At 68.2% G+C, this 50811-nt stretch carries 52 protein-coding genes and 1 pseudogene; 31 read left to right on the plus strand and 22 right to left on the minus strand.

Going from position 1 to position 50811, the window contains the following annotated elements; translation table 11 throughout:
• The 3 genes and pseudogenes from IU449_RS27660 to IU449_RS27670 form a co-directional block, all read left to right on the plus strand.
• Nucleotides 1-1267 (plus strand): annotated as a pseudogene (locus IU449_RS27660) (hypothetical protein); the annotation flags it as partial.
• 318 nt (nt 1268-1585) lie between these two features.
• Nucleotides 1586-2155, plus strand: a complete 570-nt coding sequence (locus IU449_RS27665) for a plasmid mobilization protein (protein ID WP_195005122.1) — start codon at nt 1586-1588, stop codon at nt 2153-2155.
• Nucleotides 2156-2183: 28 nt separating this feature from the next.
• Nucleotides 2184-4166 (plus strand): relaxase/mobilization nuclease domain-containing protein, encoded by a 1983-nt coding sequence (locus tag IU449_RS27670; RefSeq protein ID WP_195005123.1) that lies wholly within the window; start codon nt 2184-2186, stop codon nt 4164-4166.
• A 79-nt stretch (nt 4167-4245) separates the two neighbouring features.
• On the opposite strand, the gene mobF is transcribed toward IU449_RS27670, so the two are convergent.
• Nucleotides 4246-9084 carry a MobF family relaxase gene (gene mobF / locus IU449_RS27675; RefSeq protein WP_228805826.1) on the minus strand — a complete coding sequence of 1613 codons (4839 nt, stop codon included), beginning with the start codon at nt 9082-9084 and terminating at the stop codon, nt 4246-4248.
• A gap of 350 nt (nt 9085-9434) precedes the next feature.
• On the opposite strand from mobF, the gene IU449_RS27680 reads away from it, so the two are divergent.
• The 5 genes from IU449_RS27680 (at nt 9435) to IU449_RS27700 (ending at nt 12214) form a co-directional block, all read left to right on the plus strand.
• A complete protein-coding gene (locus IU449_RS27680; RefSeq protein WP_195005125.1) occupies nt 9435-9671 on the plus strand; it encodes a DUF6011 domain-containing protein in 237 nt (78 codons plus the stop codon).
• 29 nt (nt 9672-9700) lie between these two features.
• Nucleotides 9701-9952 (plus strand): hypothetical protein, encoded by a 252-nt coding sequence (locus IU449_RS27685; protein ID WP_195005126.1) that lies wholly within the window; start codon nt 9701-9703, stop codon nt 9950-9952.
• 114 nt (nt 9953-10066) lie between these two features.
• On the plus strand, nt 10067-10339 hold the full coding sequence (locus IU449_RS27690) for a hypothetical protein (protein WP_228805823.1): 273 nt from the start codon (nt 10067-10069) through the stop codon (nt 10337-10339).
• Nucleotides 10340-10449: 110 nt separating this feature from the next.
• On the plus strand, nt 10450-10716 hold the full coding sequence (locus IU449_RS27695; protein WP_195005127.1) for a hypothetical protein: 267 nt from the start codon (nt 10450-10452) through the stop codon (nt 10714-10716).
• Nucleotides 10717-11533: 817 nt separating this feature from the next.
• Nucleotides 11534-12214, plus strand: coding sequence for a PAS and ANTAR domain-containing protein (locus IU449_RS27700; RefSeq protein WP_195005128.1), 681 nt, complete (start codon nt 11534-11536; stop codon nt 12212-12214).
• A 260-nt stretch (nt 12215-12474) separates the two neighbouring features.
• Here the strand turns inward: IU449_RS27700 and IU449_RS27705 are convergent, their stop codons facing one another.
• Nucleotides 12475-12666, minus strand: a complete 192-nt coding sequence (locus IU449_RS27705; RefSeq protein ID WP_195005168.1) for a hypothetical protein — start codon at nt 12664-12666, stop codon at nt 12475-12477.
• Nucleotides 12667-12849: 183 nt separating this feature from the next.
• Here IU449_RS27705 and IU449_RS27710 point away from each other — a divergent pair, with 183 nt between their 5' ends.
• Entirely contained in the window at nt 12850-13941 is a 1092-nt protein-coding gene (locus IU449_RS27710; protein ID WP_195005129.1) for a hypothetical protein, read from the plus strand.
• 343 nt (nt 13942-14284) lie between these two features.
• Here IU449_RS27710 and IU449_RS27715 read toward each other — a convergent pair whose 3' ends face one another.
• Nucleotides 14285-14521 carry a hypothetical protein gene (locus IU449_RS27715; protein WP_195005130.1) on the minus strand — a complete coding sequence of 79 codons (237 nt, stop codon included), beginning with the start codon at nt 14519-14521 and terminating at the stop codon, nt 14285-14287.
• A 269-nt stretch (nt 14522-14790) separates the two neighbouring features.
• Here IU449_RS27715 and IU449_RS27720 point away from each other — a divergent pair, with 269 nt between their 5' ends.
• The 3 genes from IU449_RS27720 (at nt 14791) to IU449_RS27730 (ending at nt 18241) form a co-directional block, all read left to right on the plus strand.
• Nucleotides 14791-16725 carry a hypothetical protein gene (locus IU449_RS27720; RefSeq protein WP_195005131.1) on the plus strand — a complete coding sequence of 645 codons (1935 nt, stop codon included), beginning with the start codon at nt 14791-14793 and terminating at the stop codon, nt 16723-16725.
• A 220-nt stretch (nt 16726-16945) separates the two neighbouring features.
• The gene (locus IU449_RS27725; protein WP_195005132.1) at nt 16946-17113 is read left to right on the plus strand and encodes a hypothetical protein; all 168 of its coding nucleotides are present in this window, start codon (nt 16946-16948) and stop codon (nt 17111-17113) included.
• A gap of 357 nt (nt 17114-17470) precedes the next feature.
• The gene (locus IU449_RS27730; RefSeq protein ID WP_324188456.1) at nt 17471-18241 is read left to right on the plus strand and encodes a helix-turn-helix domain-containing protein; all 771 of its coding nucleotides are present in this window, start codon (nt 17471-17473) and stop codon (nt 18239-18241) included.
• 430 nt (nt 18242-18671) lie between these two features.
• On the opposite strand, the gene IU449_RS27735 is transcribed toward IU449_RS27730, so the two are convergent.
• Together IU449_RS27735 and IU449_RS27740 are read right to left on the minus strand one after the other, a co-directional pair.
• Entirely contained in the window at nt 18672-19331 is a 660-nt protein-coding gene (locus IU449_RS27735) for a hypothetical protein (RefSeq protein ID WP_195005133.1), read from the minus strand.
• Nucleotides 19321-19533 carry a type II toxin-antitoxin system HicA family toxin gene (locus IU449_RS27740; protein WP_195005134.1) on the minus strand — a complete coding sequence of 71 codons (213 nt, stop codon included), beginning with the start codon at nt 19531-19533 and terminating at the stop codon, nt 19321-19323. The genes IU449_RS27735 and IU449_RS27740 overlap by 11 nt, the downstream gene beginning before the upstream one ends.
• A gap of 229 nt (nt 19534-19762) precedes the next feature.
• On the opposite strand from IU449_RS27740, the gene IU449_RS27745 reads away from it, so the two are divergent.
• The 6 genes from IU449_RS27745 to IU449_RS27770 all read left to right on the plus strand — a co-directional run bounded on the left by IU449_RS27745 (nt 19763) and on the right by IU449_RS27770 (nt 23635).
• Nucleotides 19763-19969, plus strand: coding sequence for a hypothetical protein (locus tag IU449_RS27745; protein WP_195005135.1), 207 nt, complete (start codon nt 19763-19765; stop codon nt 19967-19969).
• Between the two features lie 229 nt (nt 19970-20198).
• The gene (locus IU449_RS27750) at nt 20199-20738 is read left to right on the plus strand and encodes a helix-turn-helix domain-containing protein (RefSeq protein WP_195005136.1); all 540 of its coding nucleotides are present in this window, start codon (nt 20199-20201) and stop codon (nt 20736-20738) included.
• Between the two features lie 12 nt (nt 20739-20750).
• Nucleotides 20751-21326 carry a PIN domain-containing protein gene (locus tag IU449_RS27755; RefSeq protein ID WP_195005137.1) on the plus strand — a complete coding sequence of 192 codons (576 nt, stop codon included), beginning with the start codon at nt 20751-20753 and terminating at the stop codon, nt 21324-21326.
• Nucleotides 21327-21518: 192 nt separating this feature from the next.
• On the plus strand, nt 21519-22109 hold the full coding sequence (locus IU449_RS27760; protein ID WP_195005138.1) for a recombinase family protein: 591 nt from the start codon (nt 21519-21521) through the stop codon (nt 22107-22109).
• Between the two features lie 408 nt (nt 22110-22517).
• Entirely contained in the window at nt 22518-23072 is a 555-nt protein-coding gene (locus IU449_RS27765; protein WP_195005139.1) for a hypothetical protein, read from the plus strand.
• A 173-nt stretch (nt 23073-23245) separates the two neighbouring features.
• A complete protein-coding gene (locus IU449_RS27770) occupies nt 23246-23635 on the plus strand; it encodes a hypothetical protein (RefSeq protein WP_195005140.1) in 390 nt (129 codons plus the stop codon).
• A gap of 34 nt (nt 23636-23669) precedes the next feature.
• On the opposite strand, the gene IU449_RS27775 is transcribed toward IU449_RS27770, so the two are convergent.
• A complete protein-coding gene (locus IU449_RS27775; protein WP_324188457.1) occupies nt 23670-24338 on the minus strand; it encodes a hypothetical protein in 669 nt (222 codons plus the stop codon).
• A gap of 236 nt (nt 24339-24574) precedes the next feature.
• Nucleotides 24575-24868: a hypothetical protein gene (locus tag IU449_RS27780; protein ID WP_195005141.1), complete on the minus strand. Its 294-nt coding sequence runs from the start codon at nt 24866-24868 to the stop codon at nt 24575-24577.
• A 139-nt stretch (nt 24869-25007) separates the two neighbouring features.
• Between IU449_RS27780 and IU449_RS27785 the strand changes: the two genes are divergently transcribed.
• Nucleotides 25008-25415 carry a hypothetical protein gene (locus IU449_RS27785; RefSeq protein ID WP_195005142.1) on the plus strand — a complete coding sequence of 136 codons (408 nt, stop codon included), beginning with the start codon at nt 25008-25010 and terminating at the stop codon, nt 25413-25415.
• Nucleotides 25416-25556: 141 nt separating this feature from the next.
• Nucleotides 25557-28571, plus strand: a complete 3015-nt coding sequence (locus IU449_RS27790; RefSeq protein ID WP_195005143.1) for a Tn3 family transposase — start codon at nt 25557-25559, stop codon at nt 28569-28571.
• Nucleotides 28572-28590: 19 nt separating this feature from the next.
• On the opposite strand, the gene IU449_RS27795 is transcribed toward IU449_RS27790, so the two are convergent.
• Nucleotides 28591-29238 (minus strand): TetR/AcrR family transcriptional regulator, encoded by a 648-nt coding sequence (locus tag IU449_RS27795; protein ID WP_195005144.1) that lies wholly within the window; start codon nt 29236-29238, stop codon nt 28591-28593.
• A gap of 187 nt (nt 29239-29425) precedes the next feature.
• Here IU449_RS27795 and IU449_RS27800 point away from each other — a divergent pair, with 187 nt between their 5' ends.
• The 5 genes from IU449_RS27800 (at nt 29426) to IU449_RS29735 (ending at nt 33040) form a co-directional block, all read left to right on the plus strand.
• Nucleotides 29426-30949 (plus strand): MFS transporter, encoded by a 1524-nt coding sequence (locus tag IU449_RS27800; RefSeq protein WP_228788098.1) that lies wholly within the window; start codon nt 29426-29428, stop codon nt 30947-30949.
• A complete protein-coding gene (locus tag IU449_RS27805) occupies nt 30946-31113 on the plus strand; it encodes a hypothetical protein (RefSeq protein WP_011212401.1) in 168 nt (55 codons plus the stop codon). The genes IU449_RS27800 and IU449_RS27805 overlap by 4 nt, the downstream gene beginning before the upstream one ends.
• A 21-nt stretch (nt 31114-31134) precedes the next feature.
• The gene (locus IU449_RS27810; RefSeq protein WP_011212402.1) at nt 31135-31662 is read left to right on the plus strand and encodes a PaaI family thioesterase; all 528 of its coding nucleotides are present in this window, start codon (nt 31135-31137) and stop codon (nt 31660-31662) included.
• Between the two features lie 139 nt (nt 31663-31801).
• Entirely contained in the window at nt 31802-32419 is a 618-nt protein-coding gene (locus IU449_RS27815) for a recombinase family protein (protein ID WP_040801230.1), read from the plus strand.
• A gap of 144 nt (nt 32420-32563) precedes the next feature.
• On the plus strand, nt 32564-33040 hold the full coding sequence (locus IU449_RS29735; RefSeq protein ID WP_324188458.1) for an endonuclease domain-containing protein: 477 nt from the start codon (nt 32564-32566) through the stop codon (nt 33038-33040).
• Here IU449_RS29735 and IU449_RS27825 read toward each other — a convergent pair whose 3' ends face one another.
• Nucleotides 33041-33697, minus strand: coding sequence for a hypothetical protein (locus tag IU449_RS27825; RefSeq protein WP_195005145.1), 657 nt, complete (start codon nt 33695-33697; stop codon nt 33041-33043).
• A gap of 17 nt (nt 33698-33714) precedes the next feature.
• Nucleotides 33715-33936 carry a hypothetical protein gene (locus IU449_RS27830; RefSeq protein ID WP_195005146.1) on the minus strand — a complete coding sequence of 74 codons (222 nt, stop codon included), beginning with the start codon at nt 33934-33936 and terminating at the stop codon, nt 33715-33717.
• 154 nt (nt 33937-34090) lie between these two features.
• Here IU449_RS27830 and IU449_RS27835 point away from each other — a divergent pair, with 154 nt between their 5' ends.
• Nucleotides 34091-34822: an HNH endonuclease gene (locus IU449_RS27835; RefSeq protein ID WP_324188459.1), complete on the plus strand. Its 732-nt coding sequence runs from the start codon at nt 34091-34093 to the stop codon at nt 34820-34822.
• A gap of 189 nt (nt 34823-35011) precedes the next feature.
• On the opposite strand, the gene IU449_RS27840 is transcribed toward IU449_RS27835, so the two are convergent.
• The 9 genes from IU449_RS27840 to IU449_RS27880 form a co-directional block, all read right to left on the minus strand.
• On the minus strand, nt 35012-37132 hold the full coding sequence (locus tag IU449_RS27840; protein ID WP_195005148.1) for an RRQRL motif-containing zinc-binding protein: 2121 nt from the start codon (nt 37130-37132) through the stop codon (nt 35012-35014).
• A gap of 21 nt (nt 37133-37153) precedes the next feature.
• Entirely contained in the window at nt 37154-40000 is a 2847-nt protein-coding gene (locus tag IU449_RS27845; protein WP_195005149.1) for a hypothetical protein, read from the minus strand.
• Nucleotides 40000-40767: a DUF4913 domain-containing protein gene (locus tag IU449_RS27850; protein WP_195005150.1), complete on the minus strand. Its 768-nt coding sequence runs from the start codon at nt 40765-40767 to the stop codon at nt 40000-40002. The genes IU449_RS27845 and IU449_RS27850 overlap by 1 nt, the downstream gene beginning before the upstream one ends.
• Nucleotides 40764-42602, minus strand: a complete 1839-nt coding sequence (locus IU449_RS27855; protein WP_195005151.1) for a type IV secretory system conjugative DNA transfer family protein — start codon at nt 42600-42602, stop codon at nt 40764-40766. Before IU449_RS27855 ends, IU449_RS27850 begins: the two co-directional genes overlap by 4 nt.
• Nucleotides 42599-42868: a hypothetical protein gene (locus IU449_RS27860; RefSeq protein ID WP_195005152.1), complete on the minus strand. Its 270-nt coding sequence runs from the start codon at nt 42866-42868 to the stop codon at nt 42599-42601. Before IU449_RS27860 ends, IU449_RS27855 begins: the two co-directional genes overlap by 4 nt.
• Nucleotides 42868-43182, minus strand: coding sequence for a WhiB family transcriptional regulator (locus tag IU449_RS27865; RefSeq protein ID WP_195005153.1), 315 nt, complete (start codon nt 43180-43182; stop codon nt 42868-42870). Before IU449_RS27865 ends, IU449_RS27860 begins: the two co-directional genes overlap by 1 nt.
• Entirely contained in the window at nt 43179-43442 is a 264-nt protein-coding gene (locus IU449_RS27870) for a hypothetical protein (protein ID WP_195005154.1), read from the minus strand. Before IU449_RS27870 ends, IU449_RS27865 begins: the two co-directional genes overlap by 4 nt.
• Entirely contained in the window at nt 43442-43684 is a 243-nt protein-coding gene (locus IU449_RS27875; RefSeq protein WP_228805824.1) for a hypothetical protein, read from the minus strand. Before IU449_RS27875 ends, IU449_RS27870 begins: the two co-directional genes overlap by 1 nt.
• A 62-nt stretch (nt 43685-43746) precedes the next feature.
• Nucleotides 43747-44073 carry a hypothetical protein gene (locus tag IU449_RS27880; RefSeq protein WP_228805825.1) on the minus strand — a complete coding sequence of 109 codons (327 nt, stop codon included), beginning with the start codon at nt 44071-44073 and terminating at the stop codon, nt 43747-43749.
• A 109-nt stretch (nt 44074-44182) separates the two neighbouring features.
• Here IU449_RS27880 and IU449_RS27885 point away from each other — a divergent pair, with 109 nt between their 5' ends.
• From IU449_RS27885 to IU449_RS27895, 3 genes are read left to right on the plus strand one after another with little or no spacing between them, the layout of a single operon-like run.
• Nucleotides 44183-45031: a GntR family transcriptional regulator gene (locus tag IU449_RS27885; protein ID WP_195005156.1), complete on the plus strand. Its 849-nt coding sequence runs from the start codon at nt 44183-44185 to the stop codon at nt 45029-45031.
• Entirely contained in the window at nt 45031-45264 is a 234-nt protein-coding gene (locus tag IU449_RS27890; protein ID WP_195005157.1) for a hypothetical protein, read from the plus strand. The genes IU449_RS27885 and IU449_RS27890 overlap by 1 nt, the downstream gene beginning before the upstream one ends.
• A 38-nt stretch (nt 45265-45302) precedes the next feature.
• Nucleotides 45303-45956, plus strand: a complete 654-nt coding sequence (locus IU449_RS27895) for a histone deacetylase (protein WP_195005158.1) — start codon at nt 45303-45305, stop codon at nt 45954-45956.
• A 1554-nt stretch (nt 45957-47510) separates the two neighbouring features.
• On the opposite strand, the gene IU449_RS29930 is transcribed toward IU449_RS27895, so the two are convergent.
• From IU449_RS29930 to IU449_RS27910, 3 genes are all read right to left on the minus strand, one after another.
• Nucleotides 47511-47819, minus strand: coding sequence for a DUF2637 domain-containing protein (locus tag IU449_RS29930; protein WP_416382248.1), 309 nt, complete (start codon nt 47817-47819; stop codon nt 47511-47513).
• Nucleotides 47820-47840: 21 nt separating this feature from the next.
• Nucleotides 47841-48092 carry a hypothetical protein gene (locus IU449_RS27905; protein ID WP_195005160.1) on the minus strand — a complete coding sequence of 84 codons (252 nt, stop codon included), beginning with the start codon at nt 48090-48092 and terminating at the stop codon, nt 47841-47843.
• Between the two features lie 131 nt (nt 48093-48223).
• Complete coding sequence (locus IU449_RS27910; protein ID WP_195005161.1) at nt 48224-49027, minus strand: ParA family protein; 804 nt, start codon at nt 49025-49027, stop codon at nt 48224-48226.
• Between the two features lie 239 nt (nt 49028-49266).
• Here IU449_RS27910 and IU449_RS27915 point away from each other — a divergent pair, with 239 nt between their 5' ends.
• Together IU449_RS27915 and IU449_RS27920 are read left to right on the plus strand one after the other, a co-directional pair.
• Nucleotides 49267-50502 carry a hypothetical protein gene (locus tag IU449_RS27915; RefSeq protein ID WP_195005162.1) on the plus strand — a complete coding sequence of 412 codons (1236 nt, stop codon included), beginning with the start codon at nt 49267-49269 and terminating at the stop codon, nt 50500-50502.
• Nucleotides 50502-50811: hypothetical protein (locus IU449_RS27920; protein WP_416382249.1), on the plus strand; the 310-nt coding region annotated here is incomplete at its 3' end. The genes IU449_RS27915 and IU449_RS27920, both read left to right, overlap by 1 nt.

The following is a 50811-nucleotide window of genomic DNA, read 5'->3' on the forward strand; positions in this document are numbered from 1 at the left end:
GGTGGTGTTCATGGTCAATTCCGCCGCTGTCGCGCGGTGGAAGGTCACCGAGGACGAGACCCTGATCCGGTGGATCGAGGGTGCGCTGCTGGCGATGAGCATCGGTTTGAACACCTACCCGTACCTGCGGTCCGGGGACCTGTTCGGCATCGCCGTGCACTCGGTGGCCCCGGTGATGGTCGGTGTCGCCCTGTTCGCCCACACCGCGGTGATGCGCCGCTACGGGCTGGCCATCGACCGCGCCTCGACCGCCGCCGACGAAGCCGGAGACGACATCGCCGAACGCCTCGCCGCCCTGGCCGACACCGGCCACCGCGTCACCACCCCGGAGCCCGCACCGGCCCCCGCCCCGGCCGTCGATGACGACGAGGTGATCGCCCAGTACGAGGCCGAACTGAACGCGGGCCCCGCGTCGGAGGAGACCGTCGCGCCGTCGCGCGCGACCGCCGAGCCCGCGCCGATCGCGCGCGACGAGTCGATCGCGCGCGAGACGGAAACGATCGACCGCGCGTGCGAAAGCGCGGAGTCGATCGCGCGCGGAGTCGATCGCGCGCCGCGCGCGAGCGAACCGGCCGCGCGTTCGCGCGCGAGCGAGGACACCGCGTCGATCGCGCGCGAACCCGAGGCGGTCGATCGTCTGGGCGAGGTGCCCGATCGCGCGTCGATCGCGCGCGACGAGCAGCCCTCCGATCGCGCGTCGCGCGTCGCTCAAACAGGCCCTGACCTGGGAACCGATCGCGAGTCGCGCGCCGATCACTCGGTTGGGGAAGCCGGTGCGGACGCGCGAGTCGACGCCGCCGAACGCGCGACCGATGAGGAGGAACGCGCGACCGTCGCGCGCGCGACGCAGCCGGTCGCGCGCGATCGGCGCGCGGTGGTCTCGCTCGCGCGCGATCGGAATCCGGTGGCGTCGATCGCGCGCGACGGTGTCGATCGCGCGCAGGAGTCGCGCGCGGGCCGCGCGCGATCGGGGGCGATTCAGGGTGCGCTCGCGCGCGCGATCGACAGCGCGCCGCGCGCGCGGACCGGCGCCGGGCATGGTCCGTTCGATCGCGCACTCTCGCGCGCGGAGGCGAACACGATCGCGCGCGCGGTCGTCGATCGCAAGTTGTCCCGCAAGACCGTCGAAGAGCTGACCGCGATCTATGAGGCGGTCTCGTCCGGGACATCGCCGAACGCGATCGGCACCCTGCTGGGGCTGCCGCACTCCACGGTCGGCCGCGCGCTGGAGGCGGCCACGAAGGTCTCCGGCCCGCGCCCGGTCTGACCCGCCCCGCATCGACACGAAGGCCCCCGCCGGCAGCTACCCGGCGGGGGCCTTCTGTGTGCGGGGGTCCCTGGTAGCGCGAACCAACCAGGGCCTCCGTCCGGCGACATTACCGGGCACGGTCCACCGCCCACCGGAGGAAGCCCCGCCCGGATCCCGGCCCGGGCTTCCTGGTTGTCCCAGCGCCGGGAAACGGACGCCGATGTCGGGGCTGGCGGACCCGCCCGGTGAGGTCCCGTTCGGAATCCGCCCGGTCACCCAGGTCTGCGGTACGCTCTCCGAAAGAAGTCAGGAGCAAGCTGGAATTTAGGTGCCCTATTGGGCACACCCACCCGTCGGGTGGTCGCTGCGCTGGGCATGTGGGAGGGCTGTGAGATGGCAGGGGAGTCGCCGGATTTCCGGGCGCGGGCGCGTCGGTCACGGCAGGCGAATGTGGCCGGCGGGCGGTCGCGGCGGTGCGTGGTGAAGCTGACCGACGCCGAGCACGAGGACCTCACGCAGCGGGCGGCGGCGGCCGGGATGACGGTGCCCAGGTTGTTGGTGGAGACCACGCTGGAGCGGGAAGACACCGAGGCCGGTCAGGTGGCGGTCCTGCGGGAGGCGTTGCTGGCGTTCGCGGATCTGGATACCGAGTTGCGGCGGGTGGGCAACAACCTCAACCAGCTGACTCGTTACAGCCATCAGGACAAGGAGTTCGCCGAGGGCGTGGAGTACGCGCTGGGGGCGGTGGTGCGGGTGTGCCTGCACCTGGACGAGGCCGCGCGGTCGTTGGTGGGCAAGGCCCCGGCAGTGAGCGCGGTGTCGATGCCCGACATCGACGAACCCATGCAGGCCCCGGCCGCCGATGACGACGGTGGTGGGTGGGCCGACGCGGTCGACCCGGCCTGAACGGGGTGGTGGCGCGATGATGCCGAACGTGTCGAAGGGCTCGGACATGGTCGGGCTGGTGCGGTATCTGGCCGGTCCGGGCAAGCACAACGAACACACCGATCAGCGGGTGATCGCCGGGGACATCGTGTCGGTGGCGGTGTTCGGTGGCCGCATCGACATGACGCGCGCCGCGGAGTTGGGCAAGCTGCTCGACAGCTCCAGGGTGACGGCGTTGAAGGGGGCGCCGGTGCTGGTGACCTCGTATGCCAAAGCGAAGGCGTTGATGGCCGAGGGCATGGACCGCAAGCAGGCCTTCGCCGAAGCCACCCGCGATGAACACGTCTGGCACTGTTCGCTGGCGCTGGCCGCGGCGGAGGGTGAGCTCTCCGATGAGAAGTGGTCGGCGATCGCGCGGGACTTTTTGACCGAGATGGGGTTCATCGGGCGTGAGGATGTGCCGGATGTGCGGTGGGCGGCGATCCGGCATGGGTTGTCGAAGGCGGGCAACGATCACGTGCATTTGGCGTTGAGCGTGGTGCGTCCGGACGGCAGCCTGATCGACACCTACCGCGACCTGAAACGCTCGCAGGCCGCAGCGAACGTGCTCGAGAAGCGGCACGGGCTGGCGGTGTTGTGGTCGCGGGAGGAACAGACCGGCACCGAACGCGGTGTGCGACCGGGGGAAGCGCGCCGGGCGGAAGAGCTGGGGGCGGCGGCCACCGACCGTGAGTTGCTGCACCGGCAGGTGCGCGCGATCGCGTCGGCGGCCGAAACCGAGGCGGAATTCGTGACCCAGCTGCGGGCGAGCGGGATCAAGGTGCGCCCGCGCTTCGCCGAGGGCGGGATCGAGGTCACCGGCTATTCGGTGCGGTTCCCGCCGCACCGAGCCCAGGACACCGAGGTGGAGCGGGCATCGCTGTGGTACGGCGGGGGCCGGTTGAGCAAGGACCTCACCCTGACGGCGTTGCGGGCGTGGACGGGCTGGGAGAACACCCCCGAAGCGCAGGAAGCGGCGCTCGCGCAGTGGCGGTCGACGATGACGACCCGTTCGGGGCGGTCGTTCGCGCCGGATCCGCTCTCGGAGCAGGAGACGATCACCCGGTTGGGGCAGTGGTCGCAGTACATGCGCACCATCCCGGTCACCGACCGCGATGGGTGGGCGAAGGCCGCGGGGCAGACGGCGGGGTTGTTCGCGGCGGCGTCGATGCGCACCGAAACCCGGCCGGGCCCGCTGGATCGGTTGTCGCGGCAGCTGGCCCGCGCCGCCCAGACCCCGGCGCATCAGCGGCGTCCGGAGTCCCCGCACAAGGCGGGGGTGCAGGCGGTGTCGCGGATGCTGTGGTCGAGCAGCTCGAAAGCGGTCGCTGATGTCGCGGTGATCGAGGCGATGACCGATTGCCTGCTCACGGTCATGGACATGCTCGCGGCCACCGAACGCGCGAACACCGCCGCGGCGATGGCCGGCCACGCCCGCCAGGCGTTGACCGAGATCCATCTGCGGGCGGCCGGGGTCGACCCGGCCCGGGAGTATGTGACGGTGCCCGGGTCGCCGGGATGGGTAGCGCATGCGCGGGCGAAGGTCGTCACCGAACGCCCGGTCGAGCAGGCGCGGATGGTGGAGAAGATCGCCGCCGTCGCGGGGGACTGGGGAGTTCGGCGGATCGCGTTGCAGTCCCGGCCCGGTGCCCCGAAGGTCGACGAGTTCGGCCACATCATCGACCAGGGCGAGACGACAACGACCGATGACACCGGTCAGGTGGACACCGTAGAAGCGCAGGCGGACTCCGAACCGGTGTCGCCGTTGCAGCGGTGGGCGGCCAAGGCCGCCGCGCAGGACAGTGGGCTGCTCGCCCGGCTGGCCAAGTTCCAGCCCGACCCGGCCGAGGTCGAAGCGGGTGCTGTCGTCGACAGCGCGTCGACAGAGCCGGCGGATTGTCGCGACGAAGTCGAGCAGGATTGGCAGAAGCCCATGCCGCCACCGGGGATGCCGGGACGAGGTGCCGGGGGGCGGGACGGTTTCGAACGCTGACCTGGGTTGTGTGGCAGGCCCTCTCCACTGAGAGGGCGTGGCGATGCACGCGTAAGGCCGTCGTGGTGACCGTTGCTACCTACAGCCCGTAGTCGTCATCACGGGACGGACCGGTGGCCGGAGACGGACCTTGCTGGTGGCCGACGAGGCCGGTGCCGGTGGTGACGCCGCGGTGCTGGTGCTCTGCCGTGGCGCGGCGGAGATGTTCAGTGCGGCGTCGCTGAGCGGTGGAGCCGTCGGCGGTGTCAACTTCGGTGCGGGCGTGGTTCTCGGCGTCGCGTTCGATGCCGGTGAGGTTGTCGCGGCGCTGGATCTCGGCGCGGACCAGGCGCAGCTGCGGGGGTTCGTCGAGTGCGGTGACGCGGTCGAGTTCAGCACGGGCGGTGGCGAGTTCGTCGGCCGCAGCGCTCAGGCGTGTGTCGCGGGCGGTGTGGTCGCCGGCGTCGGTGAGGGCTCGTTCCCACCGCCAGCTCGGGGTGGGGACTTCGGCGGTGAGCCGGGCAGCTTCGGCGCGCGCGGCGGCGAGCTGGATCACGGCCTGCTCCTGTTCGCGTTCGAGTTCGTCGAGGCGTGTCTGGAGCGCGGTGCGGACCCGCCATTTGATGCGGGAGGTTTGGGCGAGTTCGCGCTCGGTCGCCCGGATCTCGGCGGTTCGCCGGTCGTGGTCGACTTGCAGGGTTTCGGCGGTGGCGACGGCGGGTTGTGCGCGGCGGATCGCGGCCGCGGTCTGGTCGAGCTGGCGGTCACGCTCGCGTGCGGCGGTCAGGGCGGCTTCGGCGTCATGGACGCGTAAGACCGCGGGAATGCGGATGTGCTCGTTGCCGGGGCGGGGTGTGAGAGCACGGGCGAGTTCGGCGAGTTCGGCATCGCTCATCCGTCGCGGGTCGCGGACGTTGGTGTCGCGCAGCTGTTCGCGGGCCCGCACCATCGCGGCTTCCCACTCGGCGCCGACCGGCGGGAGCGCAGGTTCGGTCGCGATGTCGAGCGCACCGGCGAGTTCGGGTGTTGGTTGCGGTTTCCCGAGAGGGTCGAGGGTGGCGGTCAGGCGCCAGCGCAGCGCGGCCGCGGGCTGCTCGGCGGGTAGCTGCCGGTCGCCGTGAGCGGCGCGGACCGCGGTGGGGATATCGATGCCGGTATCGGCGGCGCGGGTGAGTTCGGTAGCGAGGGCAGGCCAGTACGGGTCGGTGGCGATGCGGGGATCGAGGTCGTCGACGATCGGACGCCACCGTCGGGTGTGGGTGGTGTCGGCGCCGATCCGTTCGGCGACGGCCTGGTCGAGGCGTTGCTGCTCGCGGCGTTCGGCTACCGGGTAGCGGGTGGGGCCGGTGGGTCGGCGGTCGAGATCGGGGACGCGGTGGGCGGCACGCCAGACGGCGAGTTCGGCGACCAGGGCGGGATCGACCTCACGCAGTGCGCGGGCCCACAGCGGCACGTCGTCATCGGTGCTGGTGCGGGTGTTCTCGGTGATGGTGGTGGCGAGTTCGGTGATCCGCGCGGCCCGGACCGTCAGGTGCTGGTGGTCTTGGTCGTGGGATCGCAGGGCGGCCGGGATGGCGGGCAGCCACGGCAACGGCCCGGCGCCGGGGTGGGAGTGGCGGCCGGTGGGGTCGATCCGCCAGTCCAGGACCGCGGCGGGGTCGGCGGCGGTGCCGAGTTCACGGCCGGCCGCGGCCTGGGTGAGTCGGGTCAGGGCGTCGGTGCCGGAGAGGTCGAGGACGGCCAGGTGTTGGCGTAGGACCGGCCAGGCGTTGGCGTCGGTGATGCCGGGCACGAGCTGCTCGGCGTGGGCGCTGATCTGGGCGAGACGCTGCGCGCCGAGGTGGGTTTCGGCGAGGTGGCCCAGAGCGTGGTGGTAGGCGTCGACCTCCCCGGCGAGCAGCTGGTGCGGGTCGGTGGCGGTGCGGGTATCGGTGGTGGCCGAGGTTTGGGTGCCTTCGCGCGCCAGGACACCGGTGAGCAGATCGAGTGCGGTGGGTGGGTGGATGGCGTCGTAGGTGTGGATGCTGTGTTCGTCGCCGCTGGTGGTGGTGGCGAGGTAGAGGTGGTTGCCGGTGCGGCCGCGGGTGAGCATGACGTAGAGCTGGGCGCGGGACTCGCGTCCGGTGAGGACGCCGTGGCAGCGGTCGACGGTGAGGCCTTGGGCGGAGTCGATCGTGGTCGCGTACCCGAGGCCGACGTGCTCGCGCACGTAGTCGGCGGGCAGTATCACGCGGCGCCCGGATCCGAGGTGGGTCGCGGTGATCCGCCCGTCGCGGTGGATCTGTTGCACGGTCCACCGGTAGCCGTTGCGGACGTAGTCGGTGCCCGAGATCGGCAGCCTCCTGTTGTTGCGGCGGGTGGTGATGACATCCCCCGCTGAGGCGAACAGGCCATCGGCCAAGGCGACCTCGGGCCCGGGTGGCTGGCCGTGGCGCCCGGCGCGGGCCAGGCGGTCCGCGCGGGCGAGCGCGTTGAGCTCGCCGACGATCGCCCGGGTGGGGGCGAGCATCGCCGCGTCGCGGCCTTCGACCCGGTCGACGCGCCAGGCCCGGAAGGCTGCGCCGACGTTCTCGGTCAGGGTGCCGACGTGGACACGCTGCTGGTCGAAGAAGTAGGCGAGTCCCGCCGGGTCGCCCTCGCGCACGGCCAGACTCGCGGCGGCTTCACCGGGGTCGGCGAACCGCATCACCCGGGTCAGGGTGGGGGAGGGGGTGGTTTCGACGATGTCGCGGATGATCCCGCCCGCCGCCACCGAGGACAGTTGCCGGTCGTCACCGATCGCGCGGACCGTCGCGCCGCGGTCGAGCAGCAACGCGACGGCGGCGTCGAGCTTCAATGTGGCGGTCTTGGCGGCTTCGTCGAGGATGACCAGGGTGTCGGGGCCGAGAGGCGGGAGCCGGTCGGGGGCGTGTTCGGCCAGGGCCAGCAGCATGTCCACCGTCATCGCCGCAGGCACCCCGGTTTCCTCGGCGATGATCGCGGCCGCCGCCGCGGTCGGGGCGAGGGCGATCACGTTGCCCGCCTGGGCGGTCCAGGCGTCGACGAGGACCCGCATCGCGGTGGTCTTGCCGGTGCCGGCCGGAGCGACCGCGGCCATGAACCGGCGTCCCGAGGTTGCGCAGGCGTGCACGAGCGACCGCTGGCCGGGGTTCAGTTCATGGCCGTTGGCGGCGTATTCGACCTCGGCCACCGCGATCGCGGTGGCCGGGATGACCCGGCCGCCGTCGAGCTGTGCGGCGGCGAGCAGGCGGGCCTCGGCGGCCACGATCGCGGGGGAGGTGTACTTCGTCGATCCGGCGCGCACGTAGATGCTGCTGCCATCCGAGCGAGTGAGCCCGGCCGCGACCGGGGCGTGGTCGACGACTCGGCGCGGGATCGACAGCTCGTCCCCGAGCGCGACAGCGACGACCTCACGCAGGGTGTCGGTCCAGGCGGCGGGGGCGACGTGGCCGCGGAGTTGGCGCACGGCTTCGGCGCGGATGTGGTGGGCCTGCCAGGTCGCTCGCGCCTCGGCCACCACATCGACGACCGCGGCCGCAACCCGCACCGGATCCACCAGTTCCCGCTCCGGAACCGGGGCAGTGGGCGGGGGCGACAGCATCCGGGCCACCATCGCCTCCACCGCGGCGCCCGAGCCGAGCACTCGTTCGGCTTCGGCACGCCAATCCCGGCGCTGCTCGGCGCGGGAGCGGGCGTGGTGTTTGCCGCCGCGGGTGGACAGCGTCGCTTCCTCGGACATCCGCCACAACTCCTTCGGCGACGGTTCACGCCCGTGGCGGGCCTGGAAGTCGGCCGACATCTGCCCCAGCTTGCCGGTGATCGCCTCCGCACGGGTCGACCACACCGCCGCCAGGCCCGGATCCATGCCGGCCAGCTCCCGCACCGGGCGCTTACCCGCATCCAGGCGGCCGCGGTCTACGAACACGACACCGCCGAGGGCGGTTTCGAGGTGGTGTTCGAGGCGGGAGTTGTAGATCTCCGAGGCCGTGACCGCGTGCTGGTAGAGCATCGACCCATCCAGCGCCCCCCACTGTCCGGTGGCGCGGCGGACCTTGTTCGAGATCACCACGTGGGTGTGCAGGTCCGGATCACCGGCCCTGCTGTCGCGGTGGTCGAACATCGTCGCGATCAACCCGCCCACCTCGACCTGGGCGACGCCACCGGAACCGATCCGGGTGAACACCGCATGCTGCTCGAGGAACCCCAGCGCGTCGGCGATCGCGGCGTGGTGGGCAGCCTCGATCTTGGCCGCAACCTCGCGCGGGGCCAGCGCCCATGCCGCGCTCACCGACTTCACCGGGGAGAACGTCAGGTCGAACCCGGCGATCCGCTTCGACTTCGGACGTGCGGCTTTGGCCACCCACGCCGACAACTCCTGCTCATCACGGGCCGGGTGACCATGCTCGGCGACGAACATGCGGGCCGCGACCTCGGTCGCGATCCGCTCACGGTCGGCATCGGGGACCGGTGCCGCGGGCAGGTGACCGTGGGCGGTGTTCCAGTCTTCGTAGGCGCGGCGGCACTCGGCGCGGTAGGAGAACTCCTCGACCGAGGGCGTGCTGAACGGCATCCCGATGCGGGCCTTCACCCGCAGAGCGTGCGCCCGGGCGGTGCGGGCGGAGATTCCCTCGGCGCGTTTGGCTGCGACTTCGTCGGCGATCAACGCCTCGGCGTCCGGGTGCAGGCCACGCCCGAACAGCGCCCACATCTGCGGCTCGGTGACCTCTTCACCAGCAGTGATCGACGAGACCACCACACCGTCGTCGTCGCGGATGGTCAGGTCCGCCAGCCCCGAACCCCACCAGCGGCCGGGGGATTCACCGCGCTCGCTGTAGTAGTCGGCCAGGGCCTGGTTCCCGCGCTCGTTCGCATCGTGAGTGGCGATACTGCGCAGGTAATACTCATAGCCATCGCCACTCGCGATCTTCGCCAGTGACATCACCCCAACCACCGTACCCCGCATCATGTTTCGTGATCGGGCCGTGACCTGCGTGCAAGAGGTCTGCAAGTTCTAAATCTGAGTCTTTCAAATTTGCTTGTGTGGCAGGTGGATACGGGTGCTTTGGTGGGTGGTGTGCGCTCATGGTAGCGGTGTCTGAGTTTGCGTGCTGGGGTGGATGTTTGTAGGTGAATGCCGTCGCCGCAGGGAGGCTGCGGGAAAGGATCCGCCACCCGTTCAACCGGGTCGGGTGCGCCGATTCTCGGTTTCCTCGGCGAATCACCGCGGGGGATGTCGGCAGGGTGTGTCACCCTGTGCGGCGGAGAGACTCCCGGTCGAGGAGGGAAGGTATGGCAGCCATCGAGGACGGGCCCACCGTGCGGCTGGTCGCGCACTGCCGCCGCTGCCACGGCTGGCTGCTGTCGGCGCGATCGGTCGCCGAGGGGATCGGGCCGACGTGCGCGATCCGGGAACGCGCCGAGCAGCGGGCCGCCGAAGCCGCGGCATCGACGCTGGTGCTGTTCGAGCTGCCGACCGACACCAGCGGTAGGGAGCCGCGCGATCTGCTCGACCTGCTCGCGGGCTGACCACACAGAGAGGTAGAGGGGGATCGGGTATGGCCTACATCCCGCCGTACTACCGGTGTTTCAACCCGTGGTGTGTCGAGGACTACCACCTGATGCCCACGTGCCCGCACCGGACACCGGTCCTCGTGCCGCCGCGCAGGCCGCTGACCCAGCGTGAACGCGACGCCCTGGACCATCTGCGCCGCCTCGAAGCGGCCGGCGAGCTACGCATCCTGCCCCAGCACTGGAAATGGTGGGTCGGCCTGGGTGTCGCGTTTCTTCTTGTGCTCCTGATCTTCTGAGCTTCGTCCAGCTCATCCCGGGTTCTGCAGAAGGATCCGGTATCACTCGGTGAGCAGCTCCACCAGCCGTGCGCGGACCGCGTCGTCGCCCGCCGCAAGACCGTTGCCCGCCGGATGGGCTGGCTGCACCTGACCCCGGGCACCCGGCTGACCCTGTGCCGCAAGGTTATGGGCCGCAGAAAGGATGAGGCGCTGGTGCGGATCGTCGATGTCGAAGTCGTCGCCGTCGACCGCGAACGGCTCGACACCATCACCGACACCGAAGTCCGGGCCGAGGGCTTCGACGGGATGACCCCGGCCGAGTTCGTCGCCTTCTTCTGCGACTCCCACACCGGCTGCGCGCCGGACTCGACGGTCACCCGCATCGAATGGCGATATCTGTCCTGATCGACCAGCCCGCCGCCCCGGGCAGCAGGCACATGACCACACCATCAGCGAGGGCCTGGACACCGAAGTCCAGGCCCTCGCTGTGCATCCCGCGCGAACAGGGACAGGAGATGACTATCGTGACGAACAAGAAGGGCAGGGGCAGCATGTATCTGGAGACCGAGGGCATCGTCGACATGCCCGTCGAGCAGACCACCGCCGAGTGGGGAACCTACTTCCACACCAATCCCCACCACGGCAAAACCGCCCGCGCGATGACCCGCGAGTTGCTCGAGGTGGCCGGCGAGACCCGTAAACGGCGGGTCAACGGCAACGACACCGACGACCAGTGGTGGCGCGCCCACTACCTACGCGAAGCCCGCGCCTCGCTGAACTGACCGCTCGCGGCGCCGCTCTCGGGATAGAGTCCGCGCGCGAAGAAGGCAGCGGCAGCATCCTTCCCTCTGGCCCGCGCCCGTCCCCGGGCGCATCCCAAAACCCCGGGGTTTTGGGATATCTTGCTCCACTGATTAGTACGTGTTCAGCGTCGGTGACGGTTGGTCAGTGGGAACCGATATGGGTTCGTGCTGTGGCGGGGTGAAGCCCGATGTTTTCGGTCGAACTGCGGAGCGCGACGAGGCTGAGGAGAGGTGCGCGGGTCACTCGGCGGCGCATGTGATCCGGGGGTGAGGGTGGGGGCGGGGGAGAAGCGGGGTGGAGGGTTGATCGGTGCAGCGTCGACGGGATGGGCCGCTGCTTGACCGCTCCCGGCGACGCTGCCGGTATCCGAACACCACACCGGCGCCGAGCCAGGGCGGCTGGTGGAGACGGGCAGGTGTGGCTGGACTATTCAATCAGTTGCCCGTCGGGTGCCTTTCGAGGCGTCACCGCCGGGCCGTTGGCGGCCGGTGATCGCTGCGGGACTGTTCGATGGTGTCCGACTGCGCGGTGATCGACCGCGAGCTGCTGGCCGCCGAATTACGGCTGGTCGAACGCGGGGGTTCGAGGCCGCGACGATGATGGAGGACCGCGCGCCTGAGCTTCGTCGCGCTCGTGGGCGCCTCAACGGATCGGGGCCCGAACCTTCCCGCACCCGGCCCCTGGGATGGGTTTTCGGGAGGTCGGGGCGGGTAGGGCGATCGATGCCGGGGGAGGTTGAGTCCACAGCTTGCTCCGGCCCGCGCGGGGCTGGCAGCGGCGGGTGATACTTGCCAGGTGTCGAATGATGTGGCCGCGGTGGACGCGGTGGCCGGGGTGTCGTTCACTGCGGGCCGGTTCTGGTTCTGGTTCGCCGGGCAGCGGTGGGAGTGGTCGGCGGAGGCCGCGGCGTTGCATGGCTATCCGGCGCGGTTGATGATGCCGACGATGGATCAGGTGCTCGGGCACAAGCATCCCGATGATCGGGCCGCGGTCGCCGAGGTGCTGGACGCGATGGTGCGGACCGGGCAGGCGTTCTGCAGCCGCCACCGCATCATCGACACCGCCGGGACCGAGCGGCAGGTCCTGGTGGTGGGTGAGCAGATGCGTGACGAGACCGGGGTCCTGGTGGGATCGACCGGCTACTACGTCGACCTGACCGCCACGGCTGCCCGTGACCGCGCTGAGGCGATCGACGAGGCCATCGACGAGGTGTTGCCGGAGGTGCTGGTCGCGCGGGCGGTGATCGAGCAGGCCAAGGGGGCGGTGATGGCGATGTATGGGGTCAGCGCCGAGCAGGCGTTCAACGTGTTGTCGTGGCGGTCGCAGGAAACCAACACCAAGCTGCGGGTGCTGGCCGGCAAACTCGTCGCCGGTCTGCGCGAGTTCGCCGGCGGATCCACCCAAACCCGTACCCGGTTCGATCACCTGCTGCTCACCGCCCACGAACAACCCGACCTGCCCGCCTCGACCACCTAGCGGCCAGGTCCTGAATTACCCCCCTGGATCAGCGCGGGGGTTTGGTCCATCCCTGGTCCAGGGAGTGATCCAGGAGGTAATCCAGGGTCTGATCCACCTGCGACATTGGCCGCTGAGCTGGGGCGATTCATCGGCCTGATGGGGCCTGCCAACCTGGGCAGGCCCCATCCCTGCCCCAGGTTGGGGCCTCTGCTGGGCCTGGAGGAGAGGAGGGCCGAGCTGAAGGCTGGCGTGCAGCTGACAACCCGACTGCTGTCCGACTACAGCAGCGTGTAGGTGGTGATCGTGAGCAGGATCAGCGTCAGAGTGCCGCCGAAACTGATTCCACCGGCCCGCACGGCTGCGGGCGTTGTGGCGCCGTCGTACTTCGACAGAACTGCAGCAGCTGTTCCGGCGATGATCGCCAGCAACGTGGCGCCGATGAGGAGGAGGGTTTTGGTGGTCGCGGGCATCGATTTTTCCGTTCGTGCAGTGAATCGGTGACGCGATGAAGTGCAGATGACACATTCGGCCGCTCAAGCCTGCTTGCGCCGCTATGGTTCGGATGTGCCCATGTCAGAACATGTTTCGCGAGTTTGCGAGAGAGCGCGAGTCGCCGCGATTCGCGGTTTGGCAGGCTGCGAGGTTCCCCTGTCGTGACCGCTTCTGGGGGGAGAGACGCCCTCGAAGAGTTCTTCGCAGAACTGGACGCGCTGTATCAGAAGGCGAAGACCCCCAGTCCGACGAGCATCCACAACCGCACAGCGCAGATCGATTCGAGGAAGGGTGGCACCAGCAAAGGAGTGAGTCCTAGAACCATTGCCGGCTGGTTCAAAGCCACCGGCCGTGGTGTCCCGCGCTCAGATCATGACTTTCGGCTCGTGGTGCAGATCCTGCTCGAGAAGTCCGGGGAAACGAAGAATATCGACCGCCAGTTGCTCCAGTGGGAGCAGCGGCGCGCAGCAGCCTGGACGCTCCAGCAGCAGCGGTCGAAGACCGAGACCGAAGTCGGCGAGTCTCGCTCACCTTGGTGGCATCGCAGATTGCTCACAGGGTCGGCCGCGGTGTCCACCGCGGTCGTAGTGGTCCTCGTTTCTCAGCTCGCGCTCTGCTCTAAGGATGAGCCACGACCGAACTGTAGCGACATCGGTGTGTTTCTCTCAGGAAGCGATGGGTGGAGGTACAACCGTCAGGTCTGGGTAGACGCGTACAACAGCGCTGGTGGCAAGGCTGTTCTCGGGTGCCCGGTGAGCAAACCGGAGCAGGGATTCGTGCATCCATGGGATCAGGGCTACAGCCAGGACCTGGTGGGTGGCAGCGGAAGACAGTCCCGCCTGATGGCCACCGTCGCTGATCGCGTCATCGTGATGACCGGAGACTACTGGCACGACTACACCTACCCGCACCGCCAGCACGCGGCCAGAATTCAGGGCTATCCCGAATCCGACCCGATCACCTGCGGGGAAGCGCGCATCGTCGCGTTGGAGAAGGGCGAGCAGACACCGGGGGCAATGATCACCAGCCCCACGAACAAGTTCGTATGGCTGCCGAGGCCCGTCTGGCGGAAGTATCAGCAGATGGGCGGCCTCCCTGTATTTGGACGTCCGCTCAACCCTCTGAATCAGGCCATGACCGGAGTGATCGAGTTCGAGCACGGTCGAATCGCGCTTTCGGACGGCAATGTGTATCCCGAACTCGACGATCCTCAGCGGCAGGCCGGGCCGGTCACCGAACTCTGTCCGAACTGAGTCCGTGATAGACGTGCCTGATCGCTGCGGTTGTCAGGAACGGCGGTACCCCGAATCTGCTGATCAAGAGTCGGCTGCTTCTCCAACCCGCGAGCGAGATCGGCGACACCCTGAGCGAAGGGCGAGCACCCGACTCGGAGTAGACCGCGGCGAGCCACCTTCGCCGCGCCACCTGAACAGCAATGGGGTTCGGCTGCCGTCAGCAGCCGAACCCCATTGCTATGCCGTGGCCGCGTTCCGGTTCTGTCTGTGCAGTCCTGGTGATCGCGGCCGGTGTGGCTTCGGGATCGGAAGGCCCCGCCAGCAGCTAGCTGGCGGGGCCTTCCTCGAGGAGACCGTGCCCCTACTGGTTGTTGTTGTTGTTGTTGTCGCGGCGTGTCGGACGTGCGAGGCGGATCCACAGTCCGAACACGGTGGCGACGAAGGCTCCCGCCGCGGCGATGACCGTTGGGTCGGCTTTGCCGATCACGACCATCACCAGGACGCCGGCCAGGACGAGACCGAAAGCGGTCAGGTCGAGCAGGCGGCGTGCGACGTGGGCGGGGTCTTTCCTTTCTGTGGGTTCGGGCAGGACAATCATCGGGTGCGGGCCCCTTTCTGCTGGCACGGACCCGGAGTCGGTCTGCGACCCGACCGTCAAACCGTGATCGCAGACCTACTCCGGTTCGGGTGATCTCGTGATCGACCCGTACCCAAAGTCTGCGTCCCCCTAGGGATTTCGGTCCACTCGGAAAACCCTCTGACCAGCATTTTTGCGACAATCCCGCGATAATCCGAGGGTTTTCGTGCCTATAATCTCGGCTCGTTGCGCCAGGGAAAACCCGCGAAAACCGTGGGCGGGATGAAGGGGTGGGGCAGGTGGGTCCACGCCAGTCCGGGAGACCGCTGACAACCGATCCGAAGCGTTATCCGCAGAACCTCTCCGAAGAGACCCGGACCTTCCTCGCAGCCGTGGCGCAGCTTCTCGAGCAGGCAGGACTCAACTACGCAGAGGTCTGTCGCCGTCAGGGATTGCCTTTGGAGGGTAAGGACTTATCTGCTCAGATGCGGCGAGCCGCAGGACCCGGCGAGCACCTCTACACCGCGATCCTGAAAACTGTCGCCGAGGCTGGTGGTCCACCGCTGGAGGAGCTCCACACGCGGTTCGACCCGCTCTTCAAGGCTGCCTACACTCCAGCGATCACGGGAGCGCCCGCGCCACCCTTCTCAGGGGACGAGAACGACATCGAGGCCGACATAGACGACGTCGAGGTCGGCGAATCGGGTTCCTGGCTGCTGGCGCAGCTGTGGGAAGGCACTGAACTGGCCGACGTGGTCGTTGCGGCCCAGAAACGCTTCGGCGGCGATGACGCGTTGCTGGCCGCGGATCTGGCAAAGGCTGCCATCCAGGACCGATTCGGTGCCGCAGCTTTCGTGGAGGCTGTGGCGCACGAGCTCGGCCGGACCCGCGCCGAGTCACTCATGCAGGCGTTGCGCGACTGCGCGTTCATCTCGGCCTCACTCATCAGGTCACTGATCGAGCTCCCCGAGCCCGACCCCGAGGACGAAGCCGAACAGGTCCCGCCCCTGGACCCGGTGGTCGCGGGAATCGGTCGTCGCCGTGGAGGACTGCTGGCCCGCGGAGCCCACCCACGGGTGGCTCGAGAAATGCGGATCCTGCTCGAGGATGCGCAGAAGAACCGGATCCGCACCGACGCGTTCGACCTCAACGAGTTATCGGACGAGGGACGCCGCGAGGAGAAGGGAACCCACCCGCGTCCGGCCTGTCCGTCAGAGGTCGCCGATTCCCTGGCTGGAATCGCCGCGAGCGCACCCGAGGGGCCCGAGCTGGTTGCTGTCTTGATCACCGAACTGCTGCGTGAGGAGGACCTGACAACGGTCGACGCCTGTGTGACAGCCGTATTCGACGCCTACCACCGTTACGGCGCCAACAGCTACGCCGCTCAGACGATTCCAGCTCTTCACACCGACGTGCACTACCACCTCCTGGTCGCCACCTGTACCGAAGCGCGGCTACACGACCATCTCGATGGCCCTACATCCGATGCCGACCTACGCGCACTGTCGGAGCTCCTCTCCCACACCAACCTCCACGCGGTGGTCACCCAGGTAGTGTCCCGGCGGCCGAAGACCGTCAGCTTCGGACACCTCGCGATGTTCGTCATGGTGAGAGACCAATTCCTCGCCTCACTCATGCGCGAGAACACCGACATCGCCGCGAGACTCCTGACCCGCGCGTTGACCGACATCAACGACTGGGAAGACCCTGGCGTACTGCCCGAAGACGGACCGGTGACAAAGCTGATCGTCGACCTCCTGCTCGCCGACCCTGAATCGCGTGTAGTCCTCGAAACCCTCGACCTCATGCTCGGCCAGCGTCCCCCATCAGCGGCCCTCCTGCTCCACGCGCTGCTACGGACCGGGAACACCAAAGTGAGCGACATCCTCGCCGAAGCGGTCCCCCGGCCCACCACAGTCGACAACCTCGCCAAGCTGATCACTATCGCCGACCGCGACGACCTGCCGATGAGCGTCTTCGAACAGATCGCTCAACGCGTGCCTGCCCTGGCAGGCAGTCTGACCCAGCGGCTCGCCACCGAGTTCCCCCACGAGACCACCGCACTGCTCAAAGCCGAAATCGGTCGCATGCCCACCTTCGGCCCCCACACCCTGCGTCTACTCGCCAAGACAGGCACCGACCCGGTACTGGCCTTCGCCGTGGACAAACTGAACACCGAAGGACCCGCCGGAGCAGCCGCCGTTTTTCAGGCATACGGAAACTGAAGGGTGTGCTACCTGGGCTTAGGCCGTGGCCGCGTCGGCGCTGGCGGCCCACGCGTGGGCGGGGACTCGCCCGCACGGCTCCTCCGCAATGCCGCGCAGACAGGAGAGGATGTGGATGCTGTGTGCATGGTGATTGCTTGGTGACCCCGTTGTCGTGATCGGTTCCCGGGTCGATCCGCGCCCGGTGCCGATCGCATTCGATCGAGAGGTTGTGAGCCCGATGGACAGCACCCCGATGGATCGTGAAGCCGCCGACCGGATCGGCTCCGCCGCCGAGCGTGACCCGGACTCGGCAACCGCACGAAGCGGATTCGACGACCGCGCCGCGGCTGCGGCCGACCGCAATGAAGCCGACGACGACTACGACTTCGATCTCGACTACGAGTAGACGCCGACGAGCTCGGGCAGTGGTAGTAGGAGGTGCCGGTCAAACTGGCACGCGTACCTCGACCACAAACCTGCCGGTTCACAGTTCGGGCGGCGAGCGGAGGCTCCGTGAGCCTCGCCGCGACGCTGGGTACGGCGGTCCACCGGCCCGAGGTGCGCTTGAACGCGCCGCTGGTCTGCGAACCCGGCAGCCTGCGGCGGGCCAACGGCGCCACGTCGAGTTCGCCGGCGAGGTCGCGGCCGACTCACCCCACGGGGTGCCGACTTGGACGAGGTCATGGGGCGTGCGCGAACTGGTGCACCCATTTGTGAAAAATCTTGTCGACCATGTTCCTTTTGGACATGTATTGTCGTTGGCGTGAGTGATGAGAGTTCGACCCGGCCGCTCGCCCATCTACGCCGGCAGCGAGGCCTGTCGCAGGGAGATCTGGAACGGCGCGCGGGCATGTCACAAGCCGCAGTCCTAAGTGCCGAGCGGGCGAAGGACCCGCGGTTGTCGACGGTGAGCCGCTTCGTCGAAGCGCTCGGAGGACGCCTCCAGTTGGTCGCGTCCTTCGACGACGCCGACTACCCCCTCACCTTCCCGCAGCCCTCGACGGCCACCCTGCCTGTCACCGAAGGCCAGCGCCCGGCGTGGCGGATACGGGCATGGAACGAGACATCGCTGGCCAAGGAGTTCCTCAAGAACGGCCTCGTGGCGATGAGCGAGGACGAAATCGGCAGGCCGGTCACCGAGATCGGCTCCGAGCAGGAGCTGCGCGATGCCTTGCGGGCGCATCCGAACGGCCAGGATCGGCCGGAGAAGGCGTTCGGCGCCTTCGTCACCTACTGGAACTATTTCAGCCAGGACATGCAGGTCGGCGACACCATCGTCTTGGCCTACCTCGACCGCGCCAAGGTGCCCCGAGCCGCGATCGGGGTCATCACCGGGGAGTACGAGTACCGGGCCGACGACAGCGACGCTCGTCTGCGTCATCGCCGAGCGGTCCGTTGGACGAGCCGCGACCTCGCCCGCCGCGCTCTCGATGACGACCTCCGACGAACCGTGAGCGCCCCCGGCACGATCTGCCAGTTCGGTGCTGCAGATGCCGGAACGCGGCTGGCCGCCCTCGCTGCACAATACGGCTGAACCGAAGCAGGCGCGTCGCGCCCGTCGACCTCCCGAGGCGACGCGGCGCGACGGCATCCTCGGGGAGCGCACTTGGCCTGCCTGACCGGCCGTGTAGTGCTCCATCATCTCTCCGGATCCGCGATCAATAGCAGCCTCGGCCGATCGTCTCCGTCTATGAGCTGTCGAGGCGGCATGGCGAAAGGTGCAGCTCAGACCGTGTACATCCAGCCACCTGGCTTCGACCGCCCGCTTTCCTACTGTAAGAAAGGCCTGTACAACCTCTGAACGCGAGCCTCGATCGGCAGGGTGACTTCATCGGCGGGAGGTCGGTGCGGTGCCCGCGCCCGCTCGGGTGGCGTGGCCGGTCACCAGGCAGCACGCGGCAACGTCAGCAATCTGTCAGGCCGCGGGAAGTTACGACAGCCGTTAGGAAGCCCTGATGATGGTGTCAAGGTGAGGGCGGCATGCCGCGCGCGATGGGCTCTGAGGCAGGTTCGACAATCCGGGTGAGCTCGGTCGTCTCGCTGGACATGACGGCATCGAGCATTTCCGCAAAGGTGCTCTGCGGCGTCAGACCGAGACGCTCGAACCCCCAACGCTGTTGTCTGTCCATGCCGGTGGAACCGATGGGCAGCGACCAGATGGCACCCTCGCCTTCGTGGTGGCACAGGACAGCGCAGCCGCTCGGGCCGAGTTGATCGGTGATCCATCCCAGAGTGTCGGAGGGGAGGACTACCAGCAGCAGTCGCTCCCCTGTGACCGACTGCGGCTGGCGCGCCTTCTCCTCGGACTCGTATCCGTCGTGGACTGCGGCGTTGAGTCGGCCAGCGGTTTGATAACGCTCATCGACGGGCCCGGCTTCGTCGGAGATGCACCATCGGATCAGGTACTCGTCCCCGGCCGGGTCCTCGATCCAATGCTGCTCATGGGCGAACATGCGGTCGAAATGTTGGTCCGGGTCCTTCGCGAACTCGATGATCGCTGGGGTGTCCTGGAGCAGGTCCTCGGCAGTTTTCCGTCCACCGATTAGTTCGGGGATCTGGGGAGACTGAATCGTCCAGCCACCTTCCCCGGCTTTGGTATAGATGAGATGCAGGTCAGTCGACACCGAGCACCTCCTTCGCTTCCTCGACGGTCAGGCCGGCCTGTTTGACGAGGATGTCGCGGACGATCACAGCGGGGATCTCGACTCCGTTGTGGAAGGCCCAGCGGATCCTGGGACGACCCTCTGCCTCCAGCCAAGTATGACTGCCAGGTCCACTGTGCGGTACCGCGCGGTAGCCGAGCTCCTTCTTGAGGATCTGGAGCATCCTTTTCGCTTTGTGCGAAGGCCAATTGTCCCTGCCCACCCCGCCCCCACTCTCGCCAGCTGGCCTCGTAACCCCGCGATCTCCAGGAGCGACACCTTAGCAAGCACCGGGCACGTCACGTCCGCAATTCGCGGCGTGACCTGCGCGGGACAGTATGGGCTCCCGCATTGGAGGAATAGTGTTATCGAGCATGTGTTCGAAATCTGCGGATGGGTGACAAGGTCGGTTGGTGGCCGACGCGCATGGCCACGGGCTACCCGGCGAGGATCCGGCGGCGCGGTGGCTGTCCGGCACGGTGATTCGGGGGATCCGCGGCCGCGACGGCGCCGGTCCCGTCGTTGCGGTGCTGGTGGAGCGTGTCGGCGCCCTGGGTGGGTACGACGAGGCGCTGCGGCCCGAGTGCGGGCATCAGCCGGAGGTGATTGCACCCCGCTGAAGAGGTGGGCATCCGGGATCCGCGTTGGTGCATCTGCAGGCTGGCCAGGACCATAGTCGTCACCACGGCCCAGAGCTGTGAGACCCATAACCCCTGGTTGGTCGCGGTTCGGTCGCCCTGAGTGTGATATCGACATGTGATCAGTTCGGGCTCGACATCTGTATCCAAGACTGCCAAAATAATCGAACGTTCCGAAACATCTTTCGAAACGTTCGAATGAGGAGGTTTCGTGACTGCGCAAGCGTTGGAGGAAAGGACCTTCATCCCGGATGGGGACCGAGAGAGCCTCGCATCCGTATTCAGCTTCCTCGCTGCCCATGAACGACTCAGGGAGTCCGGCGCGAAGCCGAACCCCTGTTACGCGCTGGTCGGGATCGACGAGCACGACCGGATTGAGCTCCCGGCGGAAGTCCACCAGGCGCTGAAGCAGATCGTCGCCTCCCTGATGGCCGGCAAAGCGGTCACCGTCGCTCCACACAGCATGACCCTGACCTCGCAACAGGCAGCAGACCTCCTGGGAATCAGTCGGCCGACCGTGATCCGGCTGATTGACAAGCAGGAGCTGCCCGCCGAACGTGTAAGCACACGTCATCGGCTGCGCCTGGACGATGTCTTGACATACCGGGAAGCCCGGCGTCGGCGGCAGTATGACGCGCTGGCGGCGATGGAGGTCGACATCGACGCCGAAGAAAACCCAGAGAAGGTGCGCGAGCAGTTGCGTGAAGTCCGCCATCTCGTTGCCGAGCGACGCCGAAAGGCCAAGGGCTGAAATAATCCCGGCATGTTCGCCGCTGTCTTGGATACCTGTGTCCTGTGGCCCAGCCTCCAGCGTGATTTTCTGCTGTCGCTGGCGATAGAGGGTCTATATCGACCGCTATGGTCGGACGCGATCCTCGATGAGCTGGAGACCCACGAGGCCCTCAAGCTCGCCCAGCGGCATGGGATCGACCTGGGGGAGGCCTCAGAGCGAGCTAAGCGGCTCATCTCGCAGATGCAGGGTGCATTCGACGACGCCCTCGTGGAAGGCTGGGAACCCCACGAGGGCACCTTCGGTCTGCAGGATCCCGACGACGAACATGTCATCGCCGCTGCGCTCGTCGGTGGTGCCGGGGCCATCGTGACCGACAACGTGAAGCATTTCCCCCAATCTGCGGTGCCGAACCACATTCAGGTCATCAAACCCGCACAATTCGCGGCCGATACCGTGGCCGTATCACCCGAGACCGCTCTCCGGGCAGTCGAGGCCATCGTGTGCCGACGCCAAAGCCCGCCGACGACAGTCGCCCAGGTGATGGACTCCCTCATCCGGTTGTATGGAATGGACGAAGCCGTAGATCTGCTCCGAACCGCCCGATAGGCCAGAAGTGATACCTGCCGCCTGTCCAGGCCCGAGCACCGTCGTTCGTAAATCGGTCGATTTCCGAACATCCGGCCGTGAGCGGGCGTCGATGACGCACCCGCAGGACCGGATGTTCGGAAACCCGTTCGGAAACAGGTACTCTCACACCCGGTTCTCGAACACGTTTCCCGAACGGGCGGAGGGGTTGTCATGGCGTTGGTCGGTCTGGTCCGGGTGAGCACGAGCAGACAGGAGACCGCACGCCAGCACGACGACCTGGATCCGATCTGCGTGAAGGTGTTCGAGGAGAAGGTCAGCGGCAAACTCAAACTCGCCGAACGGCCGGGCCTGCAGGCCGCGCTCGACTACATGCGGCCGGGTGACATGCTCACCGTGCAGGAAGCCGACCGGCTCGGCCGCAACCTGCTCGAAGGCCTGCTCGTGCTCAACGACCTGTTCCAGCAAGGCGTCGCCGTGAAGATCCTGCACGGGATCGCCGCCGGCGAGCACACCGAACGCAGCCTCATCCTGGACCTGGCCCTCGCGCTTGCGGAGGACCGGCGCCGCGACATCGCCCGCAAGACCCGCGACGGCCTCGACGCCGCCGCACGCCGCGGCCGCAAAGGCGGCCGTCCCACCGTCATCGACGACGACAAGCGCCGCGCCATCCTGGCCCGCCGTGCCGAAGGCCAATCCCTGCGCGAGATCGCGCGCGGAGTCGGGATCAGCCTGGCCGTCATACATGGTGAAGTGAAAGCCGCTGAGGCCGCGACCATAGTGCCGGTGCACGACCTCACCTGAGCCGGAACAGCACTCGGCACGGCTCGGCGTCGCACCACCGCGCGGCCCCGGGGTGGTGCTCATCGTGATGCCGACCCACCGCCTCGGCCAACGCCCGCAAATGGTCTCGCAGCCTGTTCCGTTCGGCCAGCACTCGATGCCACTGCTGACCGATGTCCTCGTACATCAACGACCTCCCACCACCGTGGTCGCCCCCGCGAGGGCGACATTCCCGACCCTCCGTTCTGGAGCGGCCCGGCGCCTGCTGGCACCCAATACCTATGTTGAACTGCGGTTTTGAGTGCTATTCAAAGAAAGTCGCGTCGTGATTCTGGGCGGATCACGTGTAGTCGAACCGAGTTGAAGACGTGTTTTTGGTAGTCAAAGAATGTCGTCCGTAGCCTTATCTGGTCGAGAAGGAGACGACCTGTGCCACCACGTCTGTACAGACCGACCGAGGTGCCCGAGAACCACGATCAGTTCATCGACATGCTGTGGCGCTTCTTCATCGCGGCCGACGAGCCGCCCATGAGGAAGATCGCCCAAGTCATCAACGAACTGCCCGAGGATCAACAGAAGGGCTCGGCCAACCACGAGACCGTCCGGCGCACATTGCTGGCGCTCACACTTCCGCAGTGGGAGACCGTGGAGGTGATCTTCTTGGCGCTGTGTCAGATCGCCGACGTAGATCCCGATGACGTCGAGCCCGACGAAGACAACTACCGCGGCCGCGACTGGGAACCGCCCCGGTCTCACCGCGACGAGCTCCACCGACGACACCGCCTCGCCCGGAGCGGATGGTTGCCCCCGATGCCACGAACCCGAACTGAGAAGGCCCGCCAGGAAGCAAAGGAGGCGGCAGAAGCAGCTGCAGCGTTCGGGCGCTCGCGAAAGTCCACGGTGGACGACGACCCTTGGGGTACCGCACCCGCGACTGGAAGCTTCGGTGCAGGCCGCGGCGTCGACGAGGAGCCTCCGTTCTAGCCGGTGATCACCAGGGTCGGTTCACCGGCTCCCGGGACCGTCCGGCAGCTGGCAGGACCGGCCCCAGCGCGTCGAGGAGTTCGACCACCACGCCCCGCAGGATCCGCACTGCCCGCCGAGTGCATCACTGACGATCGCGATCTCGTGCACCCCTCTCACGTAGCTTCCGCGTCATGACAATCTGGGAGACGATCTTCGCTTCGATCACCGCCACTACCACCGCGGCCGCGGTGATGGGCTCGACCAAATCCCTCGCCCCCAGGGTGAAGCGAGGGTGGACGCAACGGCGGCTGGACCGCTCGGCAACGATGACCGCCCGCCGCGAAGCGCGTGAGCGCGAGGCCGAAGAGCGCGCCATGCGGGAGAAGATTGCGGCGGCGGAGGAGCAGGGGAAAGCAGTCGCTCTCTACGTTACCGATGATCATCCGAGAGCCAGGGTCTTCAGCGACGGCAGCTGCTCCTACCACTTCTGCGGGGACCACGAGGGCTATCGGGCAGCGCTGCAGAGCGGGCAGTACGACCCGCGCAGGACCTACCCCGGATTTCCGCCCCCGGTTACGTAGTTGTAGCCGTGCCGGAGGACCGGCGCTGTCGAGGTCAGGGCCGGTTGGCGAGTACAGCCGGTATCCGTGATGTGGCGTCGACCCAGGCTGCGGCGGCCGGGTCGATCCAGCCAAGGACCTGCAACAGTTCGCTGAGGCGCACGGCGTGGTCGACGGCATGGATCGGTTCGTGGTGGGCGACTCTGTTGCGCAGCTCGTGCAGGTCGACGATCGGGTCGTAGACCGCGATCCGTTTCCTGGGCCGCAGATGCGGGAAGGCGTGCCGGTACGCCTGCGCCCATAGGGTGCCCTGGAAGGTATTGGCCAGCGTGTAGCGCCAGAATCCGAAGGTGAGCTCGGCGACGACCTTGCCGTGGACCTCGGAGATGGAGTAGTTCAGGGTCGCCCGCTCGCGTGCCTTGCGGACCGACTGCGCCAGCCGGGACTTGGTGCCCCACGGCATCTTCGGGTCGGCATACCAGTCACCGTTGCCGTTGAGGACCCGCTGGTGGTAGCTGATCAACTGGGCGTCGAGAGCGTTGCGCAGCACGATCTCGAACGAACCGAGCGTTTCGTGCCACGCCCCGGAGGCGAGCTGGTTCCACTCGTACAGCCGCTCACCCGCCGCGTCGGATCCGGCGACCTGGGCGTAGCGGTCGAACCGGCCGGCAGACAGGAATCGCCGCAGATCGGCGGCCGACCATCGGGCGGGAATTGTCGTCACGATCGCCGAGGCTATACTGGGAGGCAGAAAACCCCGGAACGATCCATACCGGCCGCCTCGGCGGTCAGGCACATCGCCGGGGTTCCTTTCTGTTCAGGGACGGATGCAGGGGGAGAACTCCCTCCGGGGAGCATGCGAGTAGGTGCTGCGTGCGGCTCCGCCGCGCGGGAAGAGAAGATCACGCGGACACGGCTGGTCCTGTTCCGTGGCGGACCGTGGCCGCACGCTGTCGCCGTTCAGAAGCCGAAGAGGGCGTTGCGTTCGTCCTCGGTGAGGTTGGCCAGGCCCGCAGCGGCCCAGGGCTGGTTGCGGTAGTCGATCCATTCGCCAGCGCGGGTCTCGCGCAGCATCGCTTCGCGCCACCGGGCCTTCTCCGCCTCGGGAAGGTTCGCCGCTTCCAGTTCGCGTACTTTGTTCGCGCGGCAGGTGATTGCCCACGCGATCTGCTTGGGGGTACCGGTGAGGTCGGGCCAGCCCGCCGCCTTCGCGGATCCGGCGTTGGCGTCGTTCACCGAGACGTAGTCGCTCATGGGTACAGGATGCGATCGGGTACCGACTTCGCGCCTTGCGGAGCCGCTGACGGTCTCGTGCGGCGCCCGTGGATAACGAGATGGGCAGTTGCCCACGGAGGCGGCGCTTTTGGTCGGACCCTCGTGTCATTCTCGTCTGATGGGGGACCGGATGCCGGAGGTCCGTATTCAGGGCGGGCGGGTGATCACCGCGCCGGGGGTGGCGTTGGTGTGGTTGCCTGTCGACGGGCAGGTCGTCGCGAAGATCCCTCCTCAGAGAGGGAATCGGCGCTGGCTGCACGAGTCGGTGAACATCCGCTCCCCGCAGCTGGAAAGCGATCGGTGGCTCCTGCCCCGCAGCTGCTTGAACCGGCTGGTGACCGCCGCGGTCGACCGCTACGGCCATGTCGTGCTGGTGCGGGACATGCAGAAGCTGTCTCGCTGCACCACGGCCTGCCTGGAGGCGGTCGGATCGGAGTGCGAGTGCGCGTGCCTGGGGCTGTCCCACGGATCGACCAACGCCGACGGCTGGGTCGCGACGATCGGCGACGTCGTGTACTCGGGGTAGCCGTAGCATCCGCCGAAAATCAGGCGGATATGGCGTAGCCGCCTGGTAGGCATCGGGTTTCGGGTTCGGCATGCGCTGTCGGCTGGTTGGTGCTTGGCTGCCGGTGATGGTGTTGGTCGGCGCTGGTGGAGGCTGGGGTTCGTGGCGACGCGGATGTTCGCGGACGAGGAATTGGAACGTCTGCGGGGATTCCCGGAGATCAGCCGCGAGGAGCTGTTTCGATACTTCACGCTCACGTCGGCGGATCTGGCGTTCGTGGATCCGGGCCGCGGCCGGGGACCGGCCGAACGGCTGGGCTTGGCGATCGCGTTGTGTACGCTGCCGTGGCTGGGATTCGTGCCGGATCGGCTGGTCACGGCCCCACCGGTGGCGGTGGCCCGCCTCGCCGAGCAGCTGCGGGTCGACCCGGTGGTGATCGGTGCCTATGGCAGGCGAGCCAAGACCCGCACCGAGCATGTGCGCCTGGCCGCCCAATACCTGGGATGGCGTGCGGCCGGTGCGCTGGAGTTCAAGGAGCTCGACGAGTTCCTGCTCGCGCGGGCGATGGAGCACGATTCCCCGACTCTGTTGTTCCGGCTGGCGTGTGAGTATCTGATCTCGGCGAAGGTGATCCGGCCGGGCCCTGTCACCGTGGTGGAGCGGGTCGCCCACGCCCGGCACCAGGCCCAGACCGAAACCTATGACCGGCTCGCTCACGAGTTCACTGCGGCGCGGTGTGCGGAGTTGGACGGCTTGCTGGTCACGGACGCGTCGCTGGGGATCTCGCGGTTGCGGTGGCTGTCGACCGGGCCGGTGGAGGCGTCGGCGGCTGCGGTCCGCGCCGAGGTCGACAAGCTGGGGTTTCTGCGGGGTTTGGGTGCTGATCGGCTGGATCTGTCGGTGCTGCCCGCCGAGCGGCGCCGGTTCTTGGCCACGATGGGCCGGCGTCTGAGTCCGCAAGCCCTGGAGCGTCGGGATCCGCAGCGCCGGTATCCGATCCTGCTCACGGTGCTGGCCCAGTCGGGCACCGATGTGCTCGATGAGGTCGTGGCGTTGTTCGATCAGGCGATCTCGGCGAAGTTCGGTGCCGCCGAACGGAAGATGCAGCAGCAGCTGGCCGAGCGCGGCAAGACCGGCGAGGACCGCCAGGCGCTGCTGGACGATCTCTTGGAAATCGTCACCGACCCGACGGTGGCTGATGAGGAGATCGGCGCGCTGATCCGCGGCGAGAAGATCGGGTGGGAACGCCTGCGCGCGGCGATCGCCCAGGCCAAACCCAGGTTGCCGCGTGATCACGGGCATCTGGCAGCGCTGGATTCCTCCTACAACTACCTGCGCCAGTTCACCCCCGCAGTGCTTGAAGCGGTGCGCTTCGCCGGCGGCACCGCCGCTACCGAGCTGCTGATCGCGGTGAACATGCTGCGCGAGCTGAACGCGACCGGGCGGCGCAAGGTCTTCGACGACGCCCCGACCGGGTTCGTGCCGACGAAATGGCGCGGCTACCTCGACGAGGCCCGAAAGACCGGTAGCGCCACCGCGTACCGGCACTACTGGGAATTGTGCGTACTGCTCGGACTGCGCGACGGGCTGCGCAGCGGGGATGTGTTCGTGCCCGGCTCGCGCCGCTACGCCGACCCGGCCGCCTACCTGATCACCACCGGGCAGTGGGAACCGCAACGCGGCGAGTTCTGCCGCCTGGTCGGGCGATCCGCCGATCCCGGCGTCGCGCTGGCCGCCGTGGTCGCCGAACTGCACGACGCGGTCGGCGAGCTGGAGGCGGTGCTGGCCGGCGGGGACGGCCCGGTCAGGGTGGACGAAGGCGGGGATCTGGTGATCTCGCCACTGACCGCGGAAGATGTTCCCGCCGAGGCGATCGCGCTCAAGGCCGAGCTGACCGAGATGCTGCCGTTCGCGCCGATCGTTTCCTTGTTGATCGAGCTGGACAAACGCACCGGCTACCTGGACTGCTTCACCCACGCCGGCGGCCAGGCCACCCGCACACCGGAGTTGAAACGCAACCTGATCGCCGTGCTGCTGGCGCACTCGACGAACCTGGGGTTGACCCGGATGGCCGAGGCATGCGGGATCACCTACGACATCCTGACCTGGACCGACGAGTGGTATGTGCGCGAGGAGACCCTGCGCGCGGCCAACCTCACGCTGATCGACTACCACCAGCGGCTACCGCTGACCCTGGTGTTCGGTGCCGGAACGCTGTCGTCGAGCGACGGGCAGCGATTCCCGACGCGCGGGAAATCAACCACGGCCAGGCCGTTGAGCCGGTATTTCGCCAGCGAGGGCCTGTCGACCTACACCCATGTCACCGATCAGCATGCCACCTACGGCACCAAGGTGATCGTGGCGACCAAACGCGAAGCCCACTACGTGCTCGATGAGATCCTGGGCAACGCCGCGGATCTGCCGATCACCGAGCACGCCACCGACACCCACGGGGTCACCCTGGTCAACTTCGGGTTGTTCGACCTGCTCGGGATGCAGCTCTCGCCACGGATCCGGGACCTGGGCCGGATCACCCTGTACCGGCCGGGCCCGCGCGCGCAGGCCGAGGCCCGGTTCCCGCATGCGGGCCCGCTGATGACCCGCAAGGCCAACCTGGGTTTGATCGCCGAGCACTGGGACGGTCTGCTGCGGTTGGCCGGATCGCTGAAGTTCGGGCACGCCACCGCGTCGCTGCTGGTCGGCAAGCTGTCGGCGTCGGGGCGGCAGAACACTCTGGCCGCGGCGCTCAAGGAGTACGGGGCGCTGCGGCGCACCATCTACGCCGCGAGGTACCTCTCCGATCCGGACTATCGGCGCAAGATCTCGCGGCAGCTCAACAAGGGCGAGTCGCTGCACGCGCTGCGCCGCGACCTGCTCTATGCCCACGAGGGGATGATCCGGGCGCGCCATCTCGAGGACCAGACCGAGCAAGCCTGGTGCCTGACCTTGGCGACCAACGCTGTGATCGCCTGGACCACAGAGTATTACGGGCTCGCTGTCGATCAGATGCGCCGCGCCGGGCAGCGTATCGATGACGAGGTCCTGGCCCATATTTCCCCAGCGCACAGTGCCAACATCAACTTCTTCGGCGCGATCGAGGTCGACATCGACGCCGAGCTGGCCCAGCTGGGCCCGACCGGGTACCGGCCGCTGCGGGTGCGTGACACCTTGTTCTGACTGCGCGGCCGATCTGTGGTTACGGCCTGCCGGTGCCGGTCGGGCTGGTTGATGCGGTGGCTGTTGAGTGAGCGGTGAGGAAGTTGTCGACGAGCCGGGCGCAGTCGTTGTGGTCGATGGTGCGTAGTCCGGTGAGGCGGGCGAACACGATCGGGCCGAGGAGTTCGATGATGGCGAAGGTGGTGTCGAGTTCGCCGAGTGTGGCGCGGGCGTCGGGGCTGGTGAGGATCTGGTCGAACGGTCGGCGGTATTGCTCGATGACGCGGGCGCGTAGTGAGGTGAGCGCGGCCGGGTCGGTGTGGTTGTCGTCGATGGATCCCATGGCCAGCCAGGCCAGGGTGGTCATCTGTACCGGGGCCTGTTCGATGAGGTCGGCTTGGGTGGTGAGCAGCGTGAGGAGCTGCTCGCGTACCGGGGTGGTGCCGGTGGGGGCGTCGACGTGGGGGAGCAGCCGTTCGAAGGTCGCCGCGAGCAGATGGGTGGTGCTGCCGAAGTGCCGGTAGAGGGTGGCGCGCGCGACTTTCGATACGCGGGTGACCGCTTCGACGGTGACCGCCTCGACACCGCCGGTGGACAGCAGATGGGTGGCCGCGTCGAGCAACCGGTTGCGTGAGCGTGCCAGCCGCGGATCGGCCTGCTCGTCGTCCGCGGGGTGCGGGTCGGTCATGGACGCGTGTTCCTCCGGTTCGTGCCGTGCGGCTGTGGGTGTGAGTGGACTCTATCCCACACCCCGACCCCTATGATACGAATGGTCTCGCACAGAGACTATCGGTCTCTAAAGTCGGGAGGTGCCGGTGGACACGCCTGGGACGGACACTGTCGAGATCGCCCGGTGGACCCGGGCCGAGTGGTGGATGCTGACGGTGTCGTGCCTGGCGGTGGCGCTGGTGGTCGCGGCGATGGCGGCGTTGTATTCGGCGTTGCCGCAGATCGCGGTCGCGACCGGGGCCACCCAAGCTCAGCTGACCTGGATCGTCGACGGCTACACACTGGTGCTGGCGTGTCTGGTGCTGCCCGCCGGCGCCGTCGGTGACCGTTACGGGCGCCGTGTGGTGCTGGTGGCGGGGTTGGTGGTGTTCGCCGCCGCCTCGGCGCTGCCGCTGCTGCTGGACGAGCCGGTGTGGCTGATCGCGACGCGCGCGCTGGCCGGGGCGGGCGCGGCGCTGGTGATGCCCTCGACGCTGTCGATCCTGACCGCGGGGTTCGCCCCTGTTCATCGCGGCCGGGCGGTCGGGATATGGGCCGGGGTCGCCGGATCCGGGGCGGTGCTGGGGATCCTCGGTGCCGGGGTGCTGCTCGAACGATGGTCGTGGCCCTCGGTGTTCGTCGGGTTGACCGTGGCCGGGACGGTGCTGGCGGTGCTGGCGTGCACCATCGCCGAATCCCGCCACCGTGAGCATCCGCCGGTGGACTGGGTCGGCGCGGGCACGGTGGCGGTCGCGGTCGCCGCGATCGTGTTCGCCGCGATCGAGGTCCCCGCACGCGGCTGGGCCGACCCGCTCGTCGCCGCCGCGGCCGGGATCGGTGTGGCCGCGGCGGTGGCGTTCGTGGTCGTCGAACTGCGCAGCGCGGCGCCGCTGCTGGACGTGCGGTTGTTCACCCGCCGCGGTTTCGGTGCCGGGTCGCTGTCGGTGACCATCCAGTTCCTGGTCACCTTCGGAGTGTTCCTGCTGCTGGTGCAGTACCTGCAGCTGATCTTCGGTTACGGGCCGCTGGCCTCGGCGCTGGCACTGGCGCCGATGGTGGTGCCGCTGGTCGCGATCTCGGTGATCGCGCCGTGGCTGTCGAGCCTGGTCGGATTACGGGTGATGACCGTGACCGGCCTGCTCACCATCGCCGCCGGGCTGGTGCTGGTGAGCCGGTTGACCCTCGCCGCAAACTATCCCGACCTGCTGTGGCCGCTGCTGATCATGAGCGCGGGCCTGGGATTGTGCACCGCCCCGGCGACCTATGCCATCGTCGCCGACACCCCCGAGGCCAAACACGGGGTCGCCGCCGCGGTCAACGACGCCGCCCGCGAGATCGGTGCCGCGATCGGGATCGCCGTGGCCGGCAGTGTCCTCGCCGCCGGCTACACCCACCGCATCCAGCCCGCCTTGGCCCGGCTACCCGAGCCCGCCCGCGGCCCGGTCGCCGATTCCCTGGCCGCCGCCCTGCAAGTCGCCGACCAGGCCGGACCGGTGGCCGCGCCGCTGGCCGAGTTCGCTCAAGCCGCGTTCGTGCACGGCAGCGGCCAGGCCGCGCTCGCACTGGCCGCCCTCACCACCGCCACAGCGATCGTGCTGGCCGTCCTGGCCCCCGGCCGCACACCGCGCCCGCACACCAGGACGCCCTCACCGGCACCGCACTCCCCTCCTGGTGAAAGACGCCCGTCATGATGGGCTACCGCACGAGCATCGTCGGCACCGACGGATCCGGCCCTGCCCGTACTGCGCCAGTTGGCTGTCACCACCGCCGGTCACCGCTGCTGGCCCGGCTGCTGTCCACCCCACCGATCGAGCTCGACGGCAAAGCCCACTGCGACATCCTCATCACCGCCTAAACACACTCACAGAAAGCGCCCATGACCGAGAACACACCCAGCACTGACACACCCGAGCCCCGGCAGGTCCCGGACTGGATCCCCGCCTTCCCCGTGCTCGCACCCGACTCCGTCGACCTGCCGCCCCACCACGACCACTGCCTGGGCTGCGGACCGGCCAATCCCCACGGCCACCGGCTACGCGCCCGACGCGACGCACACGGCGTCTACGCCCACCACCGCTTCGACTCCCGCCACGTCGGCGCCCCAGCGATCGCCCACGGCGGCGCGGTCGCCACCGTCCTCGACGAACTGTTCGGACTCCTGCTCTACACCGTCGGGGAACCCGCCGTCACCCGCCACCTCGCCATCGACTACCTCGCCCCGATCCTGCTCGACACCCCCTACACCCTCCGCGCCCACATCCACTCCCGCGACGGCCGCAAACTCCACCTGAAAGCCACCATCGAAAACGACCGCGCCCACGTGGTCACCACCGCCACCGCCCTGTTCCTCATCGTCGACGTCAACCACTTCCTCACCCCACAACACACCCCCACACACCGATAACACCCCCCTGACCTGTTCCGTAACCCGATCCGTAACCGGAACACCACGCAGAACGAACATCGGCCCAGCACACCGGTGTTCCGTAGAGGTGTTCCGCAAACTGTGCCGGTCAACCCCCGCCATCTGGAACACTTTCGGCATGGGTGAGCCGTTCCGCATCGGATACTGCCGCTGCTCCACCGACGAACAAGACGTCGAGATCCAAACCGAACAACTACTGGCGCTCGGAGTGCCGCGCGAGCGGATCTTCATCGACAAAGGGTTCTCCGGGACCACCCGCAAGAACCGGGCCGGCCTGGACAACGCACTCGCCGCCGCCACCTCCGCCGCAGCGGCCATCGACGAGCGACAGGTAGTGCTGACCACGACGAAGTTCGACCGATTCGCACGCAACATGGCCGAAGCAGGCCAGACCCTGACCGAACTGCGCGAGCGCGATGTGCTGTTCGGACTCGGGAGCTCGATCTACGACTGGGCAGACCCGTTCGGCAAGCTGTTCCTGCAAACCCTCGCCATGGTCGCCGAATTCGAAGCCAACCTCAACCACCTACGCACCCGCGAGGGCATGGCCAAAGCCCGCGCAAAAGGCAGACTCAAAGGCAAACAGCCGAAACTACCTCTCACGGCACGGAAAACAATCCACCGCCGCTACCACGACCCCGCCGACGACGCGAGCCTCGCTGACCTCGCCGAGGAATACAGCGTCGGCCGCTCCACCATCCACCGCATCGTCAGCAATGCTCCACCACGAGCCTGAGAATTCACCAGCCTGTCGTAAAGACCCCGCTACTTCGCACTTCCTGACAACCCTTGGGTTGCGGGCCCTTACGTCCCACACGAGTCCTGACCCGAATCGGATCGTCGGCGAGCTGGGCGGATACGCCGCGCCCACCAGGAGCCGGTGGCGAGACAGACGATCGTTTCAACCCAACAGGCCGAGCGGATCATCGACCAGACACAACGCCATATCCGCCCGATTTTCGGCAAATGCTACGGCTACCCCTACTCCAACCTGGGTGAATACACCCGCTCCGCCGTGGTGCACGGGCCCCGAGGCAGCGACCTCGACGCCGTGATCTACCGTGGCGAACTCACCGGATACCGCTACCGCGCAGACCGCGCCGGGCGCCGCAACGAGGGCTGGCCGCACCCCTACGAGTTCATGTGCGCCGCCTGCTTGAGCACCCGCGCAGAGGTGTGGGATCACTGCCACACCCACCGCTACGTCCGCGCCCCGCTGTGCAGGCCGTGCAACACCCGCCACTGGACGGGATGGAACCCCCAGCACGGGCGGGCGGCGGTGAGCCGCAACCTCGACCCCACCTACTACCGGTGGTGCCCGGACTACGACGCCGACGAGAACTCGTGCACCGCGTAGTCAGACGCCGGAGGCCTGCCGCCCCTGCTCGGTGCGGGTCGGCGTCGTTGCTGCACTGGGAGCGGGATCGAGAACAACGGCAGCGGCCGAGTCGAACCGGTGCGAGTTCTGGGCCGTGCGGACGATGACCACGCCGGGCTCGTGAGTGATCGACTCGATCGGCTGGCCGTCTAGCAAGCGGCCCAGGTCGCTCGCCCCAAGCCCGGAGACCTTCTTCGGGCGTTTGGTCGCCACTCGCGGGATGACGTCGGGGGCGCAGGTCATGCACAGCTTCAACGTCGACCGCGCAACTCCGTCCCGGGTGTGGAGCCGCTCCACGGTGAAGTCGAATCCGTCCACTCGGTCATAGAGAATGTCGCCGTAGCGCGCCTCGATGACATCGGGGTCGTCCGACTCGGTGACCCACCGCCAGGACGTCGTGGGCTGGAGAGTGGCGCGCACGGTGGGGCAGTCCACGGTGTGGATCTTGTTGTGGACGTAGAAGCAGCGACCAGCCCGGATCGCAGCGTTGATGCGGTCTTCCTCCTTCTGCAACGCGCCCTGGATCACCCGGACGGCCTCGGCGATCGGAATCTGCTGGTCGGGCTCGTGCGCGCAGGCGTGCTGGGCTCTGTAGGCGATGCAGCCGGCTGCGCGGCCGGATTCTGCTCTGCTCATGCCGACAGCTCCTGTGCTCAGGATTCTGCGGTGGCCGGAGCTGGGGCCGGGGTGGTGGGAGCCTTCAGGGAGTCGCTGTCGAAGAAGAGACCGTCGAGGGTGTCGGTGTAGTTCTCCAGCGCGCGCACCTCGATCTCGGTTTCGGCGGTGGCGCCGAGGTCGCGGGCGGTCTTGACGAACAGTTCGAGTTCCCCCAAAGCGATCGTGCCGGTCAGGAACAGCGGAAGGTTGATCTGCATCGGTACACCCTAGGCCAGCGCACGTGCGCGGATGTCAGCGTTGTCCGGGCCTTTACCCGCCTGGGCCTGCGCTCTCGAACATGGGCGCGCTGAACACCTTTCGTGTCGGTGGTGTCGAGTATGCTCTCGCTCTTCCAGAGCAGGGGAGTCAGAGGTGGCGGTCAGTAAGCGGGTTCGTTTCGAGGTGCTGCGCCGTGACGAGCACAGGTGCCGGTATTGCGGAGCACGAGCGCCCGAGGTGGAGCTCACCGTCGACCACGTGGTGCCAACCGCTCTCGGCGGAACTGACCATCCGAGCAATCTGGTCGCGGCCTGCTGGGACTGCAACAGCGGAAAGACCTCGACGGTTCCCGACGCTCCGCTTGTCGCCGAGGTGGACGCCTCGGCTGTGGCGTGGTCGCGAGCTATGGCTGTGGCCGCTCAGGAGCGTGCCGCGGCCTACACGCAGGACCGCCAGCTCGCCGACGATTTCCGTGACATGTGGGAAGACTGGACCTGGACCGACTTCAAAGGCACGGAACATACCTTCGAACTGCCCGCCAACTTCGGCGAGTCGGTGCGCTCGATCCTCGCGGCTGGGCTGACGATGACCGACCTCGAAGAGCTGATGAGCGTCGCGATGACCACTCCCAAAGTGAAGGACAGGTTCCGCTATTTCTGCGGCTGTTGCTGGACCCGGGTGACGCAGGCCCAGGAACGCGCCCGCGAGATCCTGGCTGCGCAACAACCGCCGGAACCAGAGGTCCTCCCACCGCCTGTCGAGCGTGAGCGGGAGGGCGGGATGTTCCGGATCGCTGAAGTCCTCGAACAAGAACTCGATGAACTACAGCAGCTACGGAATCAGCATGCCGCTCAAGACCAAGCATCGAACAGCCACCAGGCCTGAACGACTCACAGAGGGGACAGAGCCGTCACCTGGGCCCAAGAAGCAGCGACTCAGGTGATGGACCCGACGGAGTCGCGGCGGCGGGAAACGCTCTCCGGCAGGAAAATCCGGTCCGGGATACAGATCAGCCCAGGGGTTCGCGCGCCCTGGGCTGATCTGTGTCACGGGTGGAGGACTACCTGTTTTCGATCATCGGCCGATCTCCTCGCCGTGGAGGTGCCGGATACGGGGCGAGTGGCCGGGCCCGCTGGAATGCGCGGTCACCGCAGGACCAGCGGTGCAGGCACGACCGGGCCCGCTGGCATGGCCGGCGGTGGCGGCTCGGCGTTGGGCGACGGCGTCGTCGCGGGCGGCGACGACCTGGCCGATGCGCTCGTGCCACCGATCGCGGCGCTCGACGGCGCTTCGACCGGCCTGCCCGGCAGCGTGTGCGTGCCGGTCGATGACCTCACGAATGCCGGTCATCACCTCGGCATCGACCCCGGCGTGTTGCAGGGCGCGGCCGAGTCGGTTCCGGTTCTCCAGGAACTGCTCATGGTCGGCGTCCACACCCCTCGGTGAGCCGCCGGCCACGTGGTAAAGCGTGTTCTCGACCGCGGCCACCGTGGAGCGGAGCGTGTCATGGTCGGGGTGTGCCAGGTCGATCCCCGCCCCGCTCAGCAGGTGGGTCACCTCCTGTCGGGACTCGGCGCAGATGCGCTGGCCGTGGGCGTAGCCGCGGTGCTCGTCGACGGTGGCTTTCGTGCGTTCGTCGACCCACATCAGCTCCGGGAACTCGGCGTCGCCGTCGATGGTGCCGGTGTCGATGTCACCGATGACCGCGGTGAGGTGGTGCCGCTCGGCGGTGGTCAGCCCTTTCGCGGTGGCGGCGGTGGCGAGCAGGTCGGCCCGAGCGGCGGCCAGGCGCTGGATGCGGGCCGCGAGGTCGTCACCGTCACCGAGCCGATCGCGGTCGGTGACGGTGAGATCCTGGGTGGCCAGGGTGGTGATGTCGGCGTGGTGGTCCTGGGTGTCATCGGCGTACTGGTGCACCTGATCGGTGATCTGGTCGCGGTCGGCCCACTCCGGCCACACCTGGCGCTCGACCAAAGTGTCGGTGACGATCGTGCGACCGACTTCCCGCATCACCTGCTGATCGGCGGCGGTCATCACCGCGATCTCAGCCGCGATGTCGGCCGGGGCCAGGCGGCCGTCGCCGAACTGCGACAACAACTCCTGCGCTCGCCCACGCACCTCGTGCCCGGGATCGACGAGTGCGGGGGTGTCGAGCAGGTCGAGTTCGGCGGTGTGGCCGGTGAGGTAGTCGACGGTGAACTCCACCAGGGCCCGGTCGGAGTCGCTGCACTGCACGCCCGCCAGGTCCGCGAGCAGCTGCTCGCGCCGCGCACCGAGCTCGGCACCTGGCCCGGCGGTTTCGGCCCACGCCTGGACCGTCCAGTTGACCGCGGCGGCGGTGTGATCGGGCAACGCCTCCCCCGAAACCACATCGACGATCGCGGCCTCCCGCGCCCGCACCGCGCTGGTTTCGGCGGCGGTCTGGGCGGCGGCCGCGTCGAAGCCGGGATCGACACTCACCTGCCAGGATTCGGGGTCGACGTGCACACCCCACTTGTCGGCCAGGGAGCCGGTGATCTGTTCGGCGAGCCGGGCGGCGGTGTCCGAGCCCGGCGACCAGTACAGGGCATCAGCGAGCAGCGCGGTGTCGGTGTAGGGGTCACCGATCCCCCGGACCGCCGACAGTCGCGCTTCGGCCGCGTCGAGGTCGCGCCGCAGTCCGGCCAGGTACTCGGCCTCGACGTCACCGCCGGCGCGGGCGGCCTGGTCGAGGTCGGTGTCGAGGCGGGTGCGGCGGTCGCGGGCTTGGTTGGTCGCGACCAGGGCGTGCAGCCACGCCCTGCGCTGACCGAGCCCCTGCGGTCGGGCCTGCTCGGTGGTGGTGGATTCGGTGGTGTTCACGATGGTTTCCTCCTGGAGGGTGGGGGTTTCGGGCCAGGTCGGTCCGAGGTCGGTGGGGGTGTGCAGGTCGGTGGCGGTGTAGCCGCGGCGTTCGGCGGCGCGGAGCTGGTGGGTGCGGGTGGCTTTCTCGATCGCCGCCAGTTGCGCCGGTGACGGCGTCCGTTTCGGGCGGGCGAGGGCGATGTCGAACAGGTGGGCCACCAGGCGGCGGCCGCGGCGCTGGCGGACCATGAGCGCGGCGACGTCCTGGCCGCCCGGGGACAGGCCGGCGTTGCGGAGTTGGCGGCGGGTTTTCAGGTGGGACGGGGCAGCCCGCCACGGGTAGGTGGCGGGCTGCTGGTCAGGCGTGGTCATCGGCTTCGTGCAGCTCGGGCCTCAGCGGCCGTTGCCCTGTTCGGGGCCGTTGTTCTTGTTGCGGTGGTTGATCCGCTGCATTCCGGCGCCGGGGCTGGTGGTGCGCGGGTTGAGCTTGGGCGGCTTCGCCGCGGCCGAGGGCGGGGTGGCGAAGGAGGATTCGGCGGCCATGCGTTCGGCGATCTGGTCGTCGTCGAGCCCGCCGGTGCGCAGCTGCTCCTCGATCGCTTGGGCTCGTTGCGGGCTGTCGTAGCCGCCATCGGCTTCGATGACGGCGGCGGTGCGGGAGACGATGACCGCTTCCCGGCGTCGTGCCCACTTGAAGGCGGCGTCAGCGACCCCACGGTGGGCCATCTCGACCGCACCGGTGGTGTTGTCGAGATGCTCACGGACCTGCTGGCGCACCGGTTCGGGCACCGCCCCGGTATCGAGGATCTCGTCCAGGTCGCGGCGCTGGTTGCGGCTGGTGTTGTAGGCGATGCGCTGGGTGCGTTGGATGTCGACGATCGCCGCGGAGCGGTCGTCGGCGAACAACTGCTCCGGGACGGCGGGTTTGCCTGCCTCCACATCCCGCAGCACGGCCTTGATCTGATCGCGCTCCAGATCGTGGAGGCCTTTGCCGTCGGTGAGTGCTTTGCGGATCGCGGTCTTGTGGCCGGCGGCCTGCTTGGCCAGCTGGGTGGCGGTGACATCGTCGAGGTCCCCCGCCATACCGGCGGCTTGTTCGGCTTTCGGCGCGAGGAGCGCGTAGACACGGATGTGTTCGTCGAGTTCGTCGCGGTCGACGTGATCGGGCCACATCCGCGGATAGGCCCCGGCGGGGTTGGCGCGGATGGCCTTCCCGCGGGCGCGGGCGGCTTCCTGGTCCTCCACGGTCAGGACCGCGACCTCACGCGCCAGTTCCTCACGCACCTCGCTGGTCGCCGCCCCCACCTTCAGCTGCTCCTGATAGGTCTCGAGCAGTTTGTCGATGCGCGGCTTGGCCTCCTCCCCCGGATCCACCAGCGGCGCGGCGTGACGACTCAACTCCTCAGCCGCCGACACCGTCTTGATGTCGGCGTTTTCCTCGTCGCCGATCGCGGCGGGGGTGCCGAGGTAGGCGGCGACGAACCGCAACCGGGTGCGGGTCTGCTCGGGGACCTTGCGGTCTTTGAGCTGGCGGGTCAGCGCGTCGAGCTTCTCGGCGCTGGGATCGGCGCGCCAGGTCTCGATCGCGGCGTAGATTCCCACCTTCGCCGACTCGTCGAGATCGCCTTCGCGCGCGACCATCTCGACCATCCGGTCCTGGGCTTTGCGGGCGCGTGCGGCGGCGGCGCGTTCCTGCTCGATCTCGGCCAACCGCTGGGCATCGGCGCCGGGGGCGATGCTGGCCTGCCCAGTGTCGAGGTCGAGTTCCACACCCCACCGGCGCGAGACGTGTAGGGCCAGGTGGCCGAGTTCGTTTCCGGCGACCTCGCTCTGATCGCCCCAGGTTGCGGCGTCGCGCACGGCGTCGGCGATCTCGGTGCGTGAGGCGCTGTCGTAGCCCTTCTGGCGCAGCTTGCGCAGCCGGACTTCGACAGCGGCCATCTCTGCGGCGGCGCGTTCCTCGGCGTCACGGGCGGCTTGTTCGGACTGGCGGGCCGCCTCGGCGGCGGCGGCCGCGCGCTGGTGGACGGCTTTGGTCGCCATCAGCAGCATCTGCTGCATCAGCAGCTTCATGAACACCGACCACTGGCTGTGCATGTGGTCGACTTCGTCGGAATGCGGTGTCGTCTCGGCGGCGGGAGTGAGCAGGGATTCAGGCATCGGATGTCCTTCAACAGAGGGGGGTTCGGCGGGGTACTCGGGCGCGGGTGACACCGCAGAGGGCGGTGGGGCCGGTCCAGCGACCGCCGCGGTCGTGGTGGCCGACGAGGTGGGTACGGCGGTCAGGGCGCGGGTGTAGGGGTCCAGGTGCGGGATCGGCACCAAATCGGCGATCCGGTGCCCGGCCGCGAGGTGGTCGGTGAGGTCCTTGCCGGTGGCGGCTTGGACCACCCGCACCCGGCCCACCAGCCCGGACAGGGTGGCCATGACCCGGTCGGCGCGGTAGTAGCCGGGAGCGTCGCGGTCGGCGACGATGACCACGGTGCGGGCCCCACGCAGCCACGCGGCGTGCTCGGGCGACCAGCCTGAGGCGCCGCCGGCGTTGGTGGTGGCCACCAAACCGGCGGTGGCGGCGTTGAGGGCGTCCTTCTCCCCCTCGACGAGGTAGATGGTGCGCCCGGCGGCGATCGCTTCACGGACCTGCGGCAGCTGGAAGGGGATCTTGTCGAAACCGGTGCGCTCCCAACCACCGGTCGCCGGGTTCCAGGAGCGTTGGGAGAACGACTTGTCCCGCCCGCCCTCGAACTCGGCTTCGCGGCGGATGACCTCACCGGCGACGGTGCCGTCGTCGCGGACGTAGGTGTAGGTGGCGGTCGCCTTCCACGGCGAAACCTGGGCGCCGAGGTCGCGTTTGGGTTTGTGCACGGGGATGCCCGCTGCCCGCAGGGCACGATCCGATCGGGATTCCGCCCGCTTCGCTGGGCGCCGGGCCGGACCGGACCGTGCCCCACGCTCACCGCGCCGCAACGGGGTGTCATAGAGGTCGGCCACCCGCAGCCCGACCGCGTCGAGGACCTGCTCGTCCTCACAACCGGCCTGGCAGCGGACCTTCGTGCGGCCGGCGTCGGCGAAATACTTCACCGACAACGACGGCCGATGATGACGACCATCACCCTCGTGCACCGGGCAGCAGTACCGGGTCCACGACCCCGCCGGGCGGCCCGGGCCCACCACCTGCTCCAACGCGGTGGTGACCCGCACCCACGACCCCTGACCCGCCTCATGTGCTGGGGCGGCCATCAGGGGAACTCCCGGATAATCACCCGGCGGCCCTGCCGCGACGTGGGGAGGTAGAGGCTCGTCGCGGGCATCACCGCCGTGGTGGTGTCGGGCTGCTGGTCCTCGGTGTAGCCGTCGGCGAACTTCAGCGCGTCGGGGATCTCGACGACCGGCAGCGCGGTCAGGCGCCGCACGTGCCCGTCGGCGACCGAGCAGTACTTGAACGGCCCGTTCTCAGGGTCCAGCAGGCGGTCCATCATCGGGTCGGCGTGGTGCAGCCACCACACCGACATCTCCACCCCGTCGCCCTGGCGCATCCGCTCGAAGGACCGCCACAACGCCGCCAACCGGGCCACGGCCTCACCGTGGTCCCACCACATCGGGCACCAGCGGGCCTTCTTCTCCGAGTTCTGCCGGGTCACCTCGCGGCGGTAGACGCGGGCGACGAACTCGGAGACGAACAGCTCCAGGTTGCGGTACCTCAGCTTCTCGACCGGGTCCTCGTCCTGCTCTGGAGTGACTGCGGCCAGCGCGTCGCGCACCGCCGCGACTCGCATCTCCCCGGCGACTTCCTCGGTCAGGACCTCATCGAGTGCACCCTTGGCGATGAGCTGGGCGGCCTCGCTGACCTGGGAGGCGATCGCCTTGCGGACCGCACCGGTCAATACGTCGGTCAGCTCGACCACCCCAGCGACTTCCCCCTCGCCGCCGGTCCCCGTCTCGGTGTCCAGAGCGGTGAGGTCGATGTCGACGTCGCTGCTGCTGGTGGTGATATCGGTGCTGGTCATGCGGATTTGCCTTTCTGGTCGGACAGCGGCGGCACCACCTGCAACCGCGGCCACACGGGCTCGGTGGCGTTGGTGAGTTCGTCGAGGGCGGCGGTGATTTGGGCGGCGTAGGGGCGGTCCATCCACGGCACGGTCTGGCCGAGCGTGGCCCGGTTACCGGAGGTGAACACCACGCACCGCCCGCGCGGCATCGCCGCCAGATCACTGGGATGCAGGGTGATTTCGGTGGTCCGCGACACCGAGTGCGAGCGGTGCCCGCCCTGGGCCTTGCTGACCGAGACCGACTGCTCGTAGTGCGGGCCGATCAACTCGCTTCGGGCCCGCAGGAACGCTTCGTCGTCCAGGCCGCCGCCGATGACCTTCACATTCGCCGCCGACCACAGCGCCTTCATGCCGTCCTCGCCCCAGCAGCGCACACCCTGGGCCCAGGACTGCAGGATCGACATCACGACGATCCCGCGAGACCCAAAATGGCTGTACTGCTTGGGCAGGTCACGCCACCTGACGATGTTGGCGGCCTCATCGAGCACGATCGTCAACGGCACCGGCAACCGGCCACCGGGATGACGCACCCCTTCGGCCTTGCCCGCCCCCGCGACGGCCGCGCACAGCGCGGTCACCAACGGGCCCGCACTGGCCGGGCCCTCCTCCGACAGCGGGTAGAGGGTGTCGCGGGAAGCCACGAAGTCGGCGACCTTGAACGCCCGACGCGGCTTCTCGTCCTTGCCCGGCGGGCACACCCACGGCTGGATCGCCGAAAACCGCAAGCAGGCCGCCATCTTCTTCGCCGTGGAGAACACACCGCCCTTCTGCTTCTCCGGCGCCCCGTACTGATCCCGCAACGCCGCGGCGGCCAGGGTGTAGCCGGCGTCCTCGAGGATGTCGACCGGCTCCTCATCGGAAGATTTGGTCACCCACCGGAACACCTGCGTGATCGGCCGCTTCGCCACCGCGGCGGCCAGGATCAGCCCGGTCAGCAGGTCCTCACCCTCGGGCTCGAAGAACGCATCCCGGGCGGCGGACTCGTTGGCGGCCGAGAAATGCCCCGCCAGCTCCGCGGCGCGTTCCTCGGCGCCGTGGCCGCCGTCCTCACCCAGCACCCAATCGGCCGGATCCCAGTACCAAGTGCACGGCTCAGCGGCCACCCCCTGCGGGTCGAACACGAACACCCGCCGCCCACCCGTCGAGCGGGCCTTACGGGTCGCATCCACCACATCGCGTTTGTTGGAGGTGGCCACCACCGCGCCGACAGCCTCCATCACCGCCGGGATCACCCGCGAAGTGGATTTGCCGGTCCGCGGACCCCAGATGTCGAGGTGCAGATCCTCGTAGGAGGCATACAGGCGCTGACCGTCGGCGACCGACAGGGCGATCAACACCCCCGGCTCGTCGCCCTCGGCCAGCTGCACCCGCAGGCTCGCGGCCTTGGCCGCCACCGCCTTGCGCGACAGCGACGCCAACTCCTTGCCCTTGGCCATGAACCTGGCCTGCGAGTCGATCGCCTCACGGGTGATCCGTGCCCGATCCCGGTACAGGGCCCGGCATGTGCGGCACGTCGCCTTCCACGCCCACACCGAACCCGCGATCGTGGCCACCGTGCCCGCAGCGAGAGTGACCGCACCGCCGGTAGCTGCGGCAGTCCAATCCAGATCGCCGGTGGCCAGGTGGATGCCCAGAATCACCGGGTTCCACGAGACGTCCTGGGTGGGGCCGCCGTAGAGGGCCTCACCGATGCGCAGGCTCATCCCCGCCGCCTCACCCACCAAACCCACGCCGCCGGTGATCAGCACCGGCGCCCACTCCTGCACATCACTCGGCTGGCCAGGGGCTTTCACGCTGCGGTCCACACCGCACCTCCGTCTACGTCGAGATCGGCCGAGACGATGCGGGTCGCGCCGTCGTGGCCGTGGATGGATCGGATGTCCTCGAGGCAGGCGGCCTCGACCGTCGTGCGGACCGGCCCGCGCCAGCGCATCGAGACCGTGCCGTCCGGCCACACCACGCCATCAGCGACCACACCGACCCCGGAGAAGCCCGTGACGTCGCGGTCGCGGTGGAGCTGGAAAAACCGCACCCCAGCGGTGGTTTCGGTGCTGGCCATCACGCCGCCCCCTGCACCGGGACCTGGCCGCCGGCCGCGATCCGGGCCAACCTGTCAGCGGCCGCCTCGCGGCGGGCCTTGCTGCCGTCGACGGTGGGCACCTGCACGGCGGCGACCACGCAGTCGGTCAGCAGTCGGTCACGCACCAGCGACTGCGCCCAGGCCGCGCAGTCAGCCAGCACCGGGCAGCCCGCGCAGATCGCTTGGGCGGCCCGCACCTGGCTCTGCCGCAAACCGGACGGGAAGAACGCGTCCTGCGGGATACCGGCACACGACCGCTCCGGCCTCGACGCCGGATCCAGGAAGCTGCTCACCGCTGCTCACCCCCGACCGACGCCGAGGGGGTGGTGGTGCGCAGGGAGCAGAACGGCTCACACGGGCCGAGCTCGCGGCTCGTGGGCACGGTGGAGTACTCGTGCGACGGGAAGGCCAGCAGCACAGCGACCATGACCGCCAGTCCGACCAGCACGACACCGGCGAGCAACAGCGCCATCGCCGACACCACCCCGGCCCCGCGGCCGCCGGTGTCCGGGACGATCACCAGCGGGATGTCGATCACGCGCTCGCGCACCATCACGCCACCTCGATCGACATGGCGACGAACGCCCGCGCCTCAGCCGCGGTCAAACCCAGCACCGCGGCCCACCGCTCGACCTCGAGCTGCTGCGGGGCGACCGCGATCCGCATCGCCGCCGACGCCTGCTCCCGGGTCAACTGCCGCCCGGGCAGGTAGTCCACGACCCACCGGTCCTGGCCCACATAGTCGGCGTGATGCTCGGTCGCCTCCGACACCATGTGGCCGTCAGCGACGTACACCGCCGGGATCGTGGGAACTGCTGCGCGACGCCAGATCTCAGGCGTCCAGGACTCCGGAATCCTCATCGCGACCACACCGCCCACTCATCAGCGGTGGTCGGCCACTCGGCCTGCTCGATCCGGATCACCGCATCCAGCACGTCCAAGCCCAACGACTTGGCCTGGCCAGCCATCAGCCGCCACACCATCGCCGTGTTCGGCGTCGCGGTCCACAACAGCTCGCCCCACTGAGCGACGATCTCCGCCAACTGAAGACCCGCCACCGCTTCCGACCCACTGACCAGGCGATCCGGCACGAAACTGAGCCGAAACACCCCCTCGGACATCTCATAGGCCACGTGCTCCGACCGCGTCGCGGTCAGCCACTGCCCCTCCCGATGAATCGTCATCACATCCCCTTGATTGACGTTATAGTTCGGTCCGTTAGGACTGTAATGACTGTAATGACAAAGTGGCGGGCGTGGCAATACCCTTGTCTTGTCTGTCCTTACAGAGAAGATGGAGACCATGAACAGGCGTCCGAGATGGAAGATCGTTTACGACGAACTTCGCGACCAGATCACCAGCGGAGGGCTACAACCCGGCGACAAGGTCCCTACGGAACTTGAGCTCGCCGAGCGCTACAGCTTCAGTCGCCCTACGGTCCGCGAGGCCATCCGGCGTTTGGAGCAGGAAGGGCTGCTGACTGCGGCGATCGCAGGAATCGGGCGCACTGTGCGCAGCCGGGACCTGATCACTTGGCACCTCACGAAGTTCGAGCTGGGTGCTTACTCAGACGACCCGATCAACATGGTCGATCAGTGGGAGGCCGACGCTCATGCAGACGGGTGGAGCACCCGCCAGGTCGTCGCGAGCGTCACCGAGTTGCCCGCCACTGCCCAGGTCGCGCGCTACCTCCAGTGCAAGCCAGGAACGTTGCTCCTGCGCCGCCGGCGACTGCGGTATGTGACCAAACCTCAAGTCCCTGAACAGCTGGCCATGATCGCGGACACCTGGACGCCGCTCGACATCGCGAACATGGAGATCGACGGCATCGCGCCACTTCGTGTCGACAGCAACGTCGTGTACCCCGGCGGGATCTACCGGGCGCTCGGATTCCGCCAAGTGCAATTCTCCGACGAAATCACTGTTCGTATGCCTGAACCCGACGAAGCAGGCCTGCTCGACCAGCAACCCGGAACACCCGTCGGCCAGCACGCCCGGGTCGGCATCGACGCCAGCGGCCGCCGAGTGCGCGTACTCCTCAGCGTGTTCTCCGGCGACGCCCTCCGACTGCGCTACGACCTCCACGTCCCCGAAAACCGGCCCGCCCCCAACGGCGTCGCCCATCCCGAAAGGACATCCTGATGACTGTGCCTGAACCCGACCGCTACGACCCCACAGGCGAGGCCGCCGTCTGGAACCGCGCATCCGAACTCGTGATGTCCATGCGCGACCCCAACCTGTCCGAAGACTGGAACACCGCCCTCGAACAGGCAGCCCGAGCCCTCAGCAACGAGAGCCGCGGAATCCGCCAGGGCCCCGGCGGCATGTACTACCGCTCGATCACGGGCAGTAATCACCAACCGCTGTCCGACTGACCGCCCGCTAACGGTCCCGCCCTCGACGAAAGGACGACATGCCCGACTACGTCTGGTACGCCGCCTACGGCTCCAACCTCCATGCCCAGCGGCTGGCGTACTACATCGAGGGCGGGACCCCGCCGGGGACAAACCACGTCTATCCCGGCTTCCGAGACCAAACACCTCCACTCAAAACCCGCGCGTTGACGCTGCCAGGAACGATCTACTTCGCCTGGAACAGTCCAGTCTGGACTGGTGGAGTCGCCTTCTACGCCACCGAACCGGCTGCTGGTTGGCCCACGGACGCCGCAGTCCGCGGCTACCTCCTGACCACTGGCCAGTTCTCAGATCTGCTCACACAGGAGATGTACCGCGAACCCTCCGAGGACCTCGACCTCACCGAGGTCCTCACGGCCGGCCGTAGCCAGCTCGGCCCCGGCAGGTACGAGACCCTCGTCCTGGCCGACACCATCGACGGCTGGCCCGTGCTGACGTTTACCTCTCCGTGGGACGTGAACACTGTTGAGCTGCAACGACCTTCGGAGCGGTACGTCAGAATGGTGAGCAGCGGCCTGCATGAGGCCCACCGCTGGCCCGCTGCCCGCATCCGGGACTACCTGCGCGAGCGCCCCGGGATTCGCGGTGAGTGGCGCGACGAAGACCTCACCGAGGTTGTGCACCAAGCTCTCTCACAGCATGAGAGCGACTAGTCAAGCGACACGCCGCTTTCGGGCACCCACAAATTGTGGGAAATCGGTCGCGGCGTGTCGGCACCCACTCCGACGCCGGACAGACTTATATAACACGCATGCGTGCAACACGAGGAAAGCCAACTCTCATCGAAATCGACGAGACACTCCTGGCCGAGGTGAAAGCGGAAGCCGCAGCTTGTGGCATGACTTACCGCGCCTTCTTCCACGCTGCGCTCGCTCGTGAGCTGGAAGCTCGCCGATCTGCCTCCATGCAACAGGCAAGCTGATCTTCCATCTGCCGCTGCGATGCTGTCGGGCGCTTGGCGCGTCCGGCGGTAGCCTGCCACGCACCAAGATCTACATGATGTCGACTTTGAGGAGCGCTCCGGAGAAGTAGCCAGCCAGGGCAGGGCCCTGACAGAACAACTCCATAAAACGCGAGAAACCCCCCGGCCTAGCCCGCCGAGGGGTTGGTCTCGCCCACTGAAGGGGCTTTTGCTTGAACGGCAGGTCTCAGGGTAGCGCACGTGCCTACAACGGGACGCGCGTACACACCCTTTCGCGTACAAAATGTGCGCCTTACCACTCTCACCAGCGAAAACGGCATAGTCCGAGACGGTCACCGGGCCGTGTCGGTCTCTCATTCGCGGGACTTTTCCGGCTTCCGCCGTTGCGGCTGCAGCTGCCCGAGGACGCCTACGTCGGCGTGCCCTCCTGCTGGTGGTCACGACCACGGTGGATAGCGCACAACCTCGCGCTCTACGACACCCACTACACCGCCCTGCGAGCCGCTGGCCGATGCGAATCGGTGAGCCGAAAGACGTTCCTGGCCTACCTGCTCGGCGAATCCAGCGGCGCCGACTACAGCACCGGCCGCAACTCCCGGGTATCGGTTCGCCACCTCCAAACCGTCACCCACCGCAGCGAATCCACCGTGCACCGCTGCCGACGCCTGGTCGGAGTGTTCGCCACCCGCACAGTCGTGTTCCGCGGCCGCCAACGCACCAAACTCGAACGCCTGGACTCCTGGAGCCAAGAGGACAGCGGCCGCGGCTGGACAGCCGTGTCCGCACTGCACGAATCCCCCTCGCTCCCTGTGGATAACTCCCTCGTCGAAACCCACCTCGAATCCCTCTCCCACCAGGGTTTTGGCACCCCACCAGTGCGTAGCACTGGTTCCGGATATATCTCCCATCCCAGCTCGGTTTCTCCCAACGAGAACGGGAAGGAAAGACGCGCTCCGCGCGGCCAGGACACGAGGAGGGCTCGCCGGGCACCTCGGGCATACGACCCCAGGGCCCTGCTGCTGGCCTCCAGATGCCGCGCAGACGAACGTTTCCCGCTCTGGCTACGCCAGGCGGGCCGACAGGGGCTTGCGGCCGTGCTGACGCGACGAGCAGTCGACGGTGGATGGACCGTCGACGACGTCGCAGCCGCCCTCGACCAGGTCTACCTGTCCGGCCGGCGGATCTACGCCCGGCCACGCGATCCCTACGCCTACCTGGCGCACTTGCTCAAGCCCATCCCGATCGACGAGCCGCCGATGCTGCTGGACCGTGCCCGCGAGGTCGCCTACGAACTCGAGCAGCGCGCGGTCGTGCGAGCCGAGCGCGAGCGGCGCCGGGCCGAAGCGATCGCGAAAGCCCCCGCCGCCCCCGACTCGCCCGCCCGCATCGCAGCCCGAGCGACCGCCGCCGCGATCAGCCACCGTGCCATCAGCACCTCAGCGGCCACCCGCGCGGCCGCCGAGGAAGCACGCCGTGAGATCGCCCGCCTCGCCCGCGAGCAGTGAGCCCCGTGCAGGAGCACCTCGCCGATTGGTCCCGGCACACCGTGAGTCAGTACGAACCCTATGTCGGTGACATGCCCTATCGGCCCCACTGCCCCTACTGCCCATATGGCTTATTCGGCGGAGGGTTTCGGTATGGGTGGCCAGCGGTCGCCGTCGTTGTAGCGGTTCTCGTGGTCGGCGCAGGCCTGGGCGATCGCGGTGCGGATGAACTGCTGCTTGGTCTTCACCCCGGTGTGTGGGTAGGTGTAGGCCAGCACGGACTCCAGGCGCTCGGCGAGTTCGGTCGGCAGGGACAGCAGGATGTCGGTGGTGTCGGCCGGCCTTTTGGGCCGCCGGGCATCCCTGCTAGCGCTATTGCCCATATGGCCCCTACTGGCTGCATGCTGGGGTTCGTCGACTATGGGCGATGTGGACTGGGGGTCTCGACGGCCGAAGGGGTTCCGGCGAGGTGCGGCGGCGGTGTCGGGCTTGGGCAGCTCGGGCTTGGGGATGGTCACGCGGCGGCCCTCCTGTCGATGCCGTCGAGGATGTCGGCGAAGTTGTCGGCCAGCCAGCGCGTGCGCGCTGACGGCTTGGGGTGCTGGTCCATGCCGAGGCCGGCGTTGGTCAGCCTCGAGATGTCGGCGAGCTTGGGAATCGGCTGTCCCAGCACGGGCACAGCGGCATTCGCGCAGTACTCCCGGATGTAGGTGGCGTTCTCGGCGTGGTCGTTGCGGTTGGCGTCGAACAGATTGATGACCACACCGGCCACGCGTAGCTCGTAGTCTGCGAACTCGTAGAGGTCGTTGATCGCGGAGAACACCGAGATCATGCCCTCGATGTGGTCGAACTCCGGCGCCACCACGATCAGCACGTTGTCCGAGGACAGCATCGCCGCACGGGTGATCAGATCGACCGCGGGACGGCAGTCGAACAGCACCCGCCCGTTCTTGCGCGCCTCCCGAAACGCGCGCCGCACCGACAAATCACCACCGGTCTGCCCCAGCAGCGTGTCCTGCACTTCCTGCATCTCCCCGAACCCGCTGGGCGCCACGTAGATCCCTGAACGGGTCCGAGCCGGGAGCACCACATCCTCCAACGGCCGGCCCACCCGCCGGTCGAGCACATCGGCCAGCGTCCCGGTCGAGGGCAGATTGCGGGCGTTGTGGCCGGTCAGATGGCTGGTGGAGTTGCCCTGGGGGTCCACATCACCGATGAGCACGTCCTCGTCGCGAGCGGCGGCCGCATGGGCCAGGCCGTTGACCAGGACAGTCTTGCCCGGCCCTCCCTTGAGGTTCATCACCGCGGTAGTCGTCATTCGCACCCTCCTGGGCAGCGCAGCGGGTACAGCACGGACCGGACCCTACCGCCGGTACAGCCCATATGGGCCGCGCGAAACCCCTATGAACTACCCAACCCCTATCTGCTTTATGGGACATAGAGAACCAGACACCCCCTATGTCCCATACGTACCATATGGCACAAAAACGTTCTGTAAAAACGTATAATCAAATTAAAAAAACGATGAAATGGAAACATTTATGCTAGAATCGAAGAGTGACGAACCCAGAAGGCAGCCCCACCCCCGGGGCGCAGAAGAGCGCTGACGAGCGCGTTTGCCAATTTCCGGTCGCCTACGACCCCGAGTCCGGGGAGTTCGAGGTCGCCGGGCATCCGTTGCCGCCGCCTCCGCCGGGGCGGGGCCGCCTGCCCGCGTACTGCGGTGAGTTCCACATCGATCCGGACGGGGTGCGGCGTCGCCACGACCGCGCGGGCGCGTTTCAGCGCAAGCGGGAGCTGCAGATCGAGGCCGCCGGTGGGGCGGTCAAGCGCACTGATCGGCCCGCGGCGCGACCGGTGACCTCGGCACGAGCGTCGCTGGCCGAGCTGCTGGCGCAGTGGGAGATGGTGACTACCGCGCATCGGGCGCAGCAAAGTGAGATAGTCGATCGGGTCGCCGAGATCGTAGCCACCGCAGGCGATCCCGACGCCGCCGTCGCCGAAGTCGCCCGCATCCGCGCTGAAGCCCAAGCCGAGATCGACGAGACCCGCCGTGGCGCCGCCGAAGCCGAAGCCGAGGCCGAGGCCGCTCGCCGGGACCTGACCCGCGCGCTGGAAGACAAGGTCTTGGCCGAAGGGGCGGCCGAAGACGCCATCGCCGAACGGGATGCGCGGATCGCTGAAGCCGAGGCAGAGATCGAACAGATCCGCGCGGCCGCGGCTGCGGAGGTCGCTGCCGCCCGTGCCGAGGCCGAGACCGCGCGTGCCGAGCGGGAGCGGGCGCTTTCCGACGCCGCCGCGCGAGTCGAGGCGGCCGAGCGGGCAGCGCAGGAGCAGATCCGCACCACGCGTGCGGCGGCCGAAGCCGAAATCGAGTCTGCGCGGCACACCGCCGCTGAGCAGGTCCGTGTCGCTGAGGAGCGGGCACGGGTCGCGAGCTTGGCTCAGCGGGAGGCCGAGCGGGATCGTTCCGGCGCCGAGCAGGCCGCCGCTGATGCCCGGACCGAGTCCCAGCAGCTGCGACGGGATCTCGAGGCAGCTCGGGCCGAGCTGGCCGAGCAGACCCAGGCTGCCCGCGCTGAGCGTGAGCAGCTGCGCGGCGACTTGGAAACCGCCCGCGCGGAGGCCCGCACCGACCGTGAGCAGCTGCGCACCGATCATGCCGCCGAGATCGTCCGTGTCCAGGACGCGGCGGCCACGCAGGTCACCGCACTGCAGAAGGCGTTGGCCACCGCCGAATCCACCATCTCCCGACTCGAATCCGAGCTCGCCCGCACGAAGGAGTCCCGCTGATGTTCCGTCGCAGATCCACCGAGGTCGTCGACCCGTTGCTCACCGCCCCGCTGCCCGATCGGGTGGCGACCGCGCACACTCGACTGGCGCACCAGGACGACCCGGCGCTGATCGCCGCGCTGTCGGAGCGTGAGCTGGCCCAGGAGCGTGAGGTCGCCGAGGCTGTGCGCGATCACGCGCGGCAGGAGGAACTCGCGCGGGTGTCCTCGGCGCAGTCGGTGTCGGCGGAGATCCGCCGTGCGCAGGAAGCGATCGTGCGCGCGGAGGCGGCCGACCTGGTCGTCGCGCGTAAAGCGTTGGCCGAGCAGC

It is taken from the genome of Nocardia higoensis, from assembly GCF_015477835.1.
GTDB lineage: Bacteria > Actinomycetota > Actinomycetes > Mycobacteriales > Mycobacteriaceae > Nocardia > Nocardia higoensis_A.

Bases quoted from the DNA above. Each gene is read 5' to 3' on its own strand.
- mobF (WP_228805826.1), bottom strand. From the start codon at position 9,084: ATGTCACTGGCGAAGATCGCGAGTGGCGATGGCTATGAGTATTACCTG.
- IU449_RS27680 (WP_195005125.1), top strand. From the start codon at position 9,435: ATGGCAGCCATCGAGGACGGGCCCACCGTGCGGCTGGTCGCGCACTGC.
- IU449_RS27685 (WP_195005126.1), top strand. From the start codon at position 9,701: ATGGCCTACATCCCGCCGTACTACCGGTGTTTCAACCCGTGGTGTGTC.
- IU449_RS27690 (WP_228805823.1), top strand. From the start codon at position 10,067: ATGGGCTGGCTGCACCTGACCCCGGGCACCCGGCTGACCCTGTGCCGC.
- IU449_RS27695 (WP_195005127.1), top strand. From the start codon at position 10,450: ATGACTATCGTGACGAACAAGAAGGGCAGGGGCAGCATGTATCTGGAG.
- IU449_RS27705 (WP_195005168.1), bottom strand. From the start codon at position 12,666: ATGCCCGCGACCACCAAAACCCTCCTCCTCATCGGCGCCACGTTGCTG.
- IU449_RS27715 (WP_195005130.1), bottom strand. From the start codon at position 14,521: ATGATTGTCCTGCCCGAACCCACAGAAAGGAAAGACCCCGCCCACGTC.
- IU449_RS27725 (WP_195005132.1), top strand. From the start codon at position 16,946: ATGGACAGCACCCCGATGGATCGTGAAGCCGCCGACCGGATCGGCTCC.
- IU449_RS27740 (WP_195005134.1), bottom strand. From the start codon at position 19,533: ATGCTCCAGATCCTCAAGAAGGAGCTCGGCTACCGCGCGGTACCGCAC.
- IU449_RS27755 (WP_195005137.1), top strand. From the start codon at position 20,751: ATGTTCGCCGCTGTCTTGGATACCTGTGTCCTGTGGCCCAGCCTCCAG.
- IU449_RS27760 (WP_195005138.1), top strand. From the start codon at position 21,519: ATGGCGTTGGTCGGTCTGGTCCGGGTGAGCACGAGCAGACAGGAGACC.
- IU449_RS27770 (WP_195005140.1), top strand. From the start codon at position 23,246: ATGACAATCTGGGAGACGATCTTCGCTTCGATCACCGCCACTACCACC.
- IU449_RS27780 (WP_195005141.1), bottom strand. From the start codon at position 24,868: ATGAGCGACTACGTCTCGGTGAACGACGCCAACGCCGGATCCGCGAAG.
- IU449_RS27785 (WP_195005142.1), top strand. From the start codon at position 25,008: ATGGGGGACCGGATGCCGGAGGTCCGTATTCAGGGCGGGCGGGTGATC.
- IU449_RS27795 (WP_195005144.1), bottom strand. From the start codon at position 29,238: ATGACCGACCCGCACCCCGCGGACGACGAGCAGGCCGATCCGCGGCTG.
- IU449_RS27800 (WP_228788098.1), top strand. From the start codon at position 29,426: ATGCTGACGGTGTCGTGCCTGGCGGTGGCGCTGGTGGTCGCGGCGATG.
- IU449_RS27805 (WP_011212401.1), top strand. From the start codon at position 30,946: ATGATGGGCTACCGCACGAGCATCGTCGGCACCGACGGATCCGGCCCT.
- IU449_RS27810 (WP_011212402.1), top strand. From the start codon at position 31,135: ATGACCGAGAACACACCCAGCACTGACACACCCGAGCCCCGGCAGGTC.
- IU449_RS27815 (WP_040801230.1), top strand. From the start codon at position 31,802: ATGGGTGAGCCGTTCCGCATCGGATACTGCCGCTGCTCCACCGACGAA.
- IU449_RS27825 (WP_195005145.1), bottom strand. From the start codon at position 33,697: ATGAGCAGAGCAGAATCCGGCCGCGCAGCCGGCTGCATCGCCTACAGA.
- IU449_RS27830 (WP_195005146.1), bottom strand. From the start codon at position 33,936: ATGCAGATCAACCTTCCGCTGTTCCTGACCGGCACGATCGCTTTGGGG.
- IU449_RS27840 (WP_195005148.1), bottom strand. From the start codon at position 37,132: ATGACCACGCCTGACCAGCAGCCCGCCACCTACCCGTGGCGGGCTGCC.
- IU449_RS27845 (WP_195005149.1), bottom strand. From the start codon at position 40,000: ATGGCCGCCCCAGCACATGAGGCGGGTCAGGGGTCGTGGGTGCGGGTC.
- IU449_RS27850 (WP_195005150.1), bottom strand. From the start codon at position 40,767: ATGACCAGCACCGATATCACCACCAGCAGCAGCGACGTCGACATCGAC.
- IU449_RS27860 (WP_195005152.1), bottom strand. From the start codon at position 42,868: ATGGCCAGCACCGAAACCACCGCTGGGGTGCGGTTTTTCCAGCTCCAC.
- IU449_RS27870 (WP_195005154.1), bottom strand. From the start codon at position 43,442: ATGGTGCGCGAGCGCGTGATCGACATCCCGCTGGTGATCGTCCCGGAC.
- IU449_RS27880 (WP_228805825.1), bottom strand. From the start codon at position 44,073: ATGACGATTCATCGGGAGGGGCAGTGGCTGACCGCGACGCGGTCGGAG.
- IU449_RS27885 (WP_195005156.1), top strand. From the start codon at position 44,183: ATGGAGACCATGAACAGGCGTCCGAGATGGAAGATCGTTTACGACGAA.
- IU449_RS27890 (WP_195005157.1), top strand. From the start codon at position 45,031: ATGACTGTGCCTGAACCCGACCGCTACGACCCCACAGGCGAGGCCGCC.
- IU449_RS27895 (WP_195005158.1), top strand. From the start codon at position 45,303: ATGCCCGACTACGTCTGGTACGCCGCCTACGGCTCCAACCTCCATGCC.
- IU449_RS27905 (WP_195005160.1), bottom strand. From the start codon at position 48,092: ATGGGCAATAGCGCTAGCAGGGATGCCCGGCGGCCCAAAAGGCCGGCC.
- IU449_RS27910 (WP_195005161.1), bottom strand. From the start codon at position 49,027: ATGACGACTACCGCGGTGATGAACCTCAAGGGAGGGCCGGGCAAGACT.